At 61.8% G+C, this 57,671-nt stretch carries 41 protein-coding genes and 12 pseudogenes (1 of these 53 running past the window's edge); 33 read left to right on the top strand and 20 right to left on the bottom strand.

The features are described 5' to 3' along the window. A pseudogene (locus tag ATB1_RS05535) lies at positions 1 to 1,126 on the bottom strand (NADH-ubiquinone oxidoreductase-F iron-sulfur binding region domain-containing protein); it reaches 232 nt to the left of the window's first position. A gap of 352 nt (positions 1,127 to 1,478) precedes the next feature. On the opposite strand from ATB1_RS05535, the gene ATB1_RS05530 reads away from it, so the two are divergent. After that, positions 1,479 to 1,754 (top strand): hypothetical protein, encoded by a 276-nt coding sequence (locus tag ATB1_RS05530; RefSeq protein ID WP_042662615.1) that lies wholly within the window; start codon positions 1,479 to 1,481, stop codon positions 1,752 to 1,754. Between the two features lie 116 nt (positions 1,755 to 1,870). Here ATB1_RS05530 and ATB1_RS05525 read toward each other — a convergent pair whose 3' ends face one another. Further along, complete coding sequence (locus tag ATB1_RS05525; protein WP_042662614.1) at positions 1,871 to 2,251, bottom strand: Rid family detoxifying hydrolase; 381 nt, start codon at positions 2,249 to 2,251, stop codon at positions 1,871 to 1,873. A 399-nt stretch (positions 2,252 to 2,650) separates the two neighbouring features. Between ATB1_RS05525 and ATB1_RS05520 the strand changes: the two are divergent. Both ATB1_RS05520 and ATB1_RS22325 read left to right on the top strand, forming a co-directional pair. After that, a pseudogene (locus ATB1_RS05520) lies at positions 2,651 to 3,807 on the top strand (glutathione-independent formaldehyde dehydrogenase). A 74-nt stretch (positions 3,808 to 3,881) separates the two neighbouring features. Beyond that, positions 3,882 to 4,046, top strand: a complete 165-nt coding sequence (locus tag ATB1_RS22325; RefSeq protein ID WP_193493643.1) for a hypothetical protein — start codon at positions 3,882 to 3,884, stop codon at positions 4,044 to 4,046. Between the two features lie 125 nt (positions 4,047 to 4,171). On the opposite strand, the gene ATB1_RS05515 is transcribed toward ATB1_RS22325, so the two are convergent. The 3 genes from ATB1_RS05515 to ATB1_RS05505 form a co-directional block, all read right to left on the bottom strand. Continuing rightward, the gene (locus tag ATB1_RS05515; RefSeq protein ID WP_042662613.1) at positions 4,172 to 5,404 is read right to left on the bottom strand and encodes an RNA-guided endonuclease TnpB family protein; all 1,233 of its coding nucleotides are present in this window, start codon (positions 5,402 to 5,404) and stop codon (positions 4,172 to 4,174) included. After that, entirely contained in the window at positions 5,401 to 5,841 is a 441-nt protein-coding gene (gene tnpA / locus ATB1_RS05510; protein ID WP_042662612.1) for an IS200/IS605 family transposase, read from the bottom strand. Before tnpA ends, ATB1_RS05515 begins: the two co-directional genes overlap by 4 nt. A 142-nt stretch (positions 5,842 to 5,983) precedes the next feature. Continuing rightward, on the bottom strand, positions 5,984 to 7,117 hold the full coding sequence (locus ATB1_RS05505; protein ID WP_042662622.1) for a GTP-binding protein: 1,134 nt from the start codon (positions 7,115 to 7,117) through the stop codon (positions 5,984 to 5,986). Positions 7,118 to 7,393: 276 nt separating this feature from the next. Here ATB1_RS05505 and ATB1_RS05500 point away from each other — a divergent pair, with 276 nt between their 5' ends. Both ATB1_RS05500 and yqeC read left to right on the top strand, forming a co-directional pair. Beyond that, a complete protein-coding gene (locus tag ATB1_RS05500; RefSeq protein ID WP_042662611.1) occupies positions 7,394 to 9,148 on the top strand; it encodes an aldehyde ferredoxin oxidoreductase family protein in 1,755 nt (584 codons plus the stop codon). Between the two features lie 51 nt (positions 9,149 to 9,199). Then, positions 9,200 to 9,931, top strand: coding sequence for a selenium cofactor biosynthesis protein YqeC (gene yqeC / locus ATB1_RS05495; RefSeq protein WP_042662610.1), 732 nt, complete (start codon positions 9,200 to 9,202; stop codon positions 9,929 to 9,931). Here the strand turns inward: yqeC and ATB1_RS05490 are convergent. Beyond that, positions 9,928 to 10,538, bottom strand: a pseudogene (locus ATB1_RS05490) (molybdenum cofactor guanylyltransferase). The gene yqeC and the pseudogene ATB1_RS05490 sit on opposite strands and share 4 nt — an antisense overlap. A gap of 471 nt (positions 10,539 to 11,009) precedes the next feature. Between ATB1_RS05490 and ATB1_RS21425 the strand changes: the two are divergent. Both ATB1_RS21425 and ATB1_RS21420 read left to right on the top strand, forming a co-directional pair. After that, positions 11,010 to 11,294, top strand: a complete 285-nt coding sequence (locus ATB1_RS21425) for a hypothetical protein (protein WP_128081407.1) — start codon at positions 11,010 to 11,012, stop codon at positions 11,292 to 11,294. Between the two features lie 307 nt (positions 11,295 to 11,601). Then, positions 11,602 to 11,715 (top strand): annotated as a pseudogene (locus ATB1_RS21420) (IS5/IS1182 family transposase); the annotation flags it as partial. A 907-nt stretch (positions 11,716 to 12,622) separates the two neighbouring features. Here ATB1_RS21420 and ATB1_RS05485 read toward each other — a convergent pair. Together ATB1_RS05485 and ATB1_RS22910 are read right to left on the bottom strand one after the other, a co-directional pair. Beyond that, on the bottom strand, positions 12,623 to 13,798 hold the full coding sequence (locus tag ATB1_RS05485; protein ID WP_241768076.1) for an RICIN domain-containing protein: 1,176 nt from the start codon (positions 13,796 to 13,798) through the stop codon (positions 12,623 to 12,625). Further along, a complete protein-coding gene (locus tag ATB1_RS22910) occupies positions 13,758 to 14,174 on the bottom strand; it encodes a hypothetical protein (RefSeq protein WP_241768075.1) in 417 nt (138 codons plus the stop codon). The genes ATB1_RS05485 and ATB1_RS22910 overlap by 41 nt, the downstream gene beginning before the upstream one ends. Before the next feature lie 381 nt (positions 14,175 to 14,555). On the opposite strand from ATB1_RS22910, the pseudogene ATB1_RS24300 reads away from it, so the two are divergent. From ATB1_RS24300 to ATB1_RS05475, 3 genes and pseudogenes are all read left to right on the top strand, one after another. Further along, positions 14,556 to 14,657: pseudogene (locus tag ATB1_RS24300) on the top strand (hypothetical protein); the annotation flags it as partial. 161 nt (positions 14,658 to 14,818) lie between these two features. Then, positions 14,819 to 19,399 carry a glycoside hydrolase family 2 TIM barrel-domain containing protein gene (locus ATB1_RS05480; protein ID WP_241768074.1) on the top strand — a complete coding sequence of 1,527 codons (4,581 nt, stop codon included), beginning with the start codon at positions 14,819 to 14,821 and terminating at the stop codon, positions 19,397 to 19,399. A 372-nt stretch (positions 19,400 to 19,771) separates the two neighbouring features. Then, positions 19,772 to 21,199 carry a family 43 glycosylhydrolase gene (locus tag ATB1_RS05475; RefSeq protein ID WP_042662609.1) on the top strand — a complete coding sequence of 476 codons (1,428 nt, stop codon included), beginning with the start codon at positions 19,772 to 19,774 and terminating at the stop codon, positions 21,197 to 21,199. Positions 21,200 to 21,410: 211 nt separating this feature from the next. On the opposite strand, the gene ATB1_RS05470 is transcribed toward ATB1_RS05475, so the two are convergent. Beyond that, positions 21,411 to 22,805 carry a GntP family permease gene (locus ATB1_RS05470; protein ID WP_042662608.1) on the bottom strand — a complete coding sequence of 465 codons (1,395 nt, stop codon included), beginning with the start codon at positions 22,803 to 22,805 and terminating at the stop codon, positions 21,411 to 21,413. Positions 22,806 to 22,958: 153 nt separating this feature from the next. Here ATB1_RS05470 and ATB1_RS05465 point away from each other — a divergent pair, with 153 nt between their 5' ends. From ATB1_RS05465 to ATB1_RS05430, 8 genes and pseudogenes are all read left to right on the top strand, one after another. After that, positions 22,959 to 23,405 carry a universal stress protein gene (locus ATB1_RS05465; RefSeq protein ID WP_042662607.1) on the top strand — a complete coding sequence of 149 codons (447 nt, stop codon included), beginning with the start codon at positions 22,959 to 22,961 and terminating at the stop codon, positions 23,403 to 23,405. Positions 23,406 to 24,817: 1,412 nt separating this feature from the next. Beyond that, entirely contained in the window at positions 24,818 to 25,594 is a 777-nt protein-coding gene (locus ATB1_RS05460; RefSeq protein WP_042662606.1) for an IclR family transcriptional regulator, read from the top strand. A 105-nt stretch (positions 25,595 to 25,699) separates the two neighbouring features. Continuing rightward, positions 25,700 to 26,860 (top strand): amidohydrolase family protein, encoded by a 1,161-nt coding sequence (locus ATB1_RS05455; protein WP_052367768.1) that lies wholly within the window; start codon positions 25,700 to 25,702, stop codon positions 26,858 to 26,860. Further along, a complete protein-coding gene (locus tag ATB1_RS05450) occupies positions 26,857 to 27,255 on the top strand; it encodes a Rieske (2Fe-2S) protein (protein WP_042662605.1) in 399 nt (132 codons plus the stop codon). Before ATB1_RS05455 ends, ATB1_RS05450 begins: the two co-directional genes overlap by 4 nt. Positions 27,256 to 27,305: 50 nt before the next feature. Next, a complete protein-coding gene (locus ATB1_RS19770) occupies positions 27,306 to 27,992 on the top strand; it encodes an RraA family protein (protein ID WP_052367767.1) in 687 nt (228 codons plus the stop codon). A 342-nt stretch (positions 27,993 to 28,334) separates the two neighbouring features. Then, entirely contained in the window at positions 28,335 to 30,026 is a 1,692-nt protein-coding gene (locus tag ATB1_RS20345) for a glycine betaine ABC transporter substrate-binding protein (protein ID WP_082256283.1), read from the top strand. Further along, positions 30,023 to 31,060, top strand: a complete 1,038-nt coding sequence (locus tag ATB1_RS05435) for an ABC transporter ATP-binding protein (RefSeq protein WP_042662604.1) — start codon at positions 30,023 to 30,025, stop codon at positions 31,058 to 31,060. Before ATB1_RS20345 ends, ATB1_RS05435 begins: the two co-directional genes overlap by 4 nt. Continuing rightward, positions 31,053 to 31,723 (top strand): annotated as a pseudogene (locus ATB1_RS05430) (ABC transporter permease). Before ATB1_RS05435 ends, ATB1_RS05430 begins: the two are co-directional and overlap by 8 nt. Positions 31,724 to 31,945: 222 nt before the next feature. Here ATB1_RS05430 and ATB1_RS20340 read toward each other — a convergent pair. After that, positions 31,946 to 32,986 (bottom strand): annotated as a pseudogene (locus tag ATB1_RS20340) (MFS transporter); the annotation flags it as partial. Between the two features lie 246 nt (positions 32,987 to 33,232). Next, positions 33,233 to 33,577 carry a hypothetical protein gene (locus ATB1_RS05420; protein ID WP_042662603.1) on the bottom strand — a complete coding sequence of 115 codons (345 nt, stop codon included), beginning with the start codon at positions 33,575 to 33,577 and terminating at the stop codon, positions 33,233 to 33,235. A gap of 123 nt (positions 33,578 to 33,700) precedes the next feature. On the opposite strand from ATB1_RS05420, the gene ATB1_RS05415 reads away from it, so the two are divergent. From ATB1_RS05415 to ATB1_RS05380, 9 genes and pseudogenes are all read left to right on the top strand, one after another. Continuing rightward, positions 33,701 to 34,507 carry an aldo/keto reductase gene (locus ATB1_RS05415; RefSeq protein WP_042662602.1) on the top strand — a complete coding sequence of 269 codons (807 nt, stop codon included), beginning with the start codon at positions 33,701 to 33,703 and terminating at the stop codon, positions 34,505 to 34,507. Between the two features lie 139 nt (positions 34,508 to 34,646). After that, entirely contained in the window at positions 34,647 to 35,894 is a 1,248-nt protein-coding gene (locus ATB1_RS05410) for a saccharopine dehydrogenase family protein (RefSeq protein ID WP_082256282.1), read from the top strand. Positions 35,895 to 36,236: 342 nt separating this feature from the next. Beyond that, positions 36,237 to 36,647, top strand: coding sequence for an EamA family transporter (locus tag ATB1_RS05405; protein ID WP_042662600.1), 411 nt, complete (start codon positions 36,237 to 36,239; stop codon positions 36,645 to 36,647). Positions 36,648 to 36,706: 59 nt separating this feature from the next. Beyond that, complete coding sequence (locus ATB1_RS05400) at positions 36,707 to 37,153, top strand: universal stress protein (RefSeq protein WP_042662599.1); 447 nt, start codon at positions 36,707 to 36,709, stop codon at positions 37,151 to 37,153. 124 nt (positions 37,154 to 37,277) lie between these two features. Further along, positions 37,278 to 38,725, top strand: a pseudogene (locus ATB1_RS05395) (aldehyde dehydrogenase family protein). Positions 38,726 to 39,065: 340 nt separating this feature from the next. Further along, the gene (locus ATB1_RS05390; RefSeq protein WP_198526045.1) at positions 39,066 to 39,578 is read left to right on the top strand and encodes an IclR family transcriptional regulator; all 513 of its coding nucleotides are present in this window, start codon (positions 39,066 to 39,068) and stop codon (positions 39,576 to 39,578) included. Next, positions 39,509 to 39,829, top strand: a complete 321-nt coding sequence (locus ATB1_RS22315) for an IclR family transcriptional regulator (RefSeq protein WP_241768071.1) — start codon at positions 39,509 to 39,511, stop codon at positions 39,827 to 39,829. Before ATB1_RS05390 ends, ATB1_RS22315 begins: the two co-directional genes overlap by 70 nt. 149 nt (positions 39,830 to 39,978) lie before the next feature. Further along, on the top strand, positions 39,979 to 40,737 hold the full coding sequence (locus ATB1_RS05385) for an HpcH/HpaI aldolase/citrate lyase family protein (RefSeq protein ID WP_042662598.1): 759 nt from the start codon (positions 39,979 to 39,981) through the stop codon (positions 40,735 to 40,737). 224 nt (positions 40,738 to 40,961) lie between these two features. Continuing rightward, positions 40,962 to 42,605, top strand: a complete 1,644-nt coding sequence (locus tag ATB1_RS05380) for a BCCT family transporter (RefSeq protein WP_042662597.1) — start codon at positions 40,962 to 40,964, stop codon at positions 42,603 to 42,605. A gap of 208 nt (positions 42,606 to 42,813) precedes the next feature. Here ATB1_RS05380 and ATB1_RS05375 read toward each other — a convergent pair. From ATB1_RS05375 to ATB1_RS21405, 3 genes and pseudogenes are all read right to left on the bottom strand, one after another. Then, positions 42,814 to 43,427: pseudogene (locus ATB1_RS05375) on the bottom strand (IS6 family transposase). A gap of 78 nt (positions 43,428 to 43,505) precedes the next feature. Next, positions 43,506 to 43,596, bottom strand: a pseudogene (locus ATB1_RS24490) (IS6 family transposase); the annotation flags it as partial. A gap of 34 nt (positions 43,597 to 43,630) precedes the next feature. Continuing rightward, positions 43,631 to 44,245: a hypothetical protein gene (locus ATB1_RS21405; protein ID WP_128081405.1), complete on the bottom strand. Its 615-nt coding sequence runs from the start codon at positions 44,243 to 44,245 to the stop codon at positions 43,631 to 43,633. Positions 44,246 to 44,410: 165 nt separating this feature from the next. Between ATB1_RS21405 and ATB1_RS05370 the strand changes: the two genes are divergently transcribed. Continuing rightward, complete coding sequence (locus ATB1_RS05370) at positions 44,411 to 45,340, top strand: ABC transporter ATP-binding protein (RefSeq protein WP_042662595.1); 930 nt, start codon at positions 44,411 to 44,413, stop codon at positions 45,338 to 45,340. A gap of 266 nt (positions 45,341 to 45,606) precedes the next feature. Here the strand turns inward: ATB1_RS05370 and ATB1_RS05365 are convergent. Continuing rightward, positions 45,607 to 47,220 (bottom strand): annotated as a pseudogene (locus ATB1_RS05365) (ABC transporter permease); the annotation flags it as partial. Between the two features lie 167 nt (positions 47,221 to 47,387). On the opposite strand from ATB1_RS05365, the pseudogene ATB1_RS05360 reads away from it, so the two are divergent. Together ATB1_RS05360 and ATB1_RS05355 are read left to right on the top strand one after the other, a co-directional pair. After that, positions 47,388 to 47,597: pseudogene (locus ATB1_RS05360) on the top strand (hypothetical protein); the annotation flags it as partial. Between the two features lie 67 nt (positions 47,598 to 47,664). After that, positions 47,665 to 48,315, top strand: coding sequence for a DUF6735 family protein (locus tag ATB1_RS05355; RefSeq protein WP_042662594.1), 651 nt, complete (start codon positions 47,665 to 47,667; stop codon positions 48,313 to 48,315). Here ATB1_RS05355 and ATB1_RS05350 read toward each other — a convergent pair. Then, positions 48,312 to 49,490 carry a PQQ-binding-like beta-propeller repeat protein gene (locus ATB1_RS05350; RefSeq protein ID WP_042662593.1) on the bottom strand — a complete coding sequence of 393 codons (1,179 nt, stop codon included), beginning with the start codon at positions 49,488 to 49,490 and terminating at the stop codon, positions 48,312 to 48,314. The genes ATB1_RS05355 and ATB1_RS05350 overlap by 4 nt on opposite strands. Positions 49,491 to 49,674: 184 nt before the next feature. Here ATB1_RS05350 and ATB1_RS05345 point away from each other — a divergent pair, with 184 nt between their 5' ends. Beyond that, a complete protein-coding gene (locus ATB1_RS05345; RefSeq protein WP_241768079.1) occupies positions 49,675 to 50,091 on the top strand; it encodes a hypothetical protein in 417 nt (138 codons plus the stop codon). A 217-nt stretch (positions 50,092 to 50,308) separates the two neighbouring features. On the opposite strand, the gene ATB1_RS05340 is transcribed toward ATB1_RS05345, so the two are convergent. The 4 genes from ATB1_RS05340 to ATB1_RS05325 all read right to left on the bottom strand — a co-directional run bounded on the left by ATB1_RS05340 (position 50,309) and on the right by ATB1_RS05325 (position 55,034). Next, the gene (locus ATB1_RS05340) at positions 50,309 to 51,487 is read right to left on the bottom strand and encodes an ABC transporter ATP-binding protein (protein ID WP_042662592.1); all 1,179 of its coding nucleotides are present in this window, start codon (positions 51,485 to 51,487) and stop codon (positions 50,309 to 50,311) included. 2 nt (positions 51,488 to 51,489) lie between these two features. Continuing rightward, positions 51,490 to 52,488 (bottom strand): carbohydrate ABC transporter permease, encoded by a 999-nt coding sequence (locus ATB1_RS05335; RefSeq protein ID WP_042662591.1) that lies wholly within the window; start codon positions 52,486 to 52,488, stop codon positions 51,490 to 51,492. Then, a complete protein-coding gene (locus ATB1_RS05330; protein WP_042662590.1) occupies positions 52,488 to 53,480 on the bottom strand; it encodes a carbohydrate ABC transporter permease in 993 nt (330 codons plus the stop codon). Before ATB1_RS05330 ends, ATB1_RS05335 begins: the two co-directional genes overlap by 1 nt. Positions 53,481 to 53,543: 63 nt before the next feature. After that, positions 53,544 to 55,034, bottom strand: coding sequence for an extracellular solute-binding protein (locus ATB1_RS05325; protein WP_042662589.1), 1,491 nt, complete (start codon positions 55,032 to 55,034; stop codon positions 53,544 to 53,546). Between the two features lie 97 nt (positions 55,035 to 55,131). Between ATB1_RS05325 and ATB1_RS05320 the strand changes: the two genes are divergently transcribed. Then, a complete protein-coding gene (locus ATB1_RS05320) occupies positions 55,132 to 57,141 on the top strand; it encodes a glycoside hydrolase family 15 protein (RefSeq protein WP_042662588.1) in 2,010 nt (669 codons plus the stop codon). 108 nt (positions 57,142 to 57,249) lie between these two features. After that, positions 57,250 to 57,671: TrmB family transcriptional regulator (locus ATB1_RS05315; RefSeq protein ID WP_042662587.1), on the top strand; the 422-nt coding region annotated here is incomplete at its 3' end.

The raw sequence follows: 57,671 nt of genomic DNA, 5'->3' as shown, positions 1-57,671 counted from the left end.
GCACGCACCGCCCGCTGTTGGCTTCCGAGGCAAAGCGCGCTCGGTCTCCGGCAGTCGCGACCGCACACCGCTCGTCGTTCAACAGTTCGACGACGCCTTCCGTTCCGAGGCCGGCCGCAGTCAGTCCGGCCGCGGTCGGTGTGACGTCCAACGTCCGGGTGAGGCCGCCGAAAACCCCGCCAACGCAGGCCATCTTGAACGACCCCTCCAGTTCGACGGCGTTCCGAACAGCCGAGAGGTGGGCGTCCGAACCGGCCTCTATCGTCGCGGGCGCGGTCACGTCGCCGGTGACAGTTAGCAGTCGCGTCGTCGATTCGGCGTCTCTATCGGTGCCCTCGGAGTCCGAGAGCGCGAGACGTATCTGGGCGAAGGTCCGCGGCGTATGGATGACCGTGGGGCGACCGTAGAGTCCGTACTCGGCCGGTGTCGGCGGCTGGAGACGGGGCTCGATTCTATCCGCACCCTCTATCGCTTCCAGCGCCGCCGTCGGCTCGCCGGCGCGGTACTCGTCCGGACCAGTGACGACTCCCGGCACGACCGGGAGTTCGTCTGCGGCGGCGTCGATAGCCTCCTGAAGATGTGCTTGGAGTTCGGTGTCGGTCTCGGCGAGGTGGATGACCGCGTCAGTCGTCCCGATGTACTCGGCGACGGCCGCCACTCCGTCGAGCACCGACATCGGCGACCCGGCGAGGAGCGTTCGGTCCGCGCGCTGGCGGTCGTCCGCGTCGTTCGCGTTCACGACGACGACCGGGTCGCCGTCGGTCTCTCGTGCGCGTTGCCAGGCGTCTGCGACCGGTTCGTCAGCGGTGGCGTCGCCTCTGCCTCGACCGACGAGTCCGGCGTCCGCGATGGCGCCCGCGTCCCTATCGAGCGAGTAGAACTGATACGCTGTCGGGTCCAGCGGGTCGACCCATCCACAGGGGCCGAGGACGCGCCGCGTTCCTACCGCGAGCGGCCCGTCGGTCGGAACTGGCAGCGTCGTCGTCTCGGCGTCGTGTTCGACGACTGCCGCGGCACCGTCCGTCGGTAACTCCCCTTCTTCCATGGCGGTGACGAGGTCTCGGACCCTCGATGGCTCCGGGGCCGGAAAGAACGCGGTCCGCCCCGCGTCGGTCGCGAGAACCAACGGGTCGTACTCGCTGATTCCGGTGGGTCCCGTCCGGAGGACCGTGACGGAGTCGGCGGTACCGCGTGCGGCGCTCAAAGCGCGCTCGCCGTGTTCCGTCCGCCCGGCTCCCGAGACCCGGAGTACCGGCGACCGGACTGCGTTTCCTGTGCGACTCATTCTCACAGTTGAAGAGACACGGCGGGCTTAAAAAATCATCCCAACCAACTCGCGTCGGAGTGCGACTTCGACGTGTCCGGGAAATCGAACTCGAAATCGGCACGAGCGCGAGTGGGCGGGGAGACAGGTGACTGCCCCAGACGGGACAGTGAGCGGAGCAAAAAGCTAAGGCGGCGACGCGTCGTCTACCGTGATGATGACCAACCCACGGTTCGACGACGTGCGAGAGAAGGCGGCCGACGCGACTCGCGAAGACGACGTCCAGTCCGTGTACACCGGACTCGTCCACGACGACGGTCGACAGGAGTACTACTTCGCCAACGACACCGAAGAGGCGTCGGAGTTACGCGAGACGGCGGCGGTCCAACTCGGGATGTTGGTTCGCGTCCTCGCGGACCGCTCCGAGAGCGACATCGAGGAGATTACCGACCTCGCGGCCGAGCGAGCCGAGAACATGCGATTGGAGTAGCCGCCGGCTGTGGAGCCGACTGCTCGGAAACACATGCTTGTCGGGACGAGTCGGCTCGAAAAATGCCGGGCGCGTCGGAATCGTCGAGCGCCCTTCAGAGATCAGCGGCGTTTCGTCTACTCGGTCACCGCGACTGCTTCGATTTCTATCGCGGCTCCTTTCGGCACGTTTCCGACCTCAACCGCGCTCCGCGCCGGCGGATCTTCGTCGAAGAACTCGCCGTAAACCTCGTTGAACTCCTCGAAATCGTCGATATCGTCGAGGAAGACGGTCGTTTTGAGCACGTCGCCTAAGGACGCGTCCTCGGCGGCGAGAATCGCCGCCACGTTTTCGAGACACTGCTTCGTCTGGTCGCCGACCGAGGCGTCGTCGAGTAGCTCACCGTCGGGCGTGAGCGGGAGCTGTCCCGCGGTGAGGAGTAGCTCGCCGTTCGTCGTCGCTTGACTGTACGCGCCAACAGCCGCCGGGGCATCCGAAGTGCTAATCGTGCGCTTCATGGCCGGCCGTTGCGGACGGTCCGTATTAAATCCAGTTCGGGGACTGAAGCCGCACACGTCATGTAAGAAACCGGAGTGCTTGTGGGATGTCTCGGCGCACACGCGAGTTGACGACTACCGTTACAGGTGGCAGGGAGACGGTGCATCAACGGTCGGTCCGGAAGGGAGCGCCGAGCGTGACCGGGGCCGTCGACTGCGATTCGGAACCGGGTCGTCGCGGGTGTGTTCTCTGGACGAGTACGCCATGAGAAAAACACAAACAATAAGTTATCTAGTAGTTTGAGAATGCGCTACACCACCCTACTCAACCGTGACGTGTCAGACTTCATGAAAACGAAGTCTACCCGAGCTATAAATGGTGACCGTTCGCAGAGGTTGAGTGGAGTTCACACAATGTCTATGGACGCAGTCGTCTACAAAGGCGAACGAGAGGTCGCAGTCGAAGCGGTCGAAGAGCCCCAGATTCAACACCCGAACGACGTCGTCATCGACATCACGACGACCTGTATCTGCGGGTCCGACCTGCACATGTACGAGGGACGGACGGCCGCGGAACCGGGAATCGTGTTCGGCCACGAGAATATGGGTATCGTCGAAGAAGTCGGCGATGCCGTCAGCGGTCTCGAAGTCGGCGACCGCGTCGTCGCGCCGTTCAACGTCGCCTGTGGTTTCTGTGAGAACTGTGAGAACGGCTACACCGGCTTCTGTACGAACGTCAACCCGGCTTCGCCGGGGGAGCGTACGGCTACGTCGCCATGGGTCCCTATCAGGGGGGGCAGGCCGAGAAGCTCCGCATTCCGTACGCTGACTTCAACGCGCTCAAGCTACCGGACGGGCGAGAGCACGAGGACTCGTTCGCGCTGCTCGCGGACATCTTCCCGACGGGGTGGCACGGCACGGAGCTCGCCAACCTCGAATCCGGCGACTCCGTCGCTATCTACGGCGCCGGTCCGGTCGGCCTGATGGCCGCCTACAGCGCCAAGCTCAAGGGCGCGGCCGAGATTTACGTCGTCGACCGCGTTCCCAGTCGCCTCGCGCTCGCCGAAGAACACTGTGACGCCACACCCATCAACTTCGAGGAGGGCGACCCCGTCGAACAGATCAAAGAGATTCACGGCGGTGGCGTCGACAAGGGCGTCGACGCGGTCGGCTACCAGGCCATCGACCCGGACAAGGAAGCCGACTCCGCGTACGACCCCGCCCGGGAGAACCCGGCCGTCGTCATCAACAACCTCATTCGGACGGTCCGACCGACCGGCGAACTCGGCATCCCCGGTCTCTACGTGCCCGACGACCCCGGCGCTCCCGACGAAATGGCCGCGCAGGGTCGCCTCGGTATCGACTTCGGTCTCCTCTTCGAGAAGGGTCAGGCCCTCGGCACCGGCCAGTGTAACGTCAAGGAGTACAACCGAAAACTCCGCGACATGATCATCGAGGGACGCGCCGACCCGAGTTGGGTCGTCTCCCACCGCGTCGGCCTCGAAGACGCACCCGAGATGTACGAGAAGTTCGACAACCGCGAAGAGGGCGTCACCAAGGTCCTGCTGGAACCCTAGGAGTAGGAGTAGCGGAGCCTCCCAACTCGGTTCCCACCGATACTCCTTTGCCGGTTTGTCCGGTATCGCGTTCTATGTGTCAGTACTGCAGTTACCGGTACCACGACGGTTGGACGCAGTTGTTGGAGTACGACGAGGTGTATCAGACGGTGATCAGCGGTGAGTCGGAGTCGACCTATGGCTTCCACGAGTCGTGGGACGAACTCCGAGACGAGGTCGACTTCGGCGCGGCCTATTGACCTCCTCCCGCGCCTAAAGTCGTCCCCAGAACGCACAGCGTTCTGGTGTGCGAACGAGACGCAGAGCGTCTCGTCAACGCGGGAATCCCACCATGGGATTTCAGGCCGAGTGCGGCCCTAAGGTTTCAAGACGCATACGTTCCAAGCGTCTCTTGCTGGGTGTCAGCATCGGCTTGGCTGTCTTGTGGGACGGTCAAACGTCCCCCTTCCTCAGCCGAGTCATCGCCAGCCGTGTGTTCTCTTGGATGACTCTCTCCACTGAGGTAGCGGTCTGCAATATTGAGCGCGGCGTTAACGTCTGCTTGGTACTCCGAAACCCAACACGCCGAGTTGGAACACTTGAACGTCGCCTGCTTCGGACGGTAGCCCGTCTCTCCGCAACAGTGGCACGTTTTCGAGGTGTACGCGGGATTCACTGTCTCCACACGAATCCCTTTCTCAGACGCCTTGTAGCGAATCTGAGCGTGCATCTTGGCGAAGCCCCATCCGTGAAGCCGTCGATTCATGAACGCGCCGTAGTCCATGTTCTCACGGATGTGCGTCAAGTCTTCCAGAACCAACACGGGATTCTCGAATCGGTCGGCGTAGGAGACGACCTCCGACGTGACCGTGTGAAGGATGTGGTCGATGTGTCGCCACAACTCGTCGCCGTAGGATTCAGCGATACGTTCGCTTCCGCGTTTTTGAAGGCGTCGAGTCGCCGTGAAGTACGTCTCACGGAGTTGCCGTACTCGCTTGCCTTCGTCGTTCCAGAGGTTGGGTGCAGTCGGGGAGCCGCGCTCGTCACGGTGACACACCGTTAACAAAGAGGCTTCCCCGATGTCTACCCCAATCGGCGTTTCCGCCGAACTGGTCTCTCGTTCCTCCACGTCCCGCGTGGCGACGATGTGAAAGTACCACTCGCCGTCACGGTCGAACAACCGACATTCGCCCATCTTTGCGTCTCCTGCGTGCAACGCTTCCAACCACTCTCGCTGTTCGGGATTCGGTTGCGCGGGCAACCAGAGGTTGTAGTCGTCGTGGTGCGGGATTTTGACGTACCACTCGATAGCGTTCTGTGGCTTGTGGTCGAGCTTCGGGCCTTCGTTCGTGAACCGAACGGGGTGGTCGTCGTGAAGCTCTTTGGCGTCGCTTCCGCCACAGAGTTGTGGGACGTACTTCTTGAGCGCGTTCTTGGCGTAGCCGCTCAGGTCGTAGTTGACTACCACGTCGTTCGCCGCCGACTGTGTGGTGCAGTTAGCGTTGAACGCGGATTCAAGGGCGTCTTGGTACGCCTGTTCCGTCTCACAGAGTTTCCGATGCTTGTGGGTGTTCGGTTCCACAAGCTTCAGTTCCAGCGTCTCGGTGAGTTCGGTCACTGTTCGTCCTCCTCGTGACGCTGGATGTACTTCTCGACAGTCTCACTCGAAACGTGTCCTGCTGTCCCCGCGTAGTAGCCTCGCACCCACTTGATTTTCTCACTGTCGTGGTCGGCGTGTCGGTGGTTGTACTTCCGCGAACTGATGCCTTTGAACCAGTTGGCGAGAAGTGACGGAGCGTGCTTCGGCGGGCTACTGACGAACAGGTGGATGTGGTCGGGTTGGACAGTGAGGTCGATAATCTCCAACCCCTTCTCGTCAGCGATTTCGTGGAGGATGTCTCGCACACGGGTTGCAACGTCACCGACGAGTACCGACCGACGGTACTGAGCGGAACCCTGTTCCGCGATGTCCGCAGAACCGTCGGTTCTGCGAGACTTCGGTATCCACACTATGTGGTAGTTGAGGTTGTACGTTGCGTGCCGTGTGGTCTTCATCCGTACTACACACTATACGTAGCGTGTGTCTTAAAACCACCTTACACGGTGGGAAATCCAGCCGTACTACCGTCGGTGGTTGTGTACGCTATTGTCCGCTTGACCCGCGCCTGAAGACGCGGGTATGCGCTCGCACTATGTATCAGGCGGACTCACGGGGAAACGGGTCGTCGGGATACGCCGCCCCTCGCTCGTCCGTCGTCGCCAGACACTCGTCGAGTTCTCGGGTCACTGCGTCCTCGTCGAGGTCGCGGCCGATGAACACGAGTCGCGTCTCGGGGTCATCATCTCCCCATCGACCGATGGGACCGGCCTGCACCGACGGTCCCGCCTGACTCACGCCGAGGACCGCCTCGGGACGACTCGCGACCCACGCGAACCCCTTCGCGCGGACGACGTTCCCCCGCCAGTCGTCGAGCCACGCGTCGAGACGCTGCGGATGGAACGGACGGTCTCGACGGTAGACGAAGGACTCGACGCCGTGGGCCGTCGCTGCCGAGACGCCCTCGTCGTGGGTATGGTCGTGGTCGGTGTCGTGGTCGTGGGCGTGGTCCGCCTCGGTCCCGTCGCCCGCGAGGGCCTGCTTCCACCCCTGGTGGCGCTTCGCCGCCTCGAAATCGAAGCGCCCCGTATCGAGAACCCGGTCCGGGGCGACTTCGCTGTACGTCGTCCGGTGGAGGCTCGCACGCGGCTGGAGTTCTCGAATCTCCGCCTCGACGGCGTCCAACGCATCGTCGGGGACCATATCGCACTTGTTCAGCAACAGCACGTCACAGAACTCGACCTGCTCGACGAGTACCTCCGTCAGCGGACGCTCCGGGTCGGGGGCGGCGTCCGGAAGCGACTCCGCCGGGTCGAACGCCTTCCAAAACCCGTAGGCGTCGATGACCGAGACCGTGGTGTCCAACCGGAGTTGTTCCGGCAGACCGCCCTCGTTCGACTCGCTCGCCAGTGTCCGTGCAATCGGGAGCGGTTCGCTGATTCCCGAGGCTTCGATGAGAAGGTAGTCGAACGAGCGGTTCTCCGCCAGCCGCGTCACCTCGGTCACGAGGTCGTCCTGTAGCCGACAGCAGATACACCCGTTCGAGAGGTCGATGACCCCGTCGTCCGACTCGGACGCAACTAACTCCGCGTCGACGTTCAGTTCGCCCATGTCGTTGACGACGACGGCTATCTCCCTGTCACCGGGGTCGTTCAGGAGTCGGTTGACCAACGTCGTTTTACCCGCTCCGAGTGGCCCGCTAACGACCGTGATCGGTATTTCCGTTGTAGACATGTCGATGCTGTGTGACGCCTCGCGAGTGGTCGTAATGAAGACTGGGTCGGTCGACTCACACGTGGGACAGAACCCGCCGTTCTCCGAACTCCAACGGTGAAAACACATCATATATTTTCAGTTACATGTCTGGTTTCCCGTCGGTTCGCGTCAAGCCTCGTCTTCCGAGCGAGCCGAGGAGTACGGCTTTGGCGGAGGCGTTCGCGCCACCGAACTCGCTTGGCGGTCCGCGAGAACGGCACATCTTTTTGGTCGCCGGTACTGACGAACGACCAGATGGCACCTCCAATCGCTGACCGACTCCTGTGGGTTGACTTGTCCGCCGATTCGGTCGAGAGCACGCCGATTCCGGACGAGTGGCGACGGCGATACGTCGGCGGCAAAGGGTTGGGCGCCCGGTATCTCTACGGCGAACTCGACGCCGGTGTCGACCCGCTCGGCGAGGAGAACGCGATTCTGTTCATGCTCGGCCCGCTTTCGGGCTATCTCCCGGGCGATTCGAGATACGCCGCCATCACGAAGTCCCCGTTGACGGGGTGTTTTCTCGACTCGTACGCGGGGGGCGAGTTCCCCGACACCCTGGCCGGCGCGCTCGGGACGCACATGGGCCTGCTCGTGACGGGTGTCGCGTCCGAGCCCGTTCACCTCGTCATCGAAGACGGGGACGCTACAATCGAACCCGCCGAGACGTGGGGGGCCGGGACGGTCGAAACGGCGCGGGCGTTCCCGAATTCGTCTGTCGCGTGTATCGGCCCCGCGGGAGAACGACAGGTCGCATACGCCACTATCGCGTCCGACGCCGGAGACCACCACGCGGGTCGAGGGGGAGCGGGCGCGGTGATGGGTTCGAAGCGGCTGAAGGCAATCGTCGCGCGGGGAGACCCTCCGGACGGTTTGGACGACCTGCGAGCGGCCTACGCGGCGAAGTACCGAGAGACCGCCACCGGGCGGTGGCTTCAGGCCAGTGGAACCGTCGAGACGATCGATTTCGCGAACGAAATCGGCGCACTTTCGACGCGAGGCTGGAGCGACGGACAGTTCGAAGCGGCGGACGAGTTAGGTATCGCGACAGTCGAAGACCGGGCCGTCGGCCGCGAACACGCCGACACGGAGACTCCGGGCGGGTATCGCGTGGCTACGGAGGAAGGCGACCACGTCCCACGCGGTGCCACCGCGATGACGCTCGGAGCCGGACTCGACATCGACGACTTCGACGCCGTCGCTGTATTGGGACAGACCTGCGACCGCCTCGGGATGGACCTCATTAGCGCCGGGAGTGCGGTCGCGTGGACGGTCAAGGCCAACGCAGCCGACGTACTCGACCGCTCGCTCTCGTTCGGTGAGCCCGACGGCGCGCGGGCCCTCTTAGCGGAAATTGCGGAACGCGAATCGGACCTCGGCGACGCGCTCGCGGAGGGGGTCGAAGCGGCGGCAACGCGGTTCGGCGGCCGAGCCCTCATCCCCACGGTGAAGTCGATGGAGCTACCGGCCTACGACCCGCGCGGCGCGCAGAGCATGGCACTCGCGTACGCGACCAGCGACCGGGGGGCGTGCCATCGACGGGCGCGACCCATCGAACGCGAGGCGTTCGACGGAGACTGGGGGGCCGACCGGACCGCGGCGGAGGTCATCCGCGAACAGAACCGGCGGTCGATGCTCTGGAGCCTCATCGCCGATGACTTTTTCGGCGACGCGCTCGCCGACCTCGGTCGGGAGTGGCTCGAGTCGGTCGGCCTCGAAACCGTCGGCGGACTCGCCACAATCGGCGAGCGGATTTGGAACGTGACGCGGCTGTTCAACGTCCGCGAAGGCATCTCGCGCGAGGACGACTCGCTCCCGGCCGCACTCCAAGAGCCGCTTGAGACGGGGCCCCGAGCCGGTGCGACCGTCGACCGCGACGACTTCGACTCGATGCTCGACGCGTACTATCGCCGCCGCGGCTGGAACGACGACGGCGTGCCGACGACCCAGACTATCGACCGCCTCGGCCTTACCGAACTCACCGATGACTTTGACATCCTCGATGCTTGAACACTGCACGAACGGCTGGACGACGAACCGCGCACACCCCGGAGAACGAACATGACGCTCGCTGATGCGCTCTGCGCTCGACGCGGCGTGGTCTGCGTCGTCGGCGCGGGCGGGAAAAAGTCCACGCTGTACGCGCTGGCGCGTCGGCTCGACCGCGCTGTCGTGACGGCGACGGTCCGCATCCCCATCTTCGACCAGCACGTCGCTGACGTGGTCGTCACCGACACGCCGGTCGCCGCGCTCGAAAAGGCGACTGACTGGCCGGTTGGCGTCGTCCCCGACCGTGACGGCGACGACCGCTACCGCGGGTACGACCGCGACGTGGTCGACGCTATCGGGGATTCAAACGTCGCCGACACCGTGCTGGTGAAGGCCGATGGCGCGCGGATGCGCGAGTTCAAGGCCCCGGGTGACCGCGAACCACAACTCCCGGCGACCGCCGACACCGTCCTCCCCATCGCGAGCGTCCACGCGGTCGGTGAGCCACTTACCGATGCGTGCGTCCACCGCCCAGAGCGGGTTGCCGCTCTCACCGACCTCGAACTCGGCGACACGATTCGCCCGGAGGACGTCGCAACCGTGCTCACCAGCGAGCGCGGCGGCCGCGCGGACGTCCCCGACGGTGCGACGGTCGTTCCCGTACTGAACAAGGTCGATGACGCGGCCCACGAGGCTGTCGCACGGGATATTTCGTCGGACATCCTTGCTCGGTCGGACGTCCCGCACGTCGTACTGACGCAGTTGACGGCGTCCGAACCCGTCGTGTCGGTCGTAGAGCGCTAGCGCAACTGTTCCGCCGCGCGAGCGAACTCGTCGGGGGTGTTGATGTTCTCGAAAGTGTCGAGACTCGCGTACTCGCACACCTCGTCCTCCCCGAGGACGACGTAGTCGAGCGTGAACAGCGGGTCGATGATTTTGTGGCTCCCTTCAGCCAGCGCGGTTTCGCAAGCGTCAGCCATCGCCGAGGCCCGGTACACCGCGTGCGTCGGCTGGAACCAACCGTCACCGACCCGCGGCACGGCGGCATCGTGACCGCCCGCCCGCTCGAACAGTCTCTCGATGAGCGCGGGTTCGAGAAAGGCATATCGCAGGCGGCAACGAACGCGTACTCCGTCTCCACGGCCCGCAGACCCGTCATAATTCCCGACATCGGGCCCTCGTCGCAGTCCGCGTCCTCCGCAATCGTTATCGGATGTTCGTAGCCGTCGAGCGCGGTTCGGAGCGCAGCAGTCTGCTCCGGTCGGCAGTTGACGACGAGGCTGTCGATGACACCCGACATCCGGTCGGCGACGCGGCGGATGAGAGGCGTTCCAGCCAGCGAAGCGACTGCTTTGTCCTCCTCACCGAATCGCGTCGAGTACCCGCCGGCGATGATGACACCAGTTCGCATACTGGTGGTGTTCACTTTCGTCGTGGAAAGCAGTTGTGCTACGAGTCGGATATCGATTCGTTCGTCAGTTTCGTGCCGGGTTTAGCTATCGCTGTGCTGTATTCTCGGGCTACCGTCGCTTGCAGTCCGAAACGTTCGACGCTTTTTGAGCGGTCAGAGACTTCGATTTCGGGACGCGAGAGTGAGTGAGAACGAATCACACATTACACAGCTACCCGTGTTATCCACATTTTTATTTTATTGGCTCTGTTGAAATGCTTCAGCGTTGACATTGGAGAGAGTGCTCTTTCTGGCTAGTTTCCGTGGGTCACAGTGAAAACTAGTCTCTCAACAAATCGCAAGACGGAAAGAGGATTTCAACAGAGCTGTTTATTCCATATCTTCCGTCTGACATCATCTCATCATTATAATGGTTAGTAAATTAGTATTTCTACAAAGATTTTATTTACTGTTGTCATTAAGGTGGATTAGATGGACTCAAAATATCCAACACTAATTTTAATTGTTCTTACCCTTTCTGCTGGATGTATAGGTACCGTAGACCCTAGTCAACCGACTACAGAGGCCAGCACCTACTGTGAGACTGATTTACCTACTGCTCACCCAGAACTGTCCCACGAAAAAGAACCCCCAACCTATAACGAGGAACTCTCTCCTCAGGAAGCTACAGATTTTGTCCACCAATTCGAAGAAAATCTCACCTCAGGAAGCTACAGATTTTGTCCACCAATTCGAAGAAAATCTCACCTGGAATAGATATTATTCAGAGAACATTGATAAATTAGAAGTGGACTATTCCAATACCACTCTAAAAAAGACTGAGCAGGGATACGTAGTCCAGATCAGTGAGGTTAGAATACGAACATTCGATAGTAGGAACGCAACGGGAGACTACGCCTGGTCGGTCAGCTACTATTTGATGGCTGATAAAGTGTTACGGGCAGAGAACAACGCTTGGAAGGTACCTGATCCTAAAGAAGGGCGAGTGGTTTCTTGTAAATAGCACAAGGTGGCTCTGTTGAAATCCTCAGGAAGTTACAGGTTCGTCCGGTAGTCTGACCGGATGCAAGCCCTCCCAAAGTCGCGGTTACTCCGGTTCGTGGAACAAGCATACCACTTTGCCCGCCGCTCTATCGCTCGGTACTCCTCGAAGTTCTCGAAACGACGGTACACACTTGGAGCGGCTCGCTGGCCTCTCGGACGACGGCCCTCCACTTTGATCACCTCTTGGGCCGTTACGCTGGGTCTGAAAATCCTCAGACGAAGCAGATAGATATCGCTCTATACGGTTTATGAGCTCCGCGACTGTCGGATTATAGTACGAGACGAAAAACGCGTGAAGGGAGGTCGAGGCCACACCAAACCACCGCAAAACCGGTTCGTGAGGGCCAAAGCGATCTATTTCCAGAACTAACGTTCTGCTGGCGACGTACATTTCGACGGAAATTGCAGTACTGAACTGGCGCGTACCAGGAAACAACTCATCGACCAAGTTCGATATCTCATCTGCGAGTTGCTCGTTCGGTCCACAACCGGGGGCCGAAGCACCCAAAGCGACCCGCTGTCGACCAATCCGAATCTGAATACGTGATTTTCGAGACAATCAGCGATTGTGAACTATATCTGAATATTGTACTAGTGTCGTTGTCCGTAGTAGACAACGAGGATTAGTAATCAGGGCGGGGAGATCGGTGATAGACAAATGAACTGCATATCGCTATACAAAATTTGGGATTGGTTGACCACCACGGGTTCGGGGGATAGACGTCGTCTGTCCGGGTTTGTCGAGCAGTACAGGATAGTACGAGCGATACCGACTCAAAGGCAGGTCTACTCTAAGGACTTCTCCGTGATTGTCGGAGAACCCGAATAATCGCTACTCATTGGTGCGTTGTAGAGGCGGTAGGCACACCCGAGCGCCAGTCTAGAGGACGAAGCGGATTTCACGTGCGAACAGAGAGAGGTGTGCGTCGTTGCAACAACGAGATGCCGAACTGCGAGCCATATACCCCAGCGACTGTCGTTGCAACGCGGGGTCAGAAGCTGCGTGCTAGCTCAGCGTCGTTGTGATGCAGCGGTGCCGATCACCACGGGCGACCGTCCCAGAGCGGTTGGACGCCGCCGATGAAGTTGAAGTTCCATCGCTGTTGGTCCCCGCCGTTCCACGGCCACTGGACCACGTCGTCTCCGTCAGCGGTCCCGGCGTTGTACACCTCGGCCACGTCACCGGTCGCGACGCTTTCGATGCGGTAGGTCCCGTCACCGTTGTCGATGATGTTCCACTTCTGGGCGGCACCGGTGAACCACGGCCACTGTTGGAGACTCGCACCGTCCGTGGTCGTCCCGTCCGGGACGTCGAGTGCGCGGTTGCTGTTCTCGTTGACGATGCGGTACTCGCCGCCACCGATGTACTCGACCCACCATCGCTGGCAGGTGCAGTCGTTTGCGGCCCACTGCCGGACGTTCGCCCCGTCGCTCGTACTGGCATCTGCGACCTCCATCACCTTCCCGCTGTTGACGTTCTGAATCTCGTAAATCCCGTCGGCGAGGATGCCGCTGTCGTTGGTGTTCGGTTCGACCGACTGGAGACTGGGCGTCTTATCCCCGGCGATGACGGGCCAATCGTTGTCCGTCCACTCGACGCGGTCGATGAAGAACTGCCGGGCCGGAACGCCGTCTACGTACTCCGGACCAGTACGGTCGTAGGCGTGATACACGAACCAGTCCTGCCCGTTGTCGTCCGTGGTGATGTCTCCGTGGGCGGGCGCGACGAACCGACCGTTCGAGGTGAGTTGCGCGATGCCGGCGTTGTCGCTGTTGTAGTTCATCATGTCCGTGCCCGACACGTCGGTGTACGGCCCGAAGAAGTTCGTCGACCGGCCGACCTCGACCTCGTAGGTGCTGCTGTAGCCGTTACAGCAGGTCCCGGTTGCGACAAACAGGTACCAGTAGCCGTTGCGGTAGAAGACTGTCGCCCCCTCGTAGGCGTCACCGGCGACCTGTTGGAGCGTTTCTGGCTTCCAGTCCTGGAGGTCCGAGGTGAGTTCCATCAGATAGATTCCCTGGAAACTCCCCCAGAACAGATACGGCGTGCCGTTGTAGTTGACGAAGTATCCGTCGATGGACCCGCCACCGGCGTGGTCGTTGTCGCCGATGATCTGGCCGTAGTCAGTGAAGGGACCGTCCGGCGTGTCGGACTTTGCGAGGCCGATACCGAACTCACCGCTCTCCCACGGGCGGGGTGAAAGCGAGTAGAACATCACCCACTCTCCGTCGTAGTAGTGGATGTCCGGTGCCAGATGGACCGTACGTCCAGCCCGGACGGGAGTCGAAGGCTTCCCCGACGTAAGTCCACTCGTGGAGGTTGTCAGAGCGCAGAATCGGGATGAGCAACTCGTCGGAGTCGTTGTTCCGATTCATGTTCGTTCCGTAGGCCCACCAGGTTCCGTCTCCCGCCCGATGAATCGTGGGGTCGGGGAAGTGAGGACCGTACAGCGCGTTGTGATAGTGTGTCGAATCGTCCGTCGTCGCAGAGACTGACCCGCTCCCCGCCACTGCAAGAGTCGAACCGAGAGCGCCGATTCCGATGCTTTTCAAGACGTTCCGCCTGTTCAAGCCACTGTCATCTTCTGGCATGCAACTGCCAAAGTATAGTCACACATACATAATGCTTTTTGCTGTTATTGCCTGGTTCGTTGCTTCCGGCTTCGGTTGAACACGACCGTGGAATCAGCTTCTCGAACGACAGACGCAGAAAGACCACATCATGGCACGAGACGAGAGCGACCAAAATAGCAGGTATCAAACACGGTGTAATTACGGGCCTACTCGGCAGGAGAGTGACAAGCAGTCACCAACCATATAATACTCGGCACATGTTCTATTGGTTCTATGTGATACTGCCATTAGAATTAAGTTAATTGTATATGATTATAGTTTGACGGTCGTAGTTCCTCAACTGCGCGTCAGGAAGGGGTTGACGAGCGTCCTAGACCTCCTACCGCACATCGAAACACCATGACACACTCAAATCGGCGGAAGACAGGTATCGAACAATCATCCGATAGTCGGCTCACTCCGACGCGACGGAAGTTCTTGCAGGCGACCGGAATGGCCGCAGTCGCCATGGGAGCAAGTTCGCAATCCGGTGCCGTAGCAGCGATGGACGTGCCAAGCGCCCCGGGTCGGATTTCGAATCTCGCGGCGTACCTCGAAGACCCCGAGACGGTTGCCGAGAACGTCGAGCCGACGCACGTTACGACCGCCGTTCCTACGGGTCCGTGCACGCGGCCCGAACGGCGGACGAACCGTTTACCGAACTCGAATCGCGATTCGCGGAGTCGGAGTACGTCCAACTACTCAACGGAGAGTGGCAGTTCGCGTTCCACGAGAAGCCTTCCGACCTTCCCGACTCGTACGCCAGCCTTGCGAGCGACGAGTGGGGTTCGATAGACGTTCCCGGTGTTTGGCAGACGCAGGGCTACGGTCAGCGAATTTACGCGAACAATGCCATCACGTGGGAAGCCTACGAGCCGAATCAAGATGGCGATTTAGTGCCCGACGGGAACGGCACCGTCGACGTTCCGGGCATCAACGACGACGGCCTCAACCCCGTCGGCACGTACCGACGGTCGTTCGCAGTGCCAGAGGCGTGGGACGGCCGCGAGACGTTCCTCCACTTCGAAGGCGTCAAGCAGGCCTTCTTCGTGTGGGTCGACGGCGAGTACGTCGGCTTCCGGACGGGGTCGATGACGCCCGCCGAGTTCGACATCAGCGACCACGTCGAGGCCGGCGGAGACCACCAGGTCACAGTGCAGGTGTATCACTGGTCCGACAGCGAGGCGCTGGAGACGATCGACATGTTCCGGTACGCCGGCATCTTCCGAAGCGTCTACTTGTTCGCGACGCCGACGGTTCACCTCAGGGATTTCTACGCGCACACCGACCTCGACGACGACTACGAGGACGGCGAACTTCGTATCGACGCCGAAATCGCGAACTACGGCGATGCGCCCGCGGGAGAGTACGAGGTGCGCGCGTACCTCTACGAGACCTCCCGCACGAAACCGGGCCGCGGACCGCCGCGTGAGAACGGGACGAACGCGGCAGGTCGAGACAACGGGAAGCAGAAGGGCCGCAAGGAACCTCAGGGACGCGGCCCACCGGACAACACCGGTCGCGGCCGCGGGCCGCCGCGCGGGCGCAAGGTCACGACTCTCTCGTCGACCGCGACTGTGGACGAAGACGGTGCGGTAGTCACGCTCGATGCCGACGTGACGGACCCCGCGAAGTGGTCGGCCGAGCATCCGAACCTCTATCAGCTCGCGCTGGAGCTCGCACCCGTCGGCAGCGAACCGACGGAGGCGATGCTGGAGAAAGTCGGCTTCCGGACCTACGAGACGACCCGCGGACGACACGGTGCCGAGGTTCTGGTCAACGGTGAGTCGGTCGATATTCAGGGCGTGAATCGCCACGAGACCGACCCCGACTTCGGGCGGACCGTGCCAATCGAGCGCGTTCGGGAAGATATCGAGACGATGCGGCGGTTCAACATCAACGCGGTCCGGACCTCTCACTACCCGAACGACCCGTCGCTGTACCGACTCGCGGACGAGTACGGCCTCTACCTGCAGGACGAAGTCTGCGTCGAGACCCACTGGTGGGAGGGACTGCTCGCGAACACCGAAGTCTACCACGACCAGGCGGTCGCGCAGTTCCGCCGAATGGTGCTTCGAGACCGAAATCACGCCTCGATTTTCAGTTGGTCGACCGGCAACGAGGCCGGGACTGGTTCCGAGCACCTCGAAATGGCGTCGCTAGCGGCCGACTCTGACGAGTACATCCCCGAGGATACCGCCGACGTCAGCGGGGTCGAAACCGTCGAGTCATTTGATGGAACTGCGGAGGGGTTAGCGTCCGACCGCTTGCTCTATCACCAACCGAACGGCGGCGGCTGGAACGTCGAGTACAGCGACATGCTCGGGCCGCGGTACGCCGACATCGGGACGTTGCTGTCGGTCGGCGACGGGTCGTACATCGGTGACGGACTCCGTCCCGTCGTGATGGGCGAGTACAATCACGCGATGGGCAACAGCCTGGGACTCGTCCACGAGATGTGGAACGAGTATATCAAGCCGCCAGTACGGGAAGCGACCGACCGGGCAGGCTCCGACATCCCCGGTGTGCTCGTCGGGTCGCCGGATGTCGTTCCCGGGCCGGACGCGGCACCGGGTGGGAACACCGACGGGGCGGTCGAACTCGGCGCGGGCGACGCGATTGAAATCCGACGGACCCCCGAACTCGAACACGACGGTGAGTTCACGGTCGGCGCGACGGTTTCCGTCGATGAGGGAACTAGCAGGGATGACGCACCCATCGTCGTCGACGAAGGTAGGTACGCGCTGACGCTTTCGGGCGGTGAGATCGAATTCTCGGTCGGCGGCGGTGAGGGCACGGTCACAGCCCCAATTTCCGACGGCAGTCTCGACGACTGGACGACTATCGTCGGCGTCGCCGACTCGAACGCGCTCGCGATTTACGTCGACGGCGAGCGCGCAGGCACAGCGAATCACTCCGTCTCGGGACTTTCTGCTGGTTCGGAGCCGGTCCGAGTCGGTGGCGATGCCAACTTCACGGTCGACAGCGTCGGCATCTACGACCGCGCTGTGAACCCCGAGGAGACGAGCGATGCCGACGGCGAGCGAACGGACGGCGCTCTCGTTGCGTACGACTTCGCCGACCTGCTGCGAGACAAGAGTCTCGTCGGCGGGTTCGTCTGGGACTGGGTCAACCAGGACCTGAACGACACCACGGCGGACGGCGAGCCGTTCCAGTTCTACCACAGCGACGGCCCCGACGGGGCGTTCTGTCTCAACGGATTGGTCTGGTCCGACCGAGACCCACAGCCCGAACTGTGGCAACTCAAGCACAGCCATCAGCCGGTTGGTGTCGCCGACGCCGACGTTGCGGCGGGCGAGATTTACATCTCGAACCGATATAACTTCACGTCCCTCGACGCCGTCGAGGGGCGATGGGAACTGACCGCCGACGGCGAAACGCTCCGCTCCGGTGGCTTCGATGTCGACATCAGTCCGGGAGAGACCCGCCGCGTCAGCCTCCCCGTCGAAGCGCCGTCGAATCCCGGGGCGGGCGTCGAGTGCCGACTAACGGTGCGATTCACACTCGCGGAAAGCACCGTGTACGCCGATGCTGGTCACGAAGTCGCGTTCGAACAGTTAGAAGTTCCCGTCGACGCGCCCGAACCGGAGTCCGCGTCACTCGATTCGATGGGACCGCTGTCGGTCGATGAAGCCGGCGATGTCACCATCTCCGGTGACGGCTTCGAGTACGTCGTTGCCGACGACACGGGAACGCTGTCTTCGATGGCGTACGAGGGAGCCGAACTACTCGAACGTGGCCCGCTGTTCAATTCGTGGCGCGCCCCGATCATGAACGAGATTCAACAGTGGGGAAGCGCCCCCGCGCTCTCGTGGTACGAGGCGGGTCTCGACGAACTGACGCACTCCGTCAAGTCGGTCGACGTCGAGCGCCGCGACGAGTCGCTCGTCGAGGTCGCAGTCGAGGGCTTCGCCGAGGGGGCCGAACCGGCCAGTCGGCTGGAGACGCCGGACCACTCCGAACACGACAACGACGGCGTCCTCGCGGGTGAAGCCGAAGTCGTCGAGGGGGCCGACGGGCAGGCCGTCGAGTTCACGAACGACAGCACGCTCTCGCTCGGGCAGTCCGAGAGCCTCGACATCACCGACGCGGGACTCACAATCGAGTTCTGGGTCCACCCCGGCGAGCCACAGGACGGCGGCGCAGCGCAGGTCTACGTCTCCAAGGGCGGACGGCAGTATCTGCTCAAGCGCCGCGAGAGCGGTCGTGACGGGTATCTGGAGTTCGTGTTCAACGCCGACGGCTGGCACGTCGCCGACGGACCGGTTCCGGACGACTGGACCGAGGGTTGGCACCACGTCGCCGGCGTCTGGGACGGCAGCGAGATGACGCTGTTCGTCGACGGAGAACCCCTCGGAAGCGGTACCTACGAAGGGACGCTGCAACACATCGACGCGCCGACGCAGGTCGGTTCGAGCGTCGCGGACGGAACCGCACTAGACGAGGTACGCATCTACGACCGTGCGCTCTCCGAAGACGAACTCGGGGCGCTCGCGACGGACACGCCGCTCGACGGCGCTGTGGCGTGGTTGCCGCTCGACGAGTTCAACAGCGTCGAAGACGCGAACGGTCCGGGCTTCGCCACCAACTACCACTACCGAGTCTACGGGAGCGGCGATGTCGCTCTCGACGTCGAAGCCCATCCCAACGAGGGACTCCGCGACACGGTCAGCGGTTGGCTTCCGAAGGTCGGCGTCCAACTCGAACTCCCGGAGCGATTCGGTGACTTCGAGTGGTACGGTCGCGGCGAACTGGAGACCTATCCCGACCGCAAGTGGGGTGTTCCAATCGGCCGCTACGAGGGGTCCGTCGACGAACAGTACGTCCCCTACCTCCCTCCGACCGACAACGGGAACAAGGCACAGACGCGGTGGGCGACGCTCTCAGACGGTGAGGTGTCTCTCCTCGGGACGTTCGGGGACGAGGACGCGAACGTCAGCCTCGAACAGTGGGCGAATCTCGCGGCGGCCGAACACCAGTACGAACTGGAGGAACGCGGGTCCGTCGGGCTCAACCTCGACCATCGGGTGACCGGCCTCGGCGGAACCCCGACCAACCCGCTCGACCGGTATCAGGTCCCGGTCGAATCGACCACGTTCAGCGTCGTCCTTCGACCGTTCGACTCCAACGACGACGACCCGATGGCGCTTGCGAACCGACGGCTCCCCGGCGCGCAGGAGTAGCGTTCGGGCCTCGGTCTTCGGTGCTCGTTTTCCCACCCGTAACGACAGGGGAAACGTTGCAAACTCGGCACTGAGAACCGAACCGGATTCAGGAGTCGACCCGAGCGTCGCAGAGCAAACAGTCGTGTCGGTATCCCCGGCTGTTCAACTCGATACCGTTCGCTGCTTCTCTCAACTGCAGTTCGGTCTGTTATTCGGTCTGCTGTTCAGCCTGTCAATCGGTCTTCTCACCGCGGCGCTGACCGAGCCGTCACAATTGTTACCAACAAGCATTATATACCCACCATCTGTACGCTAGGAGACATGACTAAACGTCATGGCAGCAACAATATCGATAGACGGACAGTACTCAAATCGCTCGGCGCGGGTGCGGTGGCGACCGTCGGCGGCCTCGGACTGAGCGGGACGGCCAGTGCGGACGAGAGTTCCACGCACTACCACAACCCGGTCGGGCCGATCGGTTTCGGCGACGTGTCGATCATCGAGGACAACGGGACCTACTACGCCTACGGAACGGAGACGCCCCAAGACATCATCCCCATCGCGGAGTCGACGGACATGTACAACTGGTCGTACATCGCGCCGGCGCTCACGGAGACGCCGGGCTGGCACCCCACGGAATCGGACCCGGGCTGCTGGGCACCGGATATCCGATACCACGACGGCCAGTACCACCTCTACTACTCGCTGTCGGTCTGGGGGAGCGACAACGCCGGAATCGGCCTGGCCACCTCGGACACACCCGACGGTCCCTTCACCGACCAGGGACCGGTCATCGAGAGCGGCGACCTCGACCTGACGAACTGCATCGACGCGGACACGGTAATCGTCGACGGGCAACCCTGGCTAGTTTGGGGCAGTTACGAAGGCATCTACGCCGTCCAGATGAACGGCGCGATGGACGATATCGTCCCCGGCACCGAGTTCCAGATGGCGGGTCAGATGATCGAGGGGCCGGTGATGCTCCAAGACAACGGGTACTGGTACCTCTTTTACTCCTCGGGGCAGTGCTGTGAGGGGTACGACAGCACCTACCGCCTCGAATGCGGCCGCGCGACGTCGTTCACGGGACCGTACTACAACCAGAACGGCACGGACCTGCGGGACCTCACGGAGACCCACCAGGGCGTCCCGATTCTGGAGGGCAACAGCGAGTTCACCGGCCCGGGCCACAACGACGTCTTCCGGGGCCCCGACGGCGACTGGTGGTGTTTCTACCACGTGGAGGCGACCGCCGACGACGAGACGCGCTACATGATGCAAGACCGCATCGAGTGGGACAACAACGACTGGCCGGTCATCGCCTGCAACGGCGTACCGAGCAGCGAGGCCCCCGTCCCCGGCGAGCCCTCGGGCTGTGAAAGCGGTCCCATTTCGGACGGTACCTACGCGATCACGAACGTCAACAGCGGCAAACTGCTCGAAGTAGCCAACGCCGGAACGGCCGACGGCGACAACGTGCGCCAGTACGCCGACACCGGGAGCGCGTGTCAAGACTGGGACGTCACGGCGAACGGCGACGGCACCTACGCGATCACGAACGTCAACAGCGGCCTCTGGCTGGAGGTTGCGAGCGCCGGCACGGCAGAGGGTGACAACATTCAGCAGTACAGCAACACCACCCACCCGACTCAGGCCTGGACTATCGAAGACGCGGGCGGCGGTGAGTACCGCCTCGTCAACGCGAACAGCGGGCTGCTCGCCGAGGTGGCGAACGCGGGCACCGCCGACGGCGACAACGTCCAGCAGTGGAGCGACAACGGCGGTTCACACCAGCGGTGGACGTTCACCTCGGTCTGACCGAGCGACCGACCGGACCTACGGCACGGCGTCGCCGCCGGCGACGTACAGCAGGTGGCTGGTGACGAACGACGCGCCGACGCCGTGCATCTCCGGAGTCCACAGCGGCTCACTGCCGAGCGACGGAGGAAAAAGACACCCAGAGATTACGCGGTTGTGGTCTCGGTGCGTGCATCACTTCCGTTTGACACTCGGTTTCGACGGCCGAAATTCACGCGAGCGGAACGATAGTCGAGAAGACGAGCACCGAAGCGATTCCCGTGACCGAGATAATCGTCGTCAGCGCCGTCCACGTTTTCAACGTCTCCATCTGCGTCAGACCGCCGATTTCCTTCATCAGCCAGAAACCGGAGTCGTTGTACCACGAACAGATGATGCCGCCCGAGCCGATTGCCATAACGAGGTATGCGGTGTGTACGTTGAGCTGGCTCGTCAGCGGTGCCATGATACCCGCGGTCGTCAGCATCGCGGCCGTTGCTGACCCCTGTGCGATGCGGACGATAGCGGCGATAAGCCACGCGGTCACCAGCAGTCCGATGCCAATCCCGCGGAGGCTATCGGCGATGTACGGACCGATTCCCGACGCAGCGAGCAGCGCACCGAACGCGCCACCCATCGCGGTGATTGCAGCGATGTTCCCACCGCTCTTGAGTGCCTCAGTAAGCTCGTCTTCCCACAGCGAACGCGAGAGGTCAGACCAGCGAAGGTACGTGAGCGCCGCTGTAAGCCCAGCAAGCGTCATGGCGACGTTCTTGTCTCCGACGAATGCGATTCCTGGTCTGACGACCGCGAGAGACGGATAGAGCGGTTCGAGCGTGTTGAGAATCGTAAGCGAGCTCACTAACGCGACCGCGAGGATTATCGGGAGCGCGGCCTCGAACGTCCCCGGAAGCGAGCTACTGCTCTGCTGTGCCCGTTCTTCGAGTTCTTCGGTCGTCGTCCCCATCGAGTCTCGCAGCGGAATCTCCATCCGAGCGTTGGCCCAATGGCCGAAGACGAGCCCGGACATCGTCGCCGAGGGAATCGCGACGGCCACGCCGACAGCCATCGTCATGGCGAGGTCGGCGTGCACTTGACTAGCGACTGCCAGCGGTCCCGGAGTCGGTGGAATGAACACGTGCGCCGCAGAGCCGCCGGCGCCCACGGCGATGAGGTACAACGCGTAGTTCTTTCCGCGGCGTGCACGCATCGAGCGTGCGAGCGGAGCCAAAAGGAACAGGACGCTGTCGAAGAACACCGGAATCGAGAGGACCGTGCTGCTCCCCCACAGCGCAAATTCCGAGTTCTCCCTCCCGACGAGCGATTGGAACGTCCGCACGATACGTTGAGCGGACCCACTTTCGAGCATCGACTTGCCGATGATTGCCGCCATGAGGATCGGAATGCCGATACCTTCCATCCCGTTTCCGAACGCCGCTGCCGTTCTCGTCGCCGCATCGACGAGCGCGAAGTCCGAGACGAACACCGAGTTGACGATGCCGACGGAGAACGCGGCGAGTCCTAACCCCACGAACGCGGGGAGGTCCCACACGACGAGGAACAGTACAACTAGTATGAGCCCGGCTACGAACGTAAGTAGCGGACTATGGACGAACTCCACCGTCATGATCCGTCTTCCGATCAATCATGTTAGTTAATAATTGTTACTATGTGCCACTGCTTGATTATGTGTACTGTTCGGGGAAATATATCGTTCCCTGAGACAATCTGCGAAGTCGCTGCCCGTGGTTTCTTCAAAGAAGACCCACGTGTAGGAGGTATGGAACGAGTCCTAGCCGTCGTAGACCCATCGGAGACCTCGAAGAAGGTCGTCCGCGAGGCCGGTTCGGTGGCCGAACAGATGGATGCCGAAATGGTCCTCATCCACGTGACGACGGAAGACGAGTACAAAGCTCGACGCGGGACGATGGAGACGCTCCTGAGCGCTTCGAGGAGTTACACACACGACGACGCGCGAGAGGGGGCGACGAAGTTCGCTCGCGACCTCGGACGCGAAGTGCTCGCTGATTTCGAGGTGGAGTACCGGGCGGTCGGGTCCCTCGGCGACAAGGCCGCCGAAGTACTCGATACGGCAGTCGAAAACGAGTGCGACCATATCTTCCTCTCCGGACGTCAACGGTCGCCGGCGGGTAAGGCTATCTTCGGTGACACCACGCAGCGAGTCATCCTTGAGTTCGACGGATTCGTCACCGTCACTACTCGGTGAACCTCGTCTCCCGGAGTCGTCAGTAAGTATCGCTTGCCCGGCGAGAGAACTCAACCACGGACTGTTCGGTTGGTGAAGTACACGTGAGCACACGGGTCACCGTCGATTCTGTTCTCCTTCGAGACCACCTCTAGCCGACTCACGCGAAATTGAAAGCGACCCCTCGACTAGCGGCGTCGGTTGCCAACTCCTCGTTTGCTATCTGAGAATTTTCATCGGCCGCACACAGGTAAGCCTTACATAATTGTGTATGTAATTTACTGGACTGATTTCATCCGAATATCGATATTTTAGGCGCTGATGAGAGCGCTGCGTCGAGAGTTCCAATACGCGCAGGAAGACAGAATACATCGGGTTCTCCGACCGCACCTATCGGCGCGCCCCCCACGAACGGCGAGCTCGCTTGGTGATTCATCTCAGAGATGGTGGAGTCGCGAATAAGGCGCTACAGAGACCGGTTTCGGCCACGCGCTAACTCGTGGCCTCGGACAAAGGGTCACGGGTGGGAGCAGAGCCCCGCTCTGTGGGGTGCCGTACTCGTATCGAACCGCGGATAGTTGTTCTGAGAGGAAGAACAGTCGAGATACCGCGAGTCGGCGTGTTGTGACCCCCCAGAACGCGTACACCCACCGAGAAACTGACCGACAGGCGTCTTTCGAGCCCACAAACTCGCTCTGCGAGTTTGGGACGTCCCCAGAAATCTTTGATTTCTGGTGGGCAAACGAGACGCTGCGCGTCTCGTCGCGTCGCCGTCCGCTCACGCTCCCAAGTCTCTTCTAAATCCGCTGCAAAGCGCTCGCTGAGTAGGTCTGCGAGCGTTGTCCCAAGCAAACTCAACGACCTGCTCGCTTCTCAAACTGACTTAACTAGACAGTGATACATTTCGGACATGTTCGCGAATTTCGGTGCGCTAGTGAGAATCGCACTGATCGAGTGCAGATAATGGTACGCAGCGGCCGGGTTGACGGCAAACTCGTCCGAACGAGCCGACACCAGGAATCACGCAACGACCCGTGAACGTCTCGTGCCATGTTATCCGGCCAGTTCAGGACGTGTCGCGAGATAAATAGCGGTCAGAAGATTACACCAGTACTAATGTAATCTGTGTCTCGGCTACTGCGGGTGGCCGCGCGACTATCCACCGCGGCAGTAACTCGTCACGCGACTTCGGCTCGACAGCGCTCATCGGAGGTGTCGAGAGTGGATAGCGACCTTGCGTTTCGTGATATGAAACGGCCGCGGTTGGCAGACGGGGTGATCCACAAAAGCCCCGAACCGGTCTCCGGTTAGATTGCTCGTCTGAGGACGAACACAACCGCGCCCAAGCGTGGTTTGAACTGGTGTCTCAGAACACGATGCGTCATATTTCGTGATGCGAAACAGTAAAGTCCGCACGAAACTAACGCTAGCATATGCCACACAAAGCCAAGAATCCCATCAACTCCGATTTGACATTGCTCGAAATCCTCAACGGACTGGACGAGCTGGGCGGAGGGCGCATCCAAGACATCGCCGACGAGACGGGAATCACGAAAAGCACGGTCCACAATCACCTCAGTACGCTCCGTCAGCAGGGATTCATCGTTAAAGACGGAGACCGGTACTACCTGGGGCTACGGTTCCTCAAACTGGGGGAGGTCGCACGAAACCGCGGGCCGCTGTTCTCGTTCGGTCGCCCGGAAGCGGACAAAGTCGCCAACGAAACAGGAGAGCTGACCAACTTATCGACCGTAGAACACGCCCGTGGCGTCTATCTCTACCGAACTCAGAGCGAGCAAGAAGTGCGGTTTTCGACAGCCGCCGGCGAGTACCACGACCTCCACTGCTCCGCGACCGGAAAGGCGATACTCGCCTTTTCGCCGGAGTCGGTGTTAGACGAATTCGAGGACGTCCACGGCCTGACGAGATACACCCAAAACACCATCACGGACCGCGCGGAACTCGAAGAAAGCCTCGAAACAGTTCGCGAACGCCAACTCGCGTTGGACCTTGAGGAGTACGAGAAGGGGCTTCGATGCGTCGCCTCCCCGATTCTCGACAAGGACGACCGCGCGCTCGGCGCAATCAGCGTCTCCGGGCCGGCGATGAAATTCACCGGGGAGTACTACCGCGAAACGCTCGCAGAAGCCGTCAAAAGCGCGGCAAACGTTATCAGCCTCAACATCACGCGGACCGAGGGAACGTACTAACCGCTCGGAACCGAACCCGTTTCGTGTGACAAAATGTTTCGGGGCATCTCTGGTTCGCTGTCTGAGGAGAACATTTATAACGATTGTATCCAACATTGGAACCGTATGGCTGACCAAAGCAAGCGACTCGCCGAACGTAGTGAGCAAGCCAGGTCAAACCCCCTCGCAGACCAGCTCAAGGAAGTGCCGGTCATCGACATGGACGTTCACACGTCCTTCAGAAACGAGGAAATCCAGCGGGACCTACTGAAACACCTCGACGACCCGTACAAGCGGGAAATCGAGTACTACCTTCAGCCGGGGACGTCCTCGTACGATGGGATGTACCCGACGGACAATTACAACCGTGACCTGAGTGGGAAGCTCCCGACAGAGCTAATGCAGGTGACGGAGCCGAAAGAGGACATCGACGATATCCTTTCGAAGGAGTTCCACGTCGACTATCCCATCGTCAATATGCTGCCGGAGCTCAACATGGTTCGGCAGACGGACAAGGCGGTGGCAATCAACGAGGCTGCAAACAAGGTGCTCGTCGAGCGCTTCCTCGACGGCCACGACAACATCTACGGCCTGGCGTCGGTCGTCCCACACGACCCGTCGGCCGCCGCAGAGGAGATCGACCGCTTCGCCAAGGAGGACCAGATCTGCGGCGTGTTCCTGAACTCGACGGGGACGAAGACGCCACTCGGCGACGAGAAGTACGACCCGATTTACCGTGCGGCCGAGGACAACGACCTCCCCGTCGTCTTCCACGGGGCGGCCGCTCCGGGGCTCGCTCTCGACTTCCCCACGCTCCAGCACGAACTACAGACGTACATGGCGAACCACGCGCTCGCACACGTCTACTCTCAGTTCCTGACGCTGACGAGTCTCTTCGAGAACGGGACACCGGCGAAGTTCCCCGACGTCGACTTCGTGTTCCAGGAGGCTGGCATCGCGTGGCTCTCGCTCATCTTCCGTCTGAACCGGGAGTACAAGCAGCGCCGGAGCGAGGTCCCGCTGCTGGAGAAGACGCCGGAGGAGTACGTTCGCGACCAGTTCTATTTCGCCACGCAACCGCTCGACGAGCCGAACGACCCCGTCATGATGAAACAGCTCGTCGAGATGTGGGGTGGCGACGTGCTCATGTTCGCGACGGACCACCCCCACTTCGACATCGACAACACGGAAGCGCTGCTGAAGTACCTCGGCAACTTCTCCGAGGAAGACCGTAACAAGGTGTTGTACGGAAACTCGGCAGAAGTCTTCGACATCGACGTCTCATGAGCCAGAATGCACAGAATCTGCCGCTCGACGACGACGAGCACGTCGTCGCGCGGTCCGATGAACTCACCGACGGTGAGCGCGTCATCGCGCTCCTGAATGGAAAAGAGATCGGCGTCTTCAACATCGACGGCGAGCTGTACGCCTACCCGAACTGGTGTGCTCACCAGGGCGGCCCGCTCTGTGAAGGCAGGGTGAGCGGAACCGTCGAAGCGGAACACGACCGGGACACGCTCACGACCGAACTCGAGTGGTGCCGAGAAGGAGAGATTCTCAGCTGTCCGTGGCACGGCTGGGAGTTCGACGCTACGACCGGTGACTGCCTCGTCGACGACGGCTGTAAACTCCGGTCTATTCCCGTTCGCAACGAGTCCGGCTACGTCGTCGTCACGCTGTAATCGCTATCCGAACACCACACCCACCAACCACACCATACCAACCCAAACCGATGATCAACCAATCCACCTCAGAGAGAGAACGAGAAGTCGACGAGGAACTGCTCGCCAAATACGAAGACCTGTACACGCCGGCGGTGGCGGACGTAATGCACGAGTACGGGTACGAAGAGCAGACGCTCGACCCCGAAATCACGCCGCTCGACGACGGCATGACCGTGATCGGAAGCGCATTCCCCATCGTCGGTCGACCGAACCGAAGCGTCAACGCCGACGAGGTGCTCAAGCGCTTCCTCGAAATGCACGAGGACGTCCCCAAAGACGGCGTCATGATCTACGACACCAACGACACGAACTCGGCCCATCTCGGTGAGTTGGAGGTGACCTCACTCCAACCGTCGGGCGTGGCCGGTGCCGTCATCGACGGCGGCGTCCGCGACACGAGCGTCATCCGAGAGCGCGGCTTCCCCGTGTTCAATCGATACACGACCCCCGTAGACTGTATCTTCCGCTGGGAATTGCTCGACTGGGGAGTCGATGCCGTCGTCGGCGGCGTTCAGGTCTCGCCCGGGGACATCGTCGTCGGCGACGGCGACGGCGTCGTCGTCGTTCCCCAGGAAATCGCCGAGGACGTCGCCGACGACGCCCACGAGATGGCGTCGTCCGAAGACGCGGTTCGGGCCGCCCTCGAAGACGGCGTCGGGGCGTTCGACGCCTACGAGGAACACGAGACGTTCTAGGCGTTTTCGAGACGACAGCGGAGCGTCCCATAACAACCTGCGAAGGACGACGGCGCAACCCCGAATGGGTGAGCACGGAGCAGCACGCTGCTCAGTCGCTCGGAGAGACGGAATTGCGGTCGTGAGCGAACCCGCTCCCGCGAGACCGGCTCCCGAGGTCGTCCGGCGCTGCTCCGATCCGCTGGACGGGGAGCGAGAGCGGATATTCATGTTGCTTAGCTGCTATTTCTGGATGCGCGTGCGTACATCATCTAAGACGCGCAGGATTCGCCCAGTTCGGGCGGCAAAAACTGTCTGAGGATAAATTATAAATATCTCCGACCCAGTTCATCAGGATGAATCATGCACAACAGTAGGAGAGCGTTCCTTCAGTCAGCGGGAGCAATCGGTATCGCAAGCATGGCGGGCTGTTCCAGTATCGTAGACGGCGGCGGTAGCGGCGACAGTATCACTATCGGTTCGAAGCAGTTCGCGGAACAGGAGATTCTCGGGCACATGGCGATTGCCGCCCTCCGGGAAAACACCGACCTGACGGTCAACGACGAGACGGGACTCGGCGGGACCTCCCAGTGTTTCAACGCGCTCAAGAACGACGAAATCGATTGTTACTGGACGTACACCGGGACGCTCTGGCACCAGATTCTCGGGAAGTCGAACGTCATCCCCGACGGGGAGCAGATATACAGCGAGTCGAAGAGCGCCGCCGAAGAAGAGTGGGGACTGACGCTGACGGAGCCCACCGGGGCCGACGCGTCGTGGACCATCGTCGCCCGCCCCGATTGGGCGAGCGAACACGGTATCGAAACGATCAGCGACTTCGCCTCGTACGTCAACGACGGGAACACGGACATGACGTTCGTGTCCTACACGGAATACGCGGAACGAGAGGACGGGTTGCCCGCCCTCATCGAAGACTACGGCATCGAGCAGTCCGCGTGGGACGAGGTGAAACTGCGGAAGGTCGGATACGGCGGCCTGAACTACCAGATTCTCAACGACGGCCAGGCCGTCGCGACCTCGGGCTGGCAGACGCAGCCGCAGATATACAAGTACGACCTGCGCATCCTCCACGACGACAAGGGTCACTTCTCGAAGTACTGGATCGTCCCCATGATACAGCAGGACGCCATCGACAGCAATCCCGCCGTCAAAGAGACGCTGGACGAGGTGGCACCGAGCGTCACCACCGAGAAGATGCAGCAGATGGCGCTTGAGGCCAGCGAAGAAGACAAGGACCCGGCGAGCATCGCTCGCGACCACCTGAGCTCCGAAGGCTCATCTGACATGCCATCGACGACATCCCTCGAAGCGGTCCTCACCGTCCTCACGTCGGTGACGTTGAACTCCACACTCGGAGCGTACCAGTCGTTCGTCTCCCGGTACGCCGGCGACCTGCTCGTGTTGACGCTGGAGCACATCGATATCATCGCTATCTCGATGCTGCTCGCGATACCCATCGGTATCTCTCTCGGTGTCCTGATAACGTTCAACGACACAGCGGCCACGGTCGTTCTCTGGCTCGCCGGCGTCGCCATGACGGTGCCGAGCATCGCGTTGTTCGGTCTGCTCATCCCCGTCTTCGGAATCGGGGAACCGCCGGTCATCGTCTCGCTGGTGTTGTACTCGCAGCTTCCACTCGTCAGGAACACGTACGTCGGGCTCAACGGCGTCGACGACGCGGTCATCCAATCCGGTCGGGGACTGGGCATGACCCGTATCGAGCGCCTTCGGCGGATTCAGGTTCCGATGGCGCTCCCGGTCATCATGACCGGACTGCGAAACGCCGTCGTCATCATCATCGGCGTCGCCGCCATCGGAGCGTTCGTCGGAGCCGGCGGGTTGGGGGATTTCATCTTCCAAGGAATCCGCGAGCGCAACATCCCGATGATCGTCGTCACGACCGTCGTGCTGGTGGTGCTGACGCTGGCGTTCGATTACTGCTTCGCGGTCAGCGAGCAACTGTTCAGACTTCGTAACGGAGAGCGGATAGACCAAGCACGACCGACCCGCGCAATCTGGAGGATACTCTCATGAGTCAACACGCAATCGAGTTCGAAAACGTTCGGAAAGAGTACGGGCAGACGGTGGCGCTCGACGGTGTGAGTTTCAGCGTCGAAGCTGGGACAACGACTGTTCTCGTCGGGCCATCCGGCTGTGGCAAGACGACCACGATGAAACTCGTCAACCGCCTCGAAGACCCGACCGATGGGACGGTTCGGTTCGAAGGCGAAAACGTACAGAATGTAGAGAAGACGAGTCTCCGGCGAAGCATCGGCTACGTCATCCAAGACATCGGCCTGTTCGACCACATGACCGTCGCGGAGAACGTGGGAACGGTCCCGCGGCTGAAAGACTGGGACGAAGACCGCATCGAGAGCCGGGTCGACGAACTCCTGTCGCTCATGGACCTCCCGCCGGATCAGTACCGGGAGAACTACCCCCGGGAACTGTCCGGCGGCCAGCGACAGCGCGTCGGCGTCGCCCGTGCCCTCGCGGCCGACCCGGACCTGATGTTGATGGACGAGCCGTTCGGGGCGCTCGACCCCATCACCCGCGACAACCTCCAAGACGAGTTCCTCGAGATTCAAGAGCAGATCAACACCACGATTCTGTTCGTCACCCACGACATCGACGAGGCGCTGAAGATGGGGGACAAAATCGCGATTTACGACGTGGGCGAAGTCGTCCAGTACGACACGCCCGAGAACATCCTCCAGGACCCGGCGAACGAGTTCGTCGAGGACTTCATCGGGTCGAACCGCGGCCTGAAGAAACTGCAGGTGCTACCGGTCGAAGACGTCATGGACGCGGACGACTCGCTCGTGGGGAAGTCCGTCTCCGAACTGGCTCGGGAGCGGCCGGAATTCGAAGCCGCCGCGGCGGACGGCGCGGGAACGCCGCCGTACGTCACCGCCGGGCAAAGCGCCGAGACGGCGCTGTCGGTGCTGCTCGAATCCGACTGCGACGACCTCGCGGTCGTCCGAGACGACAGCGTCGTCGGGACGGTGACCCTCGAACACCTCCGCCACAGTAACGGACCAACGCGGGAGGAACTCACGCATGAGTAACCTGCTCGTCGAGGCGACGAACTACCTGCTCAACAACTTCGACACGTTCGTCGACCTGCTGCGCGAGCATCTCATCTTGGTGCTCGTCGCGCAGGTCGGTGCGATAGTCGTCGCGGTGACGGCAGGCATCCTCGCGACGCGAAACGAGCGAGCGAAGACGTGGGTCCTGTCGTCGGGGAACGTCTCCCAGACGGTCCCACCGCTGGCCGTCATCGCGCTCGTCTTCCCGTTCGTCGGCATCGGCTTCAACTCGGCGTTGCTCGCGATGTGGGTGTACGCGCTGTTGCCCATCATCACGAACACCATCGCCGGCATCGAGGACGTCGACGAGGGAACCATCCGAGCGGCGGAAGGGATGGGCATGACCGACCGCGAAATCCTCCGTCAGATCCAACTCCCGTTGCCGTCCCAGTCATCTTCGCCGGCATCAGGACCAGCACCGTGATGAACGTCGGAACGGCGTACCTCGCCATCTTCATCGGTGCCGGGGGACTCGGCGACTGGGTCGTCACCGGCATCCAACTGTTCAACACGCCGCAGATTCTCGCCGGCGCGATTCCCGGCGCGGTGTTGGCGATTTCGCTCGACACCATTCTCGGCGTCGCCGAGCGGAACCTCGACACGCAGACCACGCAAAGCGGCGGTCCGGCCGCGGAAGCCTGAACCGACAGCCGCCAATCGAGTCCCCCGAGACGGTTGCCCCTCGTACCCTCTTGTCACCGCATCGTTGGCAGCGACACGCAAAGCCGACGAGCCGTTCGAATCAGCGTCGCCCGAGCCACACCAGCGGTATCGCCGCGAGCCCGAAGCCGACGAGCAGGCTCGCGAACGCCGACGTGTAGCCCAGTCGCGTGGCGGCGGTCCCGATGTACGCGGGGCCGAGACTGCGACGGCGAAGTACACCGTTCTGAGGACGCCGAGGTCGCCGCCGATCGTCTCCGTCGCCAGCACGTCGCTGAGATAGACGTACATGACCGGCCAGATGGCGGTGATGGCGACGGCGTAGGCGACGAGTCCGACCCCGACGCCGACGGGGGAGTCGACGAGTACGAGCGTCGAGAGCCCGACGACACCGAATCCCATCGCGGCGACGCCCATCCCGGTGGGAGACCACGCGTCGCTGAGCGCGCCGGCGACGGGCGTAACCACCATGCCGACGACGAACATGCTCGCGAAGGCGACCGTCGCCTCGAACGACGAGAAGGACTTCACCGCCTGCAGATACGCCGGGAGGAAACTCGCGCTGCCCTGCCAGAGGAACATCGAGACGGACATGACGACGAGGACGGCGTACGTCTCGCGCTCCCGAAAGAGCCGAGAGCACACCGCTTTGGGGTCGAGCGCCACGCGCGAGACGGCGTACTCGCCGCGGTTGTGTCTGTGCGTGCCGGCCCCGACGAGCGCCAGCAATACGACCACCGGAACGAACGCGTCTCGCCACGAGAACGTCCCGACGATGGCGACCGCGAGCACCGCCGACAGCGCGCTTCCGAGGTTGACGGCCGCGTCTCGGATACCGAAAGCGCGCCCGCGGTTCTCCTCGAAGTGAGTCTGCAGCAGGACGAATCCGGCGGGTTCGAACAGCCCGTATCCCGCGCCGATGAGTCCGAGTCCCGCGACGAACACCGGGAACGTCGTCGCCACCGCCAAGACGAGGAACCCGAGAATCATCACGCCTTGGCTGCCGAGCAACACGACGCCGGCCGAGAGGCGGTCGGAGTACCGACCGCCGGGGAACTGCGCGGCGGCGTTGCACGCCCACATGAACGAGATGGACACGCCGGCCTCGGCCGCGCTGACCCCGAAGTAGTCGATTATCTCCGGGAGCATCGGTGCGACGACGAGGAGACCGGAGAGCGATACGACGATGCCGAGCGCGTGGAGGTTCAGTTGTCCGCCGTTGTAACCGCGAAACGTCTCTAGCATTGGTGTGGGAGTGTCATGGTGTCTGGGTGAGTCGTCGGGTGAGTCTCGGTCGTCATCGGTGAGTCTCGGTCGTCGTCGTCGGGGGCGGGAAGCGAACTGCTCGCACGGTCGGGGAGGCGGTCCGCGCCGCGGTAGGAACTCCACCCGGAGCGTGACGAGACGGGCGACCGTCTCGGGCGCTGCTTGCAGCGCGTTATGTCCCGGTCCGCGGCGCTGGCAATTAAAATTGCCGAGTGAGACGCGCGGTCACTCTCGCTCGGCGACCGCGTCCTCGACGAGCGATCTGAACGACGACGACGTGATAGAGAAGACGGTGTTCGCGCTACTGTCGCGCGACCGGTAGACCGACTCGATTGGCTCGCCGTCGAGCCGTATCTGCCACGTGCTCAGTTTCGACGGCGACGGGTCGACGAGTCGGATGTTGCAGCCGTGGCTCGCTTCGAGTTCCTCGACGACCGTGTGGACGTAGACGTCGTCTTCGAACTTCGGTGCGTCGTAGCCCGGGAGGTCGAGCTCCTCGCGAATCTCCACGTTGTCGTCCCACCACGGCGGAACGTCGTCAGGCCGGTCAGTGTCGGAGTTATCGGTCATACGTATCACTGGTCGAGCGACCGCAAAGAAACTTCGCCTCGGTCCGAGGCCGCTTCCGAGGGGCAAAGCGTTATACCTCGCTCGTTGGTAGTTGGTGTCGTGAGTCATAGTAGCACGTTTGGGATGGGTATCGGAACCTGGTACCCGGACCAGCGACAGCGATGCGTCGACAGCGTTCTCACCGCGCTCGACGAGGGGTATCGATACGTAGACACCGCACAGCAGTACGGTACGGAGGAATACGTCGGCGAAGCCATCCGACAGTCGGACGTTCCGCGCGAAGAGGTGTTCGTCGCGACGAAGGTGCGGCCGAGCAATCTCAGCCACGACCGCGTACTCGAAAGCACGAAAGAGAGCCTGGACGCGCTCGGCGTCGAGACGATCGACCTACTGTACGTCCACTATCCGCTGAAGGCCTACGACGTCGAAGAGACGATGGCGGCGTTCACGGAACTGCACGAGCGGGGACTCATCGACAACGTCGGTCTCAGCAATTACTCGATACCGATGCTCGACGAGGCGATGGGGGTCCTTGACGCACCCCTATTTGCTCACCAGGTCGAGATGCACCCGCTCCTGCAGCAACAGCACCTGCTCGAACACGCCCAGCGACACGACTACTGGCTGGTCGCGTATCGTCCGCTCGTCGGGGGCGAAGTGCTGGAGATACCGATGCTCGTCGATATCGCCGACAAGTACGACGCGACGCCGACACAGGTGAGTTTGGCCTGGCTGTTGAGCAAAGACCGGGTCGCGGCGATTCCGAAGGCGACGGGTGAACACGTCGCGGAGAACTGGGCCGCACGACAGTTGGAACTCGCAGCCGAGGACATCGCCGAAATCGACGCCATCAGCGAGGAGAAGCGGACCGTCACGCGCGAGTCGAGTCTGATGATTCACGACGAGCCGATGCCCTGGGAAGAAGTGTAACGGGCCTCCGAGACGACCAGCGGGCGGATTTCGCCGATTCACGGGGGCGGGCCGGGTTCCGGTCCGTAGGAGACGCGGACTGCGGCCATCCGACACCCCATAGAATTAAGTCGGTTAATCATGCATATCCTACTGTATTATGAGCGGTAAGACCGTAGTCCTTGGCGGTTCCGGAGCGATGACCTCCGCCTGCGTGTACGACCTGTACCGAACCAGCGACTTCGACGAAATCGTCGTCGCGGACGCTGACGAGAAGAACGCCCGTCGGCTCGTCGAACTAATCGACGACGACCGCGTCACGTTCGAACCCGTGGACGCGACGAGCGCAGACGACATCGCCCGCGTCCTCGACGACGCGGCGTACGTGGTGAACGGACTCCCGTACCAGTTCGAAGAGAACGTCCTCGACGCCATCGTCGAGGTCGGCGACCTCACCGGTGTCGACCTGAACGCCTTCGACTTCGACGCCGTACTCAGCCGGTCCGACGAGTTCGCTGAGGCGGGTTGTTCGCTGTGGTTCGCGAACGGCGGCCTCGTCAGCACGATCGCGCTCGGCATGGTCGGCTGCGACGAGTTCGACGACGTCGAGGACGTGAACTTCTACTGGGGGATGTGGCGGCTCCTCAGCCAGACGACCGCCGGCCTCACCGACACCGTTACCTACGAACACGACCCGAACGTCGACGAGCGGGCCCGCTGGGAAGACGGAGCGGTCATCAACGACCTCCCGCCGTTCTCTCAGGAGCGGACGTTCGAGTTCCCCGACCCCATCGGGGAACAGGAGACGTACGTCATCTCCCATCCCGAACCCATCACGTTCCCGAAGGCACCCATCGCACAAGAGACGAACGTCGACCGAATCATCACCCGCGGCGTCTGGCACGACGAGTGGACCGAATACGAGCGGACGCTCCACGCGATGGACGCGTTCGACGCCGACCCCATCGAGGTCGAAGGCGGGACCGTCGACCCCCTCGAAGTCGCCCAGTCGCAGGTCAAGCGCGCCGGCCGACAGCGAGACGCCGAGTGGCGGGCACCCGAGGAACTCTCCAGCGAGACGGAGTGGACGCCACAGACGATTCTCTCGTCGGAGGTCACGGGGACGGCGGGCGGAGAAGCGGGGACCGCGGTCTACCACTTCGAACAGCCGTTCCCGTTCTTCGACGGCAACGAAATCTCGATGATGCGGGAGTACGGCTGCTACGTCGGCGTGCCGCTGTCGGTGACGCTTCAGCTCATGGCCGAGGGTGCCGTGAACAAGGACGGCATCTTCGTGACCGAGACCAGCGGCATGGACGCCGACCGATACTTCGAGATGATGGAAGCGCGCGGCTTCGAGCTGACCGAAGAACAGACGCCGCCTAAGCAGGCCGCGACGTCCGCGTAAGCGAACGCGCCGAGAGTATCGGTCGCTGTCCCTCTTAATTCGACATTTGTCGTATAAAGATTTAACCTACTGTCGATACGACGTGGACCCGTATGCGATGTCCAAACTGCGACGAAACCCTCGTCGCCGTCGAGACGTACCACGACAGCGAGTTCGTCTGTAGAACGTGCGGGTACTACCTCCCCCGGGGGTCGGATTGACCCGACGAGTGACGCGTTCCTCGGCCGCCGGCCGAGCGAGGGGGAGAGAGGGACGTGAGCAGGCTTTCTTCCGGGGTGAGTTCCGTCACGGACAGCCGAAGAACCAATACCGATTGTCCCTGATATACGGGTAACGCACGCTATGTCGAAGACAGTTATCTTCGCGTTCGGGTCGATGGCGCTCTACGCGGGCTGGGCGTTTCTCGCCAAGGTCGCAACGAAGTCACTGCCGGCGGAGCAAGCCGTCATCTACACGTACGTCGCCGGGCTCACGGCCGCCGCCTCGTATCTCCTGTGGCGCGGCGGCCCGGTCGTCGTCTCCACGAGAGGAATCGGGTTCGCGCTCGCGGGAGGACTGTTCCTCGGACTCGGAACGATCAGCTACTACCTCGCGCTCAGTCAGGGCTCCGCCGCCGTCGCGACGAGCATCAGCGGGATGTACCTCCTCGGGACGACCCTCCTCGCGGTCGTCTTTCTGGAGGAGTCTCTCGGGCAGGTCAAAATCGCGGGTATCGCGCTGGCGGTCGGCGCGGTGATACTGCTCGCACAGTAGGCGATGCGGAGCATACCGCCTCCCAAGGAAATTTGTTGTCCGACGTTCATACGTGAGATATGACGGTCGTAGCCGCAGTCGACGACTCGAACCGAGCAGCAACCGTTCTCGCGCGGGCATCGGCGCTCGCCGCGGACCTCGGCGAACCGCTTCACTCGCTTCACGTGCTCCAGCGCACGGATCTCGTTGACACCCTCGAAAAGGAGGTCGAGGGGCAGGCGGTCACCGAGAACCGCGAAGTCAGACGCGTCGGAGCCGAGATTATCGAGCGAGCGGCGGCGAACGCAGAACTCGAACACGACACAGCGGAGATCGAGAACGTCGTCCGCGTCGGCGACCCGGCGGAACAGATCACGACGTACGCCGACGGCGTCGACACCCGATACATCGTCGTCGGGGGACGACGCAGGTCGCCGACGGGGAAGGCCCTGTTCGGAAGCGTCACGCAGCGCGTGATGCTCAGTTCCGAAGTACCGGTGCTCAACGTCCCAACGAGTTCCCAGTAGCGGTACGCGCCACTCCGAAACCACCGGCGTGACCGTGAGAGAGGGTGACCGCGAACGGCCGCGACGGCGCCCGTATTGACGAGACCGACAGATATTATAATGAGGGTTCTGTGGATGAGAGTACATGCCGGTGTTCAATAACTACTGTAACGGCAAGTGGACAGGCTCTGAATCAGGCGAGACGTTCGAGGTGCGGAACCCCGCGGACCCGGACGACGTAATCGGCGAGTTCCCGTCGTCGACGGCCGACGACACCCGAGACGCGGTCGATGCCGCGGTCGCGGCTCAAGCGGCGTGGGAAGACACCCCAGCGCCCGAGCGCGGTGCGATTCTCCGCCGCGCCGCGTCGCGTCTCGAATCCCGGTCCGACGAGGTCGCCGAACTCCTCGCTCGGGAGGAAGGAAAAGCACTCCCCGAGGCGACGGGCGAAGTCGGCCGGGCCGTCGGTATCCTGTACTACTTCGCCGAGAAGGCGCTGGACCTGGGTGGCGAGGTCAAAGCGTCGAGTTCACAGGACACGCGCCTCGAAACCAAGACCGAGCCGCTGGGCACGGTCGGGTTGATTACGCCGTGGAACTACCCCATCGCCATCCCGACGTGGAAGCTCGCGCCCGCGCTCGTCACCGGCAACACCGTCGTTCTCAAGCCCGCGTCCCGAGCCCCCGCCGTCGCACACGAAGTGGCCAAGTGCCTCGACGAAGCCGGCCTTCCGGACGGCGTGCTCAACGTCATCACCGGCTCGGGCAGCGAGGTCGGCGGCACGCTCACGACCCACGACGATATCGACGCGATTTCCTTCACCGGGAGCACGGTCGTGGGACAGCAGGTCGGCGAGACGGCCGCGGCGGACGGCAAGCGCATCCAACTTGAGATGGGCGGGAAGAACCCGACGGTCGTGATGCCGAGCGCCGACGTCAGTACCGCCGCGGAAATCGTCTCCGACGGCGCGTTCGGCGGAACCGGACAGGCCTGTACTGCGGCGTCCCGAGCTATCGTCCACGAAGACGTCTACGACGAGTTCGTCGACGAACTCGTGGCCGCTGCGGAGGACATCAGCATCGGACCAGCGCTGGACGGCTACGACATGGGGCCGCACGTCAGTAAATCCGAGCTCGAAGGCACGCTGGACTACGTCGACGTCGGCGTCTCGGAGGGTGCGACCCTCGAAACCGGTGGGTCCGTCCCCGAAGCACCGCGCCACGAGTCGGGCTACTTCGTCGAGCCGACGGTCTTCTCGAACGTCTCCAGCGAGATGCGCATCGCACAGGAAGAGATTTTCGGGCCGGTCGTGGGTGTCATCCCCGCGAGTTCTTACGAGGAAGCGGTGACGCTCGCCAACGACACGAAATACGGGCTCTCCGCCAGTATCGTCACGCAAGACCTCAGCGAGGCCCATCAGTTCGCCGACGACGTCGAAGCCGGCGTCGTCAAGGTCAACGAGAAGACGACTGGTCTCGAACTCCACGTGCCTTCGGCGGCATGAAGTCGTCGTCGAGCGAGACGTGGCGCGAGCAGGGTGACGCTGGCCTCGACTTCTTCACGACGTCGAAGACGGTGTACCTCAACTACTGAGCCGGTCCCGGGTTCACGCGCCCCGCACTTTTCGCCGTTTTTTCCCGACCACGTAGAGCGTCGCGTCCGTATTAGACAGGGTGCTAACACGACGAGACCACGGGACGTCGACGGGGCGTTCTATGACATCGAACGGATTCGTGCCTGCCGAGCGGTCGTTTACCCGCCTGATACATTACAAGCATATATCTGTAATACGCATCCGTACCAAAACAACAGCCCACCAGCGGTGTCACAAACCGTCACCAAAGGCGTCCATAATTTTTCAAACGAGCGTTCGACCACGCTGAACGATTATCGGTTGGGAAACATTCTATGGGCTGGACGCGGGAGGAGTCATATGACCGAGAAAGCGACCCGGCCGATACGGTCGGACGAAACGCTGCTGGCGATACTTGAGGCGCTGGAAGCGCAGACGGCCCCGAGCGTCAGCGACGTGGCCACTCACGCGGGGGTCTCGAAGAGCACGGCTCACAACCATCTGAGTACGCTCCGCGAACACGGCTACGTGGTTGACGGCGAGCGGGGCTACGAACTCAGCCTCCGTTTTCTGGAACTCGGCGAGAGCGCCCGCACGAACACGGAGATATACGAGGTCGCTCGGCCGCACGCCGACGAGCTCTCTCGGGAGACCGGACTACTCGTCAACATCAGCGTCGAGGACCGGGGGAAGGGCGTGTACCTCTACCGGACGAGAGGCGATGACCGCATCCGCCTGTCGACGCGGGCCGCGAAGTCCACGAGCTACATTGCACCGCCACTGGAAAGGCGATTCTCGCGCACTTGCCGGAGCGTCGGGTCGAATCGATTCTCGACCAACACGGCCTTCCGAAGCGGTCTGAAAACACGATAACTGACCGCGAGACGCTCCGCTCGGAGTTAGCCGAGATACGCGACCGAGGATACTCGGAAGACAACGAGGAGTACGGACAGGGACTGCGATGCGTCGGGGTTCCGGTTCTGAACGGCGATGACGCAGTCGTCGGGGCGCTGAGCGCGTCGGGGCCCGCGACGGAGGTCGTCGGTGAGCGGTTGGCGACGGAGCTTCCCAGGCGACTCAAGCGGGTCAGAAACCGGATTGAGTTGAACCTCCGCGATTACTGACGCGGGGGTTCAGTTCCTCAATCCCTCGGGCGCGCTCGCAAGTGACAGCGGAGCGCCTCATGACGGCGAATCGTGTTCTATCACACGAAACACGGGGGGCAATGCGGCCAGCGGCAGATTGATACTTCGGCCCTCGAAACGTGCTCGATATGCCTGGAAACTCTCTCCGAGAGCGGATCGTAGACGGCGATGCCGTCCTCGGTACGTTTCAGATCGTGAACTCGATGATGGTCTCCGAAATCGCGACCGTGGCCGGGTTCGATTTCGTCGTCATCGATCAAGAACACGGCCCCGCGACCGCTCAGTCGACCATGCGCGCCTGTGCCGGCGCGCAGTCTCAGGGTGGGTCGGCGGTCGTCAGGGTCCGGGAGAACGCGCCGGGCGAAATCCAGCGGGCCCTGGACGTCGGCGCCGACGGCGTGCAGGTCCCGCAGGTGGAAACCGCGGACGACGCTCAACGCGCGGTGAACGCGGCCAAGTTCCACCCGGTAGGTGAGCGCGGGCTCTCGCCTTACGGCCGCGCCGGAACGTACGAGGGGGGACCCGAATTCGAATCGACGCAGAACGAAGAGACCGTGCTGGCGTTGCAGGTAGAGGGCGTTAAAGCGGTCGAGAACATCGATTCCATCCTCGACGTCGACGGCATCGACGTCCTGTTTCTGGGACCGTACGACCTCTCGCAATCGCTGGGCGTCCCCGGCGACGTACAGCACGATGACGTCGTCGAGACGATGCGGTCCGTCGTCCGCAAGGCCAAGGACTCCGGTACGGTCGTGGGAACGTATGCCGACACGCCAACGCAGGCGGGAAAATGGCTCGAAACGGGTGTTCAGTACGTCACGCTCGCTGAGGACGCACCCGTTCTCCGCGATGCCTTCGCAGAGTTGGCCGGCGCAGTCGAGCGCTGAGCGGTCTCGATACGGCGGCGGCCGCTGTGCGCGACTGCCAGTTTGAGAGAAATCCAAAGAATTTAAATATATGAAGATTGACCACCATAGTGTATGTCAGGTATTAACAGGCAGTTTGTGGGAACTGCGGAACGCGTACTCCGTCTCCGAGTCGCGGAGACGCAGAAGATGTTCCACCGACTCGGCCCAGCGCGCAGCAACTTCACCCGGACGTAACTATTCCAATGACAGGCTCACTAATCCGCGATGAGATCGCCAACCTGTACGACGAGATTGACACACCCGTGTTCGCGATTGGAGTCTTCCTAACGGGCGTTCTCGTCTCGGCGTTAGCCTTTTACCCGAAAGCGTCGAGCACCGTGATTGGCAACGTCAACGAGGTCATCACGACGAACCTCTCGTGGTACTTCCAGGCACTAATCTTCGCGCTCGTGATATTCTTCGTCTTCGTGATGGTCAGCCCGTGGGGGGAGATTAAATTAGGCAAGCCGGACGAGCCGCCGGAGTTCAGCTACGGTTCGTACATCATGATGGTGTTCGCGGCGACGTTCGGCGCGGGCATCGTGTTCTGGGGGGCCGCCGAGACGCTGTCTCACTACGAGACCGTCCCTCCCTTGGTCAACGCGCAGCCTCAATCGGTCGGCGCGATGATTGGCGCGATGCAGTACACGATGTTCCACTGGGGCATCTCGCCGTGGGTCAATCACATGATACTGTCGGTCCCGCTCGCGTACTACGTCCACCGCAAGGACGCCCCGATGAAGCCTTCCTCGGTGTTCGCACCGATTCTGGGCGTGAACAACTTGGATAAGACTTGGCTGAAAGTCGTCGACGTCGTCGCCGTGGTCGCCGCGGCCGGTGGCGCGACCGTCACCGTCGGCCTCGCCGCCCAGCAGTTTATCACCGGCCTCTCGTACAACTACGGCGTGTCGGTCGGCGACTTCGGGATTATCGCCCTCGTGACGGGGCTAACGGTCGGATACACCGCTTCGGCCGTGCTGGGAATCGAAAAGGGAATAAAGCGAGTGTCCACGTTCAACGTGATGCTCTTCCTGTTCATCCTCGTCTGCATTCTCGTCTTCTCACCGTTCGCGTCGATATTCAACCTCGGGACCGCGGGCATGGGGAAGTACATCGCGAACTTCGTCGATATGTCGCTGTACGTCAACGTGGGCGGCGGGCAGTCGTGGGTCGGTTCGTGGACGGTGTTCTACTGGGCGTGGTGGATTAGCTTCGCCCCGATGACCGGCATCTTCATCGCGCGCATCAGCCGCGGTCGGACGCTCAAACAGGTCATCTTCGGCGCGATGGTCGGCGGTACCGCCGCGACGCTGCCATGGTTCGTCACCATGGGCGGCTACTCCATGCTGCTCCAGCATTCGGGGCAGGTCGACCTGCTGTCTATCATCGATTCCTACGGAATCTCGGTCGCTACGTATCCGATTCTGGCGCAACTGCCGTTCGGGGAACTGTTCGTCGCGCTGTTCTTACTGCTCGTGTTCACCTTCCTCATCACGACCATCGACTCCGCGACGATCAGCCTGGCCATCCTCACCACCAGCGGGGGAACACAGCACCCCTCAATCGCCAACCGGTTCGTCTGGGGCGTGATTATCGGGCTTCTCACGTCGCTACTCCTGATAATCGGCGGCGTGGGAATCCTCCAGAACTTCACGATTATCGCGGGGCTCCCGATGGCGCTTCTCGCCTTGGTAACGGTGGTCGGGTTCGCATACCAGTTGGAGAAGAGCCGTCCCGTCCTACTCACGCGCGAGGAAGACTGGGGGTCGTCGAACACGCTCGTCAACTGGATCTCGTCGGCGAAACAGTCACAAAGTAATTCTGACAAGAGCACGGACAGTGATTAATCAGATTTCGATAACGAATCGGATTTGACGTCGTTCCGGACTCCGCCCAGCCCCGGTCGATTGCTTCCCGACACCATCGGGGACGAACCGACCGTACAACGACCGTGTTGTTGTTAGTATAGTCGGCGACTGTCCGGGACCGGTGGAGTCATCACGGTCGTGACTGCTCGTGAACAACTCGGAATCTGTTTAATGCGGCACTGTCTAGTTACCCCCCCTGAGCTGGCGTTCGTCCGTCGAGCGACTGATGCGGTCGATAAAACTCATAGTAATGAATAAATATTGCAAGACACTGGCGGACGCTCAGCCGACTGTCCACCCACGAATTGTGGAAACGGTCGACCCTCATTTTGAACGTGTGAAACCACTTTTCAATCAGGTTTCGGTCGGTATAGTCGACCCGATCATTCAGCCTTAATCGAGAGAAGGCAATCCGATAGTCAAAGGCATCAGCTAGAAACACCGTCTCTGAACAGTCGTGTTTCTCACAGACTCCGTGGAGAAACGCAGCCGCCGGGTCAGTTCCATGACGCTTGAACAACGCGACGTCAAGAATTACTTTCGTGTCGAGGTCTATTGCAGCGCACAACCAAGACCACTCACCATTGATTTTGACAGCGGTCTCGTCGACTGCGACCCGCCTCGGCTGCGCCTTCGGCGGGTCTGCAACACTATCAGACAATCGACACATTTACTGAAAAATTGCTTGAAGCGAGCGTTCTACGCCGAGCAGCCGAAGAGTCGCTTCTGTCTCTCTGAGTGAAAGCCGGCAGCATGGAGCCGGACGGCGACGCGACGAGACGCGCAGCGTCTCGTTCGCATCTCGCAGGACCGCAGGTCCTGCGGACTCGTCGAAATCCAACGGATTTCGAGACACCAGAAACCGGAGGTTTCTGGGGACGCCCGTTCGGGCGTTCGTCGTCCGCTCACGCTGCCAACATTCAAGCGTAGCTGTGTCCAAACGCTCGTTGAGCAGGTTTGAGAGTAGCATAGGAGACTATCTCTTCGACCTGCTCGTCCCTTAACTAGACGGTGCCGTTGCTGTGAATCAGTAATTCAATTAGAACAAACATAGCCCAAACCGTAGGGATCGATAGCAAGTGGATGAATGCGAACACGGTGCTCGAACTATGTACGAATCGACGTGGCGGTTCATTTTGACTGCGCCACTCGATTAATTTCCCGATGAGAACTGCGATGACTACGAGAGGGAGTCCATAGCCAAACAAGAGTACTGGGACTGCGGGACCGAAGAAGGAAGGACTCGCAGGAATTCCACCAATTGCGGCGAGGACAGTTCCTGCGGTGAATAGAACCGCCAAATGTCCTAGCACGCTGATGAGCGTGAGACTTCCTGTTGAAAACGGTGGCGGTGTCTCGTATCGGGTAGCGAGTACTCGAATACAGTAGGCAATCGTTGCCGAACTACCGAAGAGACCGATAAGAGCCACGAGGGGGAGAGTTGTAACGAACCCCGGTGCTCCACCTGTTGACATATTTGTTTCTTTTTTGTCGAGATAATATGTCTTCTGGGTACTCTTTGGTGGAACAAAATGCAATACGTAGTTCGTTGCGAGTTCAGAGACCGTCTGCTCACCGTGGAGGGCAATGAGGGCGCGAACCTCGCCTTCTGTGAGCATACTGTTGCATACTAGCGAACCAATATCTAACTCACTTCGGCACCGCACCTCGTCGCGCCGAGTACCGCGAAGACTTTTCCACGTTCACAGAATACGGGAGTGCATGGCCCTCCAGCCCACACGCGTCGCCAGCGAACGAACGCCCAGAGCGGGCGGTGACCGGAGATGACCGCCATCGAGACGCGCGGCCTCACGAAGCGCTACGGCGGCGCGCCCGCCGTCGCCGACCTCAACCTCACCGTCGACGAGGGCGAGGTGTACGGCTTCCTCGGCCCGAACGGCGCCGGGAAGTCCACGACCATTGATATGCTGATGGACTACACACGCCCGAGTGCGGGGACAGCGCGGATTTTCGGGTTAGACGTCCGCGAGGAGGCAAGCACGATTCACGCCCGCACCGGCATCCTCCCGGACCGTTTCGGCGTCTACGACTCGCTCACCGGCCGCGAACACGTCGCCTATATCCTCGACGCGAACGACGCGACCGGCGACCCCGAGACGATCCTCGACCGTGTCGGCCTCACGGACGCCGTTGACCAACGCGCCGGGGGGTATTCGAAGGGGATGCAACAACGCCTCGGCCTGGGGATGGCCATCGCCGGTGATCCAGACCTCCTCATCCTCGACGAGCCGTTCTCCGGACTGGATCCGTATGGAGTTCGGTTAGTCCGTGAAGTCGTCTCGGACGAGCGCGACCGCGGTGCGACAATCTTCTTCTCCAGTCACGTCCTCGACCAAGTCGAGCGCGTCTGCGACCGCGTCGGCCTGCTCGCCGACGGCGAACTCGTCGCCGAAGGCACGCCGGCAGAACTCCGCGCGACGGCAGGTGTCGAAAGCCGCCTCCGTATCGACGCCGACGCCGATGATACCGCGCTCGCGGCCGTGCGAGCCATCGATGGCGTTACGCGTATCACGCGAACGGACGGTCGAATCGAGGTCGTCTGCGACGCCGCGACTCGCTATCGTGCGCTCGAAGCACTCGACGATTCCGGGGCGACGATTCGGTCGTTCGACGTCGATGTGGGCACGATAGAGGACGCCTTCGTCGCCATGGCCGACGGTGAGCCGACGGCGCCAAGCGAGGACGCGCCGTAATCAATCGAGTGCGCGGCGCCGATAGCTGATGAGGGCGAGCGCGACTGGGAGTGCGAACCAGCAGAGGAGTTCCCCGAGGCGACCGCCGGATGAAGATACCAGACAGGGACATCCGCGCCGTAGGCCGCCCGCACGACCACAATATTTGAGAAGACGTTCGACTGAAGCGCGTCGGTGAGTACCCCGGCCGCGTTCCCGGCAGAGTTCGGAACGCCGAGGAGGGCGTTCGTCACGACGTGATAGAGGCTCGCTGGCGGCGCCCACCGGAGCAGAAGGTACGTCGGGCTCGCTGGCGGGGAGAAACCGTTTACGGCCGTCCCGGTGAGCGCGCCGTAGACGATGTTCGAAATCTGGAACCACGTCAGGTAGAGGCCGGCAAGCACAAGGACGGCGACGCCCGCGACCATCTGCCGGCGTACGACTGTCGAGAGCGCGACGCCGAATCCCGTCATGCAGTAGACGAAAGCGACAGTAACCGCAAGGAACCCGACGAGTACGTGTGGTGGGGCGACGCCGTGCTGGGGGATGGCGACGAGGCACGTTCCGAGGACGACGAGGACGAGCGAGAACGCGATTGCGCTGGCTCGTCCGATGATAACACCGACGAGCGTCGCGGAGCGCGAAACGGCCGTCCCGGCCGTCATACGGATGCTCCCGGAGTCGCGTTCGGTGACGACCGTGCGAAATGTCAGCAGAAGCGTTCCAAATCCGCCGATAACGCTGATCGGCGATTGCAGGGCAGCAAGCGGCACGCGCGCTCCGAGGGCATCTCGAACAAGTGTTGACGGCGAGAGGCTGAGGACGCCGGCGACGAGGACGGTCGCGCCGAGTAGCCAGACGCCGGAGCCGTGCGTAAGCCGGCGGAACTCGCGTCGCGCGAGCGGCTGCCACCGTCCGGGGAGCGAATCCACCCAGCCTCCGCGGCCGACGACCGCTGTGGCCGGCGTTACGGCGACACGCGGGAGTGACGGACGGTTCGCCCACGTACGGCGGAGCCGGCCGGGGCCACCACGCGGGGTGAGGTCGCCGTAGCGGATTGCCGAGACGCCCACGAGGAGCGCGAGGGCAGGCCACGCGAGGAAGATGGGGACACCGACCCATACCGGCAGCGGCGGGGACGCCGTGGCGAGCGTCCCGTTGTTGCGGAGCGCGTCGCTCACTTGGAGCGCGGCACTTCCGGGACCGACCGGGACCCCGAGGAGCCAATCCGTGAGCACGTAGTAGGCGCTCGGGAGAGAGAACCATTTGAGAGCAGAGAACAGCTCGGGGTGGGCCATCTCGTTACTCGGCGTGGAGCCCGTCACGAGATTCCAGAGGAGCGCAACCGTGATGTCGCTCCAGAATATCCCGAGGAGGAGCGTGACGGCGAAGACGACGCCGGCGGCGCGCGTGGTCGAGGACATCGCGGCCGAGAGCGAGACGGTGACGGTCGTCCACGCGAACGCATAGGCGGCCGCCGCGACGAGGAGGCCAGCGAGCACGGGGAGAGAGATACTCCCGTACGTGTACGTACCGTAGGCGACGAGCAGCGGCGTGGTGACGAGGACGGGAACCATGATGGCGGATCCGCGGCCGAGAGCCTTCCCAACGACGAGGTCGGTGCGAGAGAGTTCAGTGCCAAGGAGCACGCGGGCGGTGCCGCTCTCGCGCTCGCCGACGACTGATCGGAAGCCCAGCGCGGCGGCGGCGAACGGAACGACAATTGCGACGGCGGTCTGAGCGCGTGGAAACGCGGCGGCGTCGCCGAGGTGTCGGATGACGGCCTGTTCGGGACTCGTGGGGACGCGGCTCACGAGGAGGAGACAGAGCGCCAGAAGCCACGGCGTCTTTCCTCGGAGGCATCGCTGGAACTCTGTTCGTACGACTGACACGGAGGGCATACTGGAGCAGGTTTTGCGCACTTGTATAAGAACTTGTGATTGGGGAGGACTGTTGATTCTGTTCAGTCTAGTAGTCGGGTATATCGAGTCAGACGTGAACAAGCGCTTGCTCAGCTTCTGTTCCTCCTGTCTCGTTGCGGGAACTACGGTGCCGTTCAACGAATTGTGAGGATGGACTTCCGGACTACGAAGGAGGTCTCGTCACTCACGAGTTCCTCCGAAAGCTGGCCAACCATCTCGAACCCGGTGAAGAACTCGACATCCAGACGGCGGGGTTCACGAACTGCCGCTTCCCCGTGCTTGCGAAGCGGTACGTCGTTCGCGACGGCGAAGTCCTCCACGCCGATCTCAATTCCCTCAAGCCGATCGACGAGTAGAGTTGTTCGTCCCCCGGGAGGGGTGCAGGGCGATCCAGTCGCGGTCGCCCCGTGAGGTGATTGTTCAATGGGCCACCGCACACTCGTTGCGTACGAACGCACAGACGGACAGTACACGCTCCACTACTCTCATTGGGGCGCAGCGAACCTGAAGCTCAAGCACCGAATATCGGCGGAGTCGCCGTTCGGTGGCGACGACACCGACACCACGTGGGCGAAACAGCTGCTGGCGGAACTGGCCGATGGCCTCGAAGCGGATGCGGTCGACGGCTATCTCGTCAGCGAGGATCGACCGTCGACGGTCGTCGAGCCGAAGTCCCGCGCCACCGGGCTCACCCTCGACGAAATCGTCGCTGACCCTCTCGACTATCTCCACCACGAGGCGTTCTTTGTGGTGTCGACCACGTTCGAGGTGACTGCATACCGGACGCTGTGGTTCGGCCTGCAGTACGATTCGGAGACGGTCGAACAGGGAGAGACGGTCGGGAACGGCGCGCTCGCGACGGTGCGCTGGTACGACGGCGAGCCGGTCGGCGACGACCACCTGCAGGGACAGTTCGTGGCCCTCAAGCACGTCGTCGGCGACGTACTTGACACAGGCGTGTTCACGCCGTCGACGGCGAGGCAGTACCTGCAACGGAAGCTGGCCGAGCGAGTCGGGGACCGCCAAGAACTGCGCATCCCCAGCACCGACCAGCACCCCGTTCGTTCTGGTTAGTCACAGTTCGTTCGTAGCGTCACCGAATTCCCAGACGTGAAAAGCAGACCACGGCTGATAGGCACACGTCCTGTTGCAGCCGTCTCAGCCAGAGTCCACAACTCGCTCCCGTCCTCAATGCTCAGACCGACAGTCCGGTCAGTCGTCGGAACGACGACCGACTCCCCAACGACCAATGGGGGGCCTGCGACATCAAGGGCTTGTTCCCACTGGACGTCTCCACTCTCAACGGCCAGCGCATACACGGTTTCCTTGTCCGCGCTGAAAACGCGGCGGTACCCGACCGCTGGCGCGAACAGGTCACCATCGTACATCGCTTTTGACCACTGCCGGTCTCCACTGGTGGCATCGAACGCCACGAGTTCGTAACGGTCGTAGCTCGCGAGGACGACATCCTCCGTGCGGACGAGCGGTTCCGGGATATTTGGCCCAGGGGTCCCCCACTGGGTCTCACCCGTCTCGCGGTCTAGCGCGTAGATTCCTTGGGCGGCAGAGCCATCTGCCGTGATGTACACAGAGTCATTGTCGATGGCCGGCGGTGCCGGGATGCTTGCACGCTGGTGATCGTCACCGAACGACCGCGCCCACTGCGTATCGCCGGTAAACGTATCAAGAGCGGTTACATCGCCCCGATCGCTCGTGGCGACGAGGAGGTCGTCAGCGACGGTCGCCGGATTGGGTCTGCCAGCCGTATCGTGTGTCCAAGTGGTCGTCCAGCTAGCGGTGTCGAGTGCGACGATCCCGCCAGTCGATGGTTCAGTATAGTCGCCAAGTACGGGCGTAACAGCAATCGAACCTGCGAGGGCTGGCGGCCCAGTTGGACGCCGATTGAGTTCGTGGGTCGTCTCGGAGGACCCGTCGTCGAGTTGTACGGTGGTCACGATACCATTCTGCTCGCGAGGCGCGCGGCCGACGACGACAGCCGTATCATTTGTGGCAACGAGTCCGGTGATATCGATATCGTCTGCGAGGGAACTCGTCCAATAATCACCGCCAGCCGTGAGCGTCGGCTGATCGGGAACGGCGTTCGTATTGTGCGGAGAGGCACGTGTCTGTGGCCACTGCGCGACGCCAGGATCTGTCGGTGTACACGAATTGGTCTGGCAGCCGGCAGTTGCCGCGAGAACCGTCGTGGCTGAGACTACAAGGTATTCACGGCGCGATATGGAGGGCATCTGACCGAAACGTCGGATACAGAACCCATAGGGGTTTTGGGTATCCATCGGTGGGCGGGTTACTCGAAGCCAACTGCTGTTTTTCAGGGGCCGGAATGGGTGAGTCCCGCCGGAGGCTCGTGATTTGATGCCCGAGTAACAAGGCGACGATCCGTTTCACGACTGCGAGTTAGGTCCCGAGGCGATCCTCGGAACACACACCTTCGAAGACGTCCTGTTCACCGACGGGACGGAACCCCCGGTGAACGTGTTCACCGGCGAGACACCGGCACATTCGCAAGCAACCGTCGAGGAAGCGAAGGAGTTCGCTGCGAGTATCGACGCGGAGACGCCCCAAATCGCGCTCCCCGCATCCGTCGAGTCGCAGGTCGAAACACAGAGCAAGCCCTTCACGGCGGCCGCATTCTTCCACTTCAAGGTGACTGGCTCGCTCGAACGCCACCGCGCCTACCACGCCGCCTACGGGGCGGACTCGTTCGCAGTCGACTTCGATAACCAACGAGTGAACAGCATTCTTCTCTACGTTGGGAATCTATCTAGACTGTCTGACGAATATCAGACCTCACCGTTTCCACTAATACACTTATACGATGAGGGGTAGCGGAACCTATTCTCCCCCCATTATGGAAAAACCAAGGCTAAACTCCGCCCTGCAGGAAAGTATGGATGTCAACGCGTCTTGATAGAAACTGCGGAACCCATCTGTGCTCGGCACACCCTTGGTGTGAGGAGAGGAGGCCCGAGAGAGCGGTTTCTTTCGGTGGCCTCCAAGAGTTACTGCGTCTCACCGTCGCCGACGGCGAGGTTGCCGGGTCGCTTCAGTCGTCTGCGTCGGCTGTCGTCTCGGTCTCTAACTTGCCTGAAACGGGGGATAGGCCGTGGGCGAGTGCGTTTCCTGACGCCGTATCGAAGAGGTGGACATTCCCCCGGTCTATCACGACTTCGACGTCCGTGTCTTCCCGAATCGTCGAGTCGGGCTCAACGCTCATCAGCAACTGGTCATCAGTCCCTGACTGGTCCATTGAGGTTCGACCCTCGCCCAACAGCATGTACGCGAATATCTCGTCACCCATCGGTTCGAGAATATCGACGCGCGCGGCGATGAGCGAAGAGGAGTCTTCGACTTCGACCCGTGCTCCGCTGGGATAGATGTCTTCGGGACGAATCCCGATGGTTACCTCGTCACCCACCTCAACAGCCTCGACAGACGCCGGATCGAACGCGAGCGAGAAGTTCGCTGTCGAAAGCGCGTCTTCTGTGACCGTCGCCTCGGCGAAGTTCATCGAGGGCGAGCCGATGAAACCCGCGACGAACAGGTTCGACGGCTCGTTGTAACAGACAAGCGGCGGGTCTATCTGCTGGAGTTGGCCGGCGTCAAGGACGGCGATACGGTCCGAGAGCGTCATCGCCTCTTCTTGGTCGTGGGTGACGTAGATGATGGTCGTGTCCAGTTCCTTGTGGAGGCGCTGGAGCTCGGTCCGCATGTGGACCTTGAGCTTCGCGTCGAGGTTCGCTAACGGCTCGTCCATGAGAAAGACATCAGGCTCACGGACGATGGCGCGGGCGATGGCGACGCGCTGTCGCTGGCCGCCGGACATCTCGTCGGGCATGCGGTCGAGCATGCCCTGCAACTGGACGATTTCGGCGGCGCGCTCGACGCGGCGCTCGATTTCCTCCTTGTCGTAGTTGCGGAGGCGAAGCCCGAAGGAGATGTTGTCGTAGACGTCCATGTGGGGGAACAGCGCGATGTTCTGGAACACCATCGCCACCCCGCGGTCCTTCGGCGGGAGGTTCGTCACCTCGCGGTCGCCGATGTAGATCTCACCCTCACTCGGCTTCGTGAGTCCAGCGATACTTTCCATCGTCGTCGACTTCCCACATCCCGACGGGCCGACAAAGCAGATGAATTCGCCGTGGTCGATGTCGAGATTCATGTCGTCGACCGCCGTTACGTCGTCGTAGTGCTTGCTTACGTGTTCGAGTCGTACTCGTGCCATTGTTATTCTTTAAGTGCTCCTGCGGTCAGTCCGCTGACGATGCGTTCCTGCGCGATGATAACGAGGACGACGACGGGGATAACCCCCACAACACTCGCTGCGGCCATGAGGTTGTACTGCGTCGTGTACTGAGTCTGGTAGCTGAGAATCCCGCCGACGATCGGCGACCACTTGGACGCTTCGGGCGACGTCGCCATAATCGAGCTGAAGAAGTACTCGTTGTAGACGCTGATGAACGTGAGGACGCCCGCGGTCGCCACGCCGGGTGCCGAAAGCGGCACGATGACGCGGAATAGCGCGCCCAGTCGGGTCGTTCCCTCCACCCGCGCCGCGTCCTCCAACCCGTCGGGAATCTGCCCGTAGAAGGTCGTGAGGATGAATATCGACAGCGGCAGGAACAGCGCGCTGAACGGCATGACCATCGACCCCGGGGTGTTCAGTAGTCGGGGCGGCGTGAATAGCGGGACACCTATGAACGGAATCGTTATCGGGGCGTTACCGGCGAACGCCTGAAACAGCGGGATGACGAACGCTGCGGGCGGGAAGTAGCTGATGGCGAGGATACCGAGCATCAACAGCGCGCGTCCGGGGAACTCGATCCGTCCGAACACGTAGCCCGCGAGGCTCGCGACGACGAGGACGATAACTGTCGTCGTGGCAGCTAGCACGAAGCTATTCAGCACGTACAGGTGGAACGGGACCTGTTCGAAGACGGTAACGAATGCCGTCGGATTGAATCCTTTCGGAACGGGGAGCGGGAACGTGCCGCTGACACCGAATATTTCGACCGTCGGGAGGAAACTCCCGGAAAGCAGGTTCCCCTGCGGCGTCACCGCGAGGACGAGTAACCAGTAGAACGGGAATACTGTCGTGACCATGAAAAACGCCATCGCGACGTAGAACAGCGCTCGATACACCCGTCGTGGGTTGTGGATCGCGTTCCGTGCCCACCGCGCGAGCGGACCGGCGTCGTCTGCCGTGCCGTCGGTTTCGCTGGACATTATATCGCGTCCTCCCCCTGCCACAGGATGATACCCATCACGACGACGCCGATGATGGCCGCTGTCACGAATGCGATGGCCGCGGACGTCCCCTCGTGCGTGTTGAACGTCGAGACGACCATGCAGGAGAGTGAGGGGACGACGGTACAGCTTGAGACCGTATCGATGATACCGTACACGCGCATCGCCTGCACCGAGCGGAATAATACTGCAACTCCGATGGTCGGCAGGATGAGCGGGAGCGTGATGTATCTGAACTGCTGCCACTTGCTCGCACCGGCGACGCGGGCCACGTCGTACAGATTACGATTGATGCTCTGGAGCCCGGCAAGGATGAGTAGCGCCATGAACGCCGAGGTCTTCCAGATGTCAGCGACGATAATGATGAACGTCGCGCTGACCGTATCGTTCAGCGTGTTGGTTGGTGCCACTACTCCGAGGTCGGCGAGAATCGGCGTCGCGAATCCGACGTTCGAGTCGAACATCAAGAAGAACATCATCCCCTGGATGACGATTGGGACGGCCCACGGAATGATAATCGCCGCACGGACCCACCGCCGGCCGTAGAAGTCTTGATCTAAGACGAGCGCTTGACCCAGTCCGATGAGGGTCTCGAACAATACGCTGGCCACGGCGAAGATGAGGGTTATTACGAGGGCGCTATCGAGGAGACTCGCGGCGTCGAATCCGGTCGGGAGGAACGTCGTTCCACCGGGGAGGAACCGGTTTTTCTCTCCGGTGAACAGCGCGACGTAGTTGTCGAGACCAACGAAACGGACACTGGAGAGGTCAGTCGAGACGGCGTACAGTGACAGCTCGAACGTCCGCAAGAGTGGGTAGATAGCCACGATACCAAGCAGGACGAATACTGGGGTCAGCAGTAGGTACGCGTACTGCGTGTCGCTCAGGTTCTCCAGCCACCGCAAGAAGACGACGACTGGCCCCGACTGCCGTGACTCACGTGCCGGCTCCGCAGCCGTATCGGCGCTCATACTATCCCTCCGAGAGGTGTGGGACTCATGGTTTGATCTGTTGAGTGTGGAGCTCTCAGCTCGTCAGTTGCTTCTCTCAGTCTCTTCGAGGCTGGATTGGAGCGTCGCCATCGCCTCGGCCGACGACACCTCTTGTCCGACCGCACGGTTCGCTTGTTCTGCGATTTTGCTCGATTGGTTGTTCCAGACGGACGTAACCGGTCGAGCCATCGTGTTCTCACCGGCGACGCGGAGCGTGTCCATGTAGTCGCCGGTCGGTTCGAGCTCCGAAGCCGTCTCGGAGTTGAACAGGCTCGCCCGCGGCGGTAGCCATCCCTCGACCTCCAGGAGGAACAGCTGGAACTCCTCGCGCATCGACGCTTGGATGACCTGCGTGACAGCGTCGAGCTTCTGGCTGTTCGGGTTGACAGTAATGTGCCAGCCACCGAGTGCGGAGGTGGACCCACCGGTTCCGGGGAACTGCGCCTCGCTTTCGGGGACGCCGTAGGGAAGCGGCATCGTCCCGAGGTCGTCGCCGAACTCCGACGCTGCTTGGTTAATCGCGTACGGCCAGTTGCGGTGGAACACGGCGTTCCCGTCGACGAACGGCGCGAGCGAACTGTCTTCGATCCACCCGAGGATGTTCGTCGGTGTGAAGCCACCGCCGTAGTCGCTGAACTGCCCGTCGAAGCTCTCGTCGTGGACGAACTTTCGCATCATATTCAACGAGTTAACGACCGGGTCCGAATCGACGGTGACGGGTCGTTCGCCGACGGGACCGAAGAGGTTCTCGCGACCACCGAAGTAGGCGCCGCCCCACGAAGACAGGACCTCGTTGAAGGTACAACAGGCGGTTCCGACGTAGATATCCCACTGGGTGGTAAAGCCGTAATCGACGCCCGAGACCTCCTGTGCCTCGGCAGCGATGTTCGACCACCGCTTCCACGTCATCGGCTCGGTGGCCCAGTTTTCCTCGGTCGGATTGTAGCCGGCCTCTTCGACGAGGTCTTTCCGGTACAACATCGTCGGGTAGTCGGGGTACAGCGGAACACCGAACAGGTCCCCGCTGGCGGGGTCGATGGCCGTCTCAGTGAATCCAGCGAAGTACTCGTTTTCGATGGTCGAACGCGCACTTTCGGGGAGAACCTCAGAGAGGTTAGCGAGCTGTCCCCGCTGGATGAAGATGTTCACCCAGCCGTTGTCCATCATGAACATATCCGGCGTCGTCTCCTGAGAGCTCAAGAGCCGGTTGTACGTCGAGCGACGCTTCCCGCTGTCCGGCTGGCCCGGCTGGAACTCGACGCGGATGTCGTCCGAGAGCCCTCCTTTCTCGTGTAGCGCAGTGCGGAGCTGGTCCGCGTGGTCCTGTGCGACAGTCGCGTCAAAGCCCCAGACGACGGTCGTTCCGCCGCTTTCAGACTCACCGACCTGTGCACCGGTGTCGGAGCCGTTGCCGAACATACTCGCACAGCCGGAGAGGCCCGCTGTGACTCCCGTCGCACCTGCAGCGGCGATAAACCGCCGTCGTGAGACGCTCTTCTTCGTCGTCTTGCTCGTCTCTGGGTTCGCTGTCATCGTCCGAATTGTTCATCAAAATAGGGCCACTTATACTTTAGGGATTAGCTTTGAGATATCACAAGAACTTTATCTGAACTCTGTGGCCAGTAGGTGTATGGGACTCCGACGGTCACTCGACGATTACAAGCAGAACGAAGACGCAACCGACGTATTTCCGGGCGAACGGCGTACGCAGCAAGGCAGATTCAGCGGGTCGGACCAACGCCTCGTTCACGTTTCACCAGCCGGGTCGCTCCGAGACTACTCGTACCCACTTTCGGGATTCAGCGGCATCGTGTCCTCACGCTTCGGCGTCCGTGTCGGTGACGCAGTCGAGTGGTTCGATGCGCTCGACACGGGGAGCCAGACGTACCGAGCGGGCCGGTCGCTCGTCGAGACGACGCACCGTCTCGATGGATTCGACGTGATACAACGCGACGTTACCGATGGACTCGCCCACACGACGACGTTTGAGCTTGGCGACGGTGCGCCGGAAGATGCCGAACTGGCCGGGTTCGTCGAGATCAGCCCGGAGGGGCGAGACGGGCGCGTCGGGCAGCTAATCCACGACGAGGCCGTCGAGGTGTATCACAACCGCGAACACGACTATCTCGGCACCTCGACCGAGTTCGTGGAGTGTACGCCCCAAGTACTCGAACGGTTCGACGAGATACTCGCCGCGGAATCGCGGTCGTTTCCGGAGTTCGGCGCGTCCGAAGAGTACGAGGAGAGCCGCCTCACCGGCGGTGTTGGAGTCCGCGTCGCTTTCGAGGACGGTGAGACCAGTCTCGTCACCCTGCTGTCGGACATCGAAACGCAGTCGCGCTCGGATGCGCTCTCTGCGGTCGCGACCCGAACGCGACGAACTAACAGCGATTCAGACGCGCTCCTCGCGACGGCACGGCAGGCCGGACAGTACCCCACGGTCACGGACCGACTTGTCGCGACTGACCTTTCGGTCCTTGAGTTACTCTCCGCACCGACTGGGGCCCGAATTGCGGGACCGGATTTCGACCCATACTACCAGTACTCCGGCGGCTACGGCTACACGTGGTTCCGAGACGACGGAGAAGTTTCGACGTTTCTCTTGGAAGCCGACGAGTCGCTCGGGTTCGATGCAGCCGAGATACACCGACAGAGCGCCGAGTTCTACTTGCGGACACAGTTACCTGACGGCCGGTGGCCTCACCGGGTGTGGCCGATGAACGGCCGGCTTGCGCCGGGATGGGCGAACGGCCACATCGAGGGCACGGAAACGCAGTACCAAGCCGACCAGACTGCGAGCGTCCTCGTTTTCCTCGCCGAGTATCTCTCGGCATATCGACAGTCGCTCCGAAACGTCACCGTCGAGGCCATCGAGAACGCGTTACAGTCGGGAGTCGACGGGCTCGACAGTTCGCTGGAAGACGATGGCTTTCCGACGGTGTGCGAAAACGCGTGGGAGAATACGAATGGTCGTTTCACGCACACTGCCGCGAAGTTCGTTCAGGCCTACAGTACGATTGCGGCCATCACGTGCGATGCAGCCACCAGAGAGCGCGCAGCTACGCGGGCAACGCAGGTCTTCGACGCGCTCGATATGGCGTGGGCCGCCGACGAGGGAATCTACGCGCTTCGATTAGACGACGGTGACGGTAACTTGGACGACCGAGTCGACAGCACGACTTTCTCGCTCGTCGACGCCTACCTCGCCTACCGGGCCATCGAGGACATCGGCGAAACACGACTGCGGCGGCTTGAGCGCCATCTCCACACCGCGTTCTCCAGGCTCTGGAAAGAGACCGACGACATCTCCGGACTCACGCGATTCGAGGGCGATACGTGGCGGCAGCGAGGGCAGGGAAGCGAGAAGGTTTGGACCGTCTCGACTGGCTGGGGCGCGTACGCGGCCGAGAAGTCGATTCGACTCTTCTCGTCGACCGACGAGTACGATTCCGAGAAGTGGGCCGACCAGTTGTTCGACCAAATTGATCTCGACGGCAGTCTGTGCCTTCCATCGGGGTACCTCCCAGAGCAGTTCTTCGACACTGGGGCGCCGGACAGCGCGACGCCGTTGGGTTGGTCCCACGCCATTCGACTAGCCACGCACGCATCCCGTGTCACCCGAGGTGCCCGCACCGAGTAGGGAGTGTTACATTCGAACAACGGGGTTCGAGGCGGTTACCCGCCGGACAGCTCCCTGTCTGTACTCCCATACTAAGATTTATCCCCCGCCTTGGCCGAACACTTGGGTATGGTGGAAGACGAGGTGGTGGACAGCCTCATGAGGATTGGGCTCTCGGACAAGGAGTCGCGAGCATACGTGACGATACTCCGTAACGGGGCGACGACAATCCGGGTCGTCTCCGAAGAGGCTGACATCTCCAAGAGTTACGCGTACGATATCGTCGGAAAACTCGAGGAGCGCAACCTCATCGAAATCGATGATCACGTTCAACCGACGCAGTTACGAGCGATTCCGCCCGCAGAGGGCATCGCTAATCTCGTTTCCCAACTACAGACCGTTGAGTCCAAGCTAGAGGACCTGTTTGACTCCGAGAGCTACGAACAGCAGAAGTTCAGTATCATCAAATCTCGACGGACGATACTCGCTCAGCTCAACAAGCTGATCGACGCCGCTGAATCGGAACTCGTTCTCGCACTTCCCGCATCGGT

It is taken from the genome of Haloferax sp. ATB1, from assembly GCF_000730175.1.
This window is presented reverse-complemented; position numbering and strand designations above follow the sequence as displayed.

What these genes read in the sequence shown, in the direction of transcription:
- ATB1_RS05465 (WP_042662607.1), top strand. Translation starts at nt 22,959, where the DNA reads ATGGAACGAGTCCTAGCCGTCGTAGACCCATCGGAGACCTCGAAGAAG.
- ATB1_RS05485 (WP_241768076.1), bottom strand. Translation starts at nt 13,798, where the DNA reads ATGTTCTACTCGCTTTCACCCCGCCCGTGGGAGAGCGGTGAGTTCGGT.
- ATB1_RS05320 (WP_042662588.1), top strand. Translation starts at nt 55,132, where the DNA reads ATGGGACTCCGACGGTCACTCGACGATTACAAGCAGAACGAAGACGCA.
- tnpA (WP_042662612.1), bottom strand. Translation starts at nt 5,841, where the DNA reads ATGAAGACCACACGGCACGCAACGTACAACCTCAACTACCACATAGTG.
- ATB1_RS05460 (WP_042662606.1), top strand. Translation starts at nt 24,818, where the DNA reads ATGCCACACAAAGCCAAGAATCCCATCAACTCCGATTTGACATTGCTC.
- ATB1_RS19770 (WP_052367767.1), top strand. Translation starts at nt 27,306, where the DNA reads ATGATCAACCAATCCACCTCAGAGAGAGAACGAGAAGTCGACGAGGAA.
- ATB1_RS05355 (WP_042662594.1), top strand. Translation starts at nt 47,665, where the DNA reads ATGGGCCACCGCACACTCGTTGCGTACGAACGCACAGACGGACAGTAC.
- ATB1_RS05420 (WP_042662603.1), bottom strand. Translation starts at nt 33,577, where the DNA reads ATGACCGATAACTCCGACACTGACCGGCCTGACGACGTTCCGCCGTGG.
- ATB1_RS05335 (WP_042662591.1), bottom strand. Translation starts at nt 52,488, where the DNA reads ATGTCCAGCGAAACCGACGGCACGGCAGACGACGCCGGTCCGCTCGCG.
- ATB1_RS05400 (WP_042662599.1), top strand. Translation starts at nt 36,707, where the DNA reads ATGACGGTCGTAGCCGCAGTCGACGACTCGAACCGAGCAGCAACCGTT.
- ATB1_RS21405 (WP_128081405.1), bottom strand. Translation starts at nt 44,245, where the DNA reads ATGCTCACAGAAGGCGAGGTTCGCGCCCTCATTGCCCTCCACGGTGAG.
- ATB1_RS05525 (WP_042662614.1), bottom strand. Translation starts at nt 2,251, where the DNA reads ATGAAGCGCACGATTAGCACTTCGGATGCCCCGGCGGCTGTTGGCGCG.
- ATB1_RS05350 (WP_042662593.1), bottom strand. Translation starts at nt 49,490, where the DNA reads ATGCCCTCCATATCGCGCCGTGAATACCTTGTAGTCTCAGCCACGACG.
- ATB1_RS05405 (WP_042662600.1), top strand. Translation starts at nt 36,237, where the DNA reads ATGTCGAAGACAGTTATCTTCGCGTTCGGGTCGATGGCGCTCTACGCG.
- yqeC (WP_042662610.1), top strand. Translation starts at nt 9,200, where the DNA reads ATGACGCTCGCTGATGCGCTCTGCGCTCGACGCGGCGTGGTCTGCGTC.
- ATB1_RS05505 (WP_042662622.1), bottom strand. Translation starts at nt 7,117, where the DNA reads ATGTCTACAACGGAAATACCGATCACGGTCGTTAGCGGGCCACTCGGA.
- ATB1_RS05330 (WP_042662590.1), bottom strand. Translation starts at nt 53,480, where the DNA reads ATGAGCGCCGATACGGCTGCGGAGCCGGCACGTGAGTCACGGCAGTCG.
- ATB1_RS05340 (WP_042662592.1), bottom strand. Translation starts at nt 51,487, where the DNA reads ATGGCACGAGTACGACTCGAACACGTAAGCAAGCACTACGACGACGTA.
- ATB1_RS05385 (WP_042662598.1), top strand. Translation starts at nt 39,979, where the DNA reads ATGCCTGGAAACTCTCTCCGAGAGCGGATCGTAGACGGCGATGCCGTC.
- ATB1_RS05435 (WP_042662604.1), top strand. Translation starts at nt 30,023, where the DNA reads ATGAGTCAACACGCAATCGAGTTCGAAAACGTTCGGAAAGAGTACGGG.
- ATB1_RS05390 (WP_198526045.1), top strand. Translation starts at nt 39,066, where the DNA reads ATGACCGAGAAAGCGACCCGGCCGATACGGTCGGACGAAACGCTGCTG.
- ATB1_RS05410 (WP_082256282.1), top strand. Translation starts at nt 34,647, where the DNA reads ATGAGCGGTAAGACCGTAGTCCTTGGCGGTTCCGGAGCGATGACCTCC.
- ATB1_RS22325 (WP_193493643.1), top strand. Translation starts at nt 3,882, where the DNA reads ATGTGTCAGTACTGCAGTTACCGGTACCACGACGGTTGGACGCAGTTG.
- ATB1_RS05455 (WP_052367768.1), top strand. Translation starts at nt 25,700, where the DNA reads ATGGCTGACCAAAGCAAGCGACTCGCCGAACGTAGTGAGCAAGCCAGG.
- ATB1_RS05370 (WP_042662595.1), top strand. Translation starts at nt 44,411, where the DNA reads ATGACCGCCATCGAGACGCGCGGCCTCACGAAGCGCTACGGCGGCGCG.
- ATB1_RS05380 (WP_042662597.1), top strand. Translation starts at nt 40,962, where the DNA reads ATGACAGGCTCACTAATCCGCGATGAGATCGCCAACCTGTACGACGAG.
- ATB1_RS22910 (WP_241768075.1), bottom strand. Translation starts at nt 14,174, where the DNA reads ATGCCAGAAGATGACAGTGGCTTGAACAGGCGGAACGTCTTGAAAAGC.
- ATB1_RS21425 (WP_128081407.1), top strand. Translation starts at nt 11,010, where the DNA reads ATGGACTCAAAATATCCAACACTAATTTTAATTGTTCTTACCCTTTCT.
- ATB1_RS05470 (WP_042662608.1), bottom strand. Translation starts at nt 22,805, where the DNA reads ATGACGGTGGAGTTCGTCCATAGTCCGCTACTTACGTTCGTAGCCGGG.
- ATB1_RS05450 (WP_042662605.1), top strand. Translation starts at nt 26,857, where the DNA reads ATGAGCCAGAATGCACAGAATCTGCCGCTCGACGACGACGAGCACGTC.
- ATB1_RS20345 (WP_082256283.1), top strand. Translation starts at nt 28,335, where the DNA reads ATGCACAACAGTAGGAGAGCGTTCCTTCAGTCAGCGGGAGCAATCGGT.
- ATB1_RS05415 (WP_042662602.1), top strand. Translation starts at nt 33,701, where the DNA reads ATGGGTATCGGAACCTGGTACCCGGACCAGCGACAGCGATGCGTCGAC.
- ATB1_RS05530 (WP_042662615.1), top strand. Translation starts at nt 1,479, where the DNA reads ATGATGACCAACCCACGGTTCGACGACGTGCGAGAGAAGGCGGCCGAC.
- ATB1_RS05500 (WP_042662611.1), top strand. Translation starts at nt 7,394, where the DNA reads ATGGCACCTCCAATCGCTGACCGACTCCTGTGGGTTGACTTGTCCGCC.
- ATB1_RS05325 (WP_042662589.1), bottom strand. Translation starts at nt 55,034, where the DNA reads ATGACAGCGAACCCAGAGACGAGCAAGACGACGAAGAAGAGCGTCTCA.